General features: G+C 73.0%; 58 protein-coding genes and 1 pseudogene (2 of these 59 only partly in view). 32 read left to right on the forward strand and 27 right to left on the reverse strand.

Annotated features, from left to right (window positions below):
* The 3 genes in view from NLX85_RS05620 to NLX85_RS05630 are tightly spaced (at most 40 nt apart) and all read left to right on the forward strand, a layout consistent with a single transcriptional unit that may run on beyond the window.
* A protein-coding gene (locus tag NLX85_RS05620; RefSeq protein WP_254331935.1) for a nicotinate phosphoribosyltransferase crosses the window boundary here: on the forward strand, positions 1–188 show its final stretch. The gene continues 1,099 nt to the left of window position 1, outside the view; the window shows 188 of its 1,287 coding nt (coding positions 1,100–1,287); its start codon lies beyond the left edge, outside the window; it ends in the stop codon at positions 186–188.
* Positions 189–201: 13 nt separating this feature from the next.
* Positions 202–783, forward strand: coding sequence for an isochorismatase family protein (locus NLX85_RS05625; RefSeq protein ID WP_254331936.1), 582 nt, complete (start codon positions 202–204; stop codon positions 781–783).
* Positions 784–823: 40 nt separating this feature from the next.
* The gene (locus tag NLX85_RS05630; protein ID WP_254331937.1) at positions 824–2,059 is read left to right on the forward strand and encodes an MFS transporter; all 1,236 of its coding nucleotides are present in this window, start codon (positions 824–826) and stop codon (positions 2,057–2,059) included.
* 362 nt (positions 2,060–2,421) lie between these two features.
* Here the strand turns inward: NLX85_RS05630 and ctaD are convergent, their stop codons facing one another.
* Both ctaD and NLX85_RS05640 read right to left on the reverse strand, forming a co-directional pair.
* The gene (gene ctaD / locus NLX85_RS05635) at positions 2,422–4,179 is read right to left on the reverse strand and encodes a cytochrome c oxidase subunit I (RefSeq protein ID WP_254331938.1); all 1,758 of its coding nucleotides are present in this window, start codon (positions 4,177–4,179) and stop codon (positions 2,422–2,424) included.
* Between the two features lie 127 nt (positions 4,180–4,306).
* Positions 4,307–5,413 carry an FAD-dependent monooxygenase gene (locus NLX85_RS05640; RefSeq protein ID WP_254331939.1) on the reverse strand — a complete coding sequence of 369 codons (1,107 nt, stop codon included), beginning with the start codon at positions 5,411–5,413 and terminating at the stop codon, positions 4,307–4,309.
* A gap of 339 nt (positions 5,414–5,752) precedes the next feature.
* Between NLX85_RS05640 and NLX85_RS05645 the strand changes: the two genes are divergently transcribed.
* A complete protein-coding gene (locus NLX85_RS05645) occupies positions 5,753–6,880 on the forward strand; it encodes a cellulose binding domain-containing protein (RefSeq protein ID WP_254331940.1) in 1,128 nt (375 codons plus the stop codon).
* Positions 6,881–7,117: 237 nt separating this feature from the next.
* Here NLX85_RS05645 and NLX85_RS05650 read toward each other — a convergent pair whose 3' ends face one another.
* Positions 7,118–8,386: an NAD(P)/FAD-dependent oxidoreductase gene (locus NLX85_RS05650; RefSeq protein ID WP_254331941.1), complete on the reverse strand. Its 1,269-nt coding sequence runs from the start codon at positions 8,384–8,386 to the stop codon at positions 7,118–7,120.
* A gap of 87 nt (positions 8,387–8,473) precedes the next feature.
* On the opposite strand from NLX85_RS05650, the gene NLX85_RS05655 reads away from it, so the two are divergent.
* A complete protein-coding gene (locus NLX85_RS05655; protein ID WP_254331942.1) occupies positions 8,474–9,103 on the forward strand; it encodes a TetR/AcrR family transcriptional regulator in 630 nt (209 codons plus the stop codon).
* A gap of 226 nt (positions 9,104–9,329) precedes the next feature.
* On the opposite strand, the gene NLX85_RS05660 is transcribed toward NLX85_RS05655, so the two are convergent.
* On the reverse strand, positions 9,330–10,118 hold the full coding sequence (locus NLX85_RS05660) for an aldo/keto reductase (protein ID WP_254331943.1): 789 nt from the start codon (positions 10,116–10,118) through the stop codon (positions 9,330–9,332).
* Between the two features lie 178 nt (positions 10,119–10,296).
* On the opposite strand from NLX85_RS05660, the gene NLX85_RS05665 reads away from it, so the two are divergent.
* The 4 genes from NLX85_RS05665 to NLX85_RS05680 are packed head-to-tail and all read left to right on the forward strand — an operon-like array spanning position 10,297 to position 14,492.
* Positions 10,297–10,875 (forward strand): IS607 family transposase, encoded by a 579-nt coding sequence (locus NLX85_RS05665; RefSeq protein ID WP_254331944.1) that lies wholly within the window; start codon positions 10,297–10,299, stop codon positions 10,873–10,875.
* On the forward strand, positions 10,872–12,251 hold the full coding sequence (tnpB, locus tag NLX85_RS05670) for an IS607 family element RNA-guided endonuclease TnpB (protein ID WP_254331945.1): 1,380 nt from the start codon (positions 10,872–10,874) through the stop codon (positions 12,249–12,251). The genes NLX85_RS05665 and tnpB overlap by 4 nt, the downstream gene beginning before the upstream one ends.
* 10 nt (positions 12,252–12,261) lie before the next feature.
* Positions 12,262–13,296 carry a DNA polymerase ligase N-terminal domain-containing protein gene (locus NLX85_RS05675; RefSeq protein ID WP_254331946.1) on the forward strand — a complete coding sequence of 345 codons (1,035 nt, stop codon included), beginning with the start codon at positions 12,262–12,264 and terminating at the stop codon, positions 13,294–13,296.
* Between the two features lie 8 nt (positions 13,297–13,304).
* Positions 13,305–14,492 (forward strand): threonine synthase, encoded by a 1,188-nt coding sequence (locus NLX85_RS05680; protein WP_254331947.1) that lies wholly within the window; start codon positions 13,305–13,307, stop codon positions 14,490–14,492.
* 39 nt (positions 14,493–14,531) lie between these two features.
* Here the strand turns inward: NLX85_RS05680 and NLX85_RS05685 are convergent, their stop codons facing one another.
* The 3 genes from NLX85_RS05685 to NLX85_RS05695 all read right to left on the reverse strand — a co-directional run bounded on the left by NLX85_RS05685 (position 14,532) and on the right by NLX85_RS05695 (position 17,323).
* Positions 14,532–15,899: a pectate lyase gene (locus NLX85_RS05685; protein WP_254331948.1), complete on the reverse strand. Its 1,368-nt coding sequence runs from the start codon at positions 15,897–15,899 to the stop codon at positions 14,532–14,534.
* A gap of 275 nt (positions 15,900–16,174) precedes the next feature.
* Complete coding sequence (locus NLX85_RS05690; protein ID WP_091321935.1) at positions 16,175–16,567, reverse strand: cupin domain-containing protein; 393 nt, start codon at positions 16,565–16,567, stop codon at positions 16,175–16,177.
* A gap of 354 nt (positions 16,568–16,921) precedes the next feature.
* Positions 16,922–17,323 (reverse strand): hypothetical protein, encoded by a 402-nt coding sequence (locus tag NLX85_RS05695; protein WP_254331949.1) that lies wholly within the window; start codon positions 17,321–17,323, stop codon positions 16,922–16,924.
* A gap of 345 nt (positions 17,324–17,668) precedes the next feature.
* On the opposite strand from NLX85_RS05695, the gene NLX85_RS05700 reads away from it, so the two are divergent.
* The gene (locus NLX85_RS05700; protein WP_254331950.1) at positions 17,669–18,772 is read left to right on the forward strand and encodes a beta family protein; all 1,104 of its coding nucleotides are present in this window, start codon (positions 17,669–17,671) and stop codon (positions 18,770–18,772) included.
* A 1-nt stretch (position 18,773) separates the two neighbouring features.
* On the opposite strand, the gene NLX85_RS05705 is transcribed toward NLX85_RS05700, so the two are convergent.
* Positions 18,774–19,055, reverse strand: coding sequence for an iron-sulfur cluster biosynthesis family protein (locus tag NLX85_RS05705; RefSeq protein ID WP_254331951.1), 282 nt, complete (start codon positions 19,053–19,055; stop codon positions 18,774–18,776).
* 318 nt (positions 19,056–19,373) lie between these two features.
* On the opposite strand from NLX85_RS05705, the gene dacB reads away from it, so the two are divergent.
* Complete coding sequence (dacB, locus tag NLX85_RS05710) at positions 19,374–20,957, forward strand: D-alanyl-D-alanine carboxypeptidase/D-alanyl-D-alanine-endopeptidase (RefSeq protein ID WP_254331952.1); 1,584 nt, start codon at positions 19,374–19,376, stop codon at positions 20,955–20,957.
* A 24-nt stretch (positions 20,958–20,981) separates the two neighbouring features.
* Here the strand turns inward: dacB and NLX85_RS05715 are convergent, their stop codons facing one another.
* The 4 genes from NLX85_RS05715 to NLX85_RS05730 all read right to left on the reverse strand — a co-directional run bounded on the left by NLX85_RS05715 (position 20,982) and on the right by NLX85_RS05730 (position 23,539).
* Positions 20,982–21,293, reverse strand: a complete 312-nt coding sequence (locus NLX85_RS05715; protein ID WP_254331953.1) for a hypothetical protein — start codon at positions 21,291–21,293, stop codon at positions 20,982–20,984.
* Between the two features lie 101 nt (positions 21,294–21,394).
* The gene (locus NLX85_RS05720; RefSeq protein ID WP_254331954.1) at positions 21,395–22,273 is read right to left on the reverse strand and encodes a hypothetical protein; all 879 of its coding nucleotides are present in this window, start codon (positions 22,271–22,273) and stop codon (positions 21,395–21,397) included.
* 166 nt (positions 22,274–22,439) lie between these two features.
* Positions 22,440–22,892: a pyridoxamine 5'-phosphate oxidase family protein gene (locus tag NLX85_RS05725; RefSeq protein WP_189194101.1), complete on the reverse strand. Its 453-nt coding sequence runs from the start codon at positions 22,890–22,892 to the stop codon at positions 22,440–22,442.
* 53 nt (positions 22,893–22,945) lie between these two features.
* Complete coding sequence (locus NLX85_RS05730; protein ID WP_254331955.1) at positions 22,946–23,539, reverse strand: pentapeptide repeat-containing protein; 594 nt, start codon at positions 23,537–23,539, stop codon at positions 22,946–22,948.
* A 66-nt stretch (positions 23,540–23,605) separates the two neighbouring features.
* On the opposite strand from NLX85_RS05730, the gene NLX85_RS05735 reads away from it, so the two are divergent.
* Both NLX85_RS05735 and NLX85_RS05740 read left to right on the forward strand, forming a co-directional pair.
* Positions 23,606–24,838 (forward strand): serine hydrolase, encoded by a 1,233-nt coding sequence (locus NLX85_RS05735; protein WP_254331956.1) that lies wholly within the window; start codon positions 23,606–23,608, stop codon positions 24,836–24,838.
* Between the two features lie 61 nt (positions 24,839–24,899).
* Complete coding sequence (locus NLX85_RS05740) at positions 24,900–25,541, forward strand: NAD(P)-dependent oxidoreductase (protein WP_254331957.1); 642 nt, start codon at positions 24,900–24,902, stop codon at positions 25,539–25,541.
* Between the two features lie 2 nt (positions 25,542–25,543).
* Here the strand turns inward: NLX85_RS05740 and NLX85_RS05745 are convergent, their stop codons facing one another.
* The 4 genes and pseudogenes from NLX85_RS05745 to NLX85_RS05760 all read right to left on the reverse strand — a co-directional run.
* Positions 25,544–26,008 carry a PPOX class F420-dependent oxidoreductase gene (locus NLX85_RS05745; protein WP_254331958.1) on the reverse strand — a complete coding sequence of 155 codons (465 nt, stop codon included), beginning with the start codon at positions 26,006–26,008 and terminating at the stop codon, positions 25,544–25,546.
* A 32-nt stretch (positions 26,009–26,040) separates the two neighbouring features.
* Positions 26,041–26,682 (reverse strand): DUF6642 family protein, encoded by a 642-nt coding sequence (locus NLX85_RS05750; protein ID WP_254331959.1) that lies wholly within the window; start codon positions 26,680–26,682, stop codon positions 26,041–26,043.
* 14 nt (positions 26,683–26,696) lie between these two features.
* Positions 26,697–28,115 carry an RNA-guided endonuclease TnpB family protein gene (locus NLX85_RS05755; RefSeq protein ID WP_254331960.1) on the reverse strand — a complete coding sequence of 473 codons (1,419 nt, stop codon included), beginning with the start codon at positions 28,113–28,115 and terminating at the stop codon, positions 26,697–26,699.
* A pseudogene (locus NLX85_RS05760) lies at positions 28,112–28,312 on the reverse strand (IS607 family transposase); the annotation flags it as partial. The pseudogene NLX85_RS05760 and the gene NLX85_RS05755, both read right to left, overlap by 4 nt.
* Before the next feature lie 332 nt (positions 28,313–28,644).
* Between NLX85_RS05760 and NLX85_RS05765 the strand changes: the two are divergent.
* Positions 28,645–29,421, forward strand: coding sequence for a D-Ala-D-Ala carboxypeptidase family metallohydrolase (locus NLX85_RS05765; RefSeq protein WP_254331961.1), 777 nt, complete (start codon positions 28,645–28,647; stop codon positions 29,419–29,421).
* 131 nt (positions 29,422–29,552) lie between these two features.
* Here the strand turns inward: NLX85_RS05765 and NLX85_RS05770 are convergent, their stop codons facing one another.
* Entirely contained in the window at positions 29,553–30,005 is a 453-nt protein-coding gene (locus NLX85_RS05770; RefSeq protein ID WP_254331962.1) for a hypothetical protein, read from the reverse strand.
* Between the two features lie 200 nt (positions 30,006–30,205).
* On the opposite strand from NLX85_RS05770, the gene NLX85_RS05775 reads away from it, so the two are divergent.
* Together NLX85_RS05775 and NLX85_RS05780 are read left to right on the forward strand one after the other, a co-directional pair.
* The gene (locus NLX85_RS05775; protein WP_254331963.1) at positions 30,206–30,769 is read left to right on the forward strand and encodes a heme-binding protein; all 564 of its coding nucleotides are present in this window, start codon (positions 30,206–30,208) and stop codon (positions 30,767–30,769) included.
* A gap of 30 nt (positions 30,770–30,799) precedes the next feature.
* Positions 30,800–31,333, forward strand: a complete 534-nt coding sequence (locus tag NLX85_RS05780) for a hypothetical protein (RefSeq protein WP_254331964.1) — start codon at positions 30,800–30,802, stop codon at positions 31,331–31,333.
* 84 nt (positions 31,334–31,417) lie between these two features.
* Here the strand turns inward: NLX85_RS05780 and NLX85_RS05785 are convergent, their stop codons facing one another.
* Positions 31,418–33,541 carry a hypothetical protein gene (locus NLX85_RS05785; protein ID WP_374628066.1) on the reverse strand — a complete coding sequence of 708 codons (2,124 nt, stop codon included), beginning with the start codon at positions 33,539–33,541 and terminating at the stop codon, positions 31,418–31,420.
* 260 nt (positions 33,542–33,801) lie between these two features.
* Between NLX85_RS05785 and NLX85_RS05790 the strand changes: the two genes are divergently transcribed.
* Positions 33,802–34,341, forward strand: a complete 540-nt coding sequence (locus NLX85_RS05790; protein WP_254331966.1) for a DUF1697 domain-containing protein — start codon at positions 33,802–33,804, stop codon at positions 34,339–34,341.
* 44 nt (positions 34,342–34,385) lie between these two features.
* Here the strand turns inward: NLX85_RS05790 and NLX85_RS05795 are convergent, their stop codons facing one another.
* The gene (locus NLX85_RS05795) at positions 34,386–35,378 is read right to left on the reverse strand and encodes an MBL fold metallo-hydrolase (RefSeq protein ID WP_254331967.1); all 993 of its coding nucleotides are present in this window, start codon (positions 35,376–35,378) and stop codon (positions 34,386–34,388) included.
* A 152-nt stretch (positions 35,379–35,530) separates the two neighbouring features.
* Positions 35,531–36,412, reverse strand: coding sequence for a serine hydrolase (locus NLX85_RS05800; RefSeq protein WP_254331968.1), 882 nt, complete (start codon positions 36,410–36,412; stop codon positions 35,531–35,533).
* Between the two features lie 49 nt (positions 36,413–36,461).
* Between NLX85_RS05800 and NLX85_RS05805 the strand changes: the two genes are divergently transcribed.
* Positions 36,462–37,454 (forward strand): LysR family transcriptional regulator, encoded by a 993-nt coding sequence (locus tag NLX85_RS05805; RefSeq protein WP_254331969.1) that lies wholly within the window; start codon positions 36,462–36,464, stop codon positions 37,452–37,454.
* On the opposite strand, the gene NLX85_RS05810 is transcribed toward NLX85_RS05805, so the two are convergent.
* Complete coding sequence (locus NLX85_RS05810; protein WP_254331970.1) at positions 37,436–37,939, reverse strand: hypothetical protein; 504 nt, start codon at positions 37,937–37,939, stop codon at positions 37,436–37,438. The genes NLX85_RS05805 and NLX85_RS05810 overlap by 19 nt on opposite strands.
* Positions 37,940–38,255: 316 nt before the next feature.
* Between NLX85_RS05810 and NLX85_RS05815 the strand changes: the two genes are divergently transcribed.
* A complete protein-coding gene (locus NLX85_RS05815) occupies positions 38,256–39,437 on the forward strand; it encodes an endonuclease (protein ID WP_254331971.1) in 1,182 nt (393 codons plus the stop codon).
* 169 nt (positions 39,438–39,606) lie between these two features.
* The gene (locus NLX85_RS05820; protein WP_254333659.1) at positions 39,607–40,461 is read left to right on the forward strand and encodes an aldo/keto reductase; all 855 of its coding nucleotides are present in this window, start codon (positions 39,607–39,609) and stop codon (positions 40,459–40,461) included.
* Positions 40,462–40,508: 47 nt separating this feature from the next.
* Here NLX85_RS05820 and NLX85_RS05825 read toward each other — a convergent pair whose 3' ends face one another.
* Positions 40,509–41,345, reverse strand: coding sequence for a helix-turn-helix transcriptional regulator (locus tag NLX85_RS05825; RefSeq protein WP_254331972.1), 837 nt, complete (start codon positions 41,343–41,345; stop codon positions 40,509–40,511).
* Positions 41,346–41,448: 103 nt separating this feature from the next.
* Between NLX85_RS05825 and NLX85_RS05830 the strand changes: the two genes are divergently transcribed.
* From NLX85_RS05830 to NLX85_RS05845, 4 genes are all read left to right on the forward strand, one after another.
* Positions 41,449–42,198, forward strand: a complete 750-nt coding sequence (locus tag NLX85_RS05830; RefSeq protein ID WP_254331973.1) for an SDR family oxidoreductase — start codon at positions 41,449–41,451, stop codon at positions 42,196–42,198.
* 64 nt (positions 42,199–42,262) lie between these two features.
* Complete coding sequence (locus NLX85_RS05835; RefSeq protein WP_254331974.1) at positions 42,263–43,246, forward strand: aldo/keto reductase; 984 nt, start codon at positions 42,263–42,265, stop codon at positions 43,244–43,246.
* A gap of 243 nt (positions 43,247–43,489) precedes the next feature.
* The gene (locus NLX85_RS05840) at positions 43,490–44,566 is read left to right on the forward strand and encodes a glycosyltransferase family 2 protein (protein WP_254331975.1); all 1,077 of its coding nucleotides are present in this window, start codon (positions 43,490–43,492) and stop codon (positions 44,564–44,566) included.
* A gap of 17 nt (positions 44,567–44,583) precedes the next feature.
* The gene (locus tag NLX85_RS05845) at positions 44,584–44,754 is read left to right on the forward strand and encodes a hypothetical protein (protein WP_254331976.1); all 171 of its coding nucleotides are present in this window, start codon (positions 44,584–44,586) and stop codon (positions 44,752–44,754) included.
* A gap of 57 nt (positions 44,755–44,811) precedes the next feature.
* Here NLX85_RS05845 and NLX85_RS05850 read toward each other — a convergent pair whose 3' ends face one another.
* Entirely contained in the window at positions 44,812–45,312 is a 501-nt protein-coding gene (locus tag NLX85_RS05850) for a GNAT family N-acetyltransferase (RefSeq protein ID WP_254331977.1), read from the reverse strand.
* A 133-nt stretch (positions 45,313–45,445) separates the two neighbouring features.
* Between NLX85_RS05850 and NLX85_RS05855 the strand changes: the two genes are divergently transcribed.
* Genes NLX85_RS05855 through NLX85_RS05865 form a run of 3 tightly spaced genes read left to right on the forward strand, consistent with a single transcriptional unit; the run spans position 45,446 to position 47,892 of the window.
* Entirely contained in the window at positions 45,446–46,000 is a 555-nt protein-coding gene (locus NLX85_RS05855; protein ID WP_254331978.1) for an NADPH-dependent FMN reductase, read from the forward strand.
* Between the two features lie 27 nt (positions 46,001–46,027).
* Positions 46,028–47,041 carry an ATP-binding cassette domain-containing protein gene (locus NLX85_RS05860; RefSeq protein ID WP_254331979.1) on the forward strand — a complete coding sequence of 338 codons (1,014 nt, stop codon included), beginning with the start codon at positions 46,028–46,030 and terminating at the stop codon, positions 47,039–47,041.
* Positions 47,038–47,892, forward strand: coding sequence for an ABC transporter permease (locus tag NLX85_RS05865; RefSeq protein ID WP_254331980.1), 855 nt, complete (start codon positions 47,038–47,040; stop codon positions 47,890–47,892). The genes NLX85_RS05860 and NLX85_RS05865 overlap by 4 nt, the downstream gene beginning before the upstream one ends.
* 80 nt (positions 47,893–47,972) lie before the next feature.
* On the opposite strand, the gene NLX85_RS05870 is transcribed toward NLX85_RS05865, so the two are convergent.
* Positions 47,973–51,440: an AAA family ATPase gene (locus NLX85_RS05870; protein WP_254331981.1), complete on the reverse strand. Its 3,468-nt coding sequence runs from the start codon at positions 51,438–51,440 to the stop codon at positions 47,973–47,975.
* Between the two features lie 98 nt (positions 51,441–51,538).
* On the opposite strand from NLX85_RS05870, the gene NLX85_RS05875 reads away from it, so the two are divergent.
* The 5 genes from NLX85_RS05875 to NLX85_RS05895 are packed head-to-tail and all read left to right on the forward strand — an operon-like array spanning position 51,539 to position 53,500.
* The gene (locus tag NLX85_RS05875; RefSeq protein WP_254331982.1) at positions 51,539–51,874 is read left to right on the forward strand and encodes a helix-turn-helix transcriptional regulator; all 336 of its coding nucleotides are present in this window, start codon (positions 51,539–51,541) and stop codon (positions 51,872–51,874) included.
* A complete protein-coding gene (locus NLX85_RS05880; protein WP_254331983.1) occupies positions 51,871–52,326 on the forward strand; it encodes an SRPBCC domain-containing protein in 456 nt (151 codons plus the stop codon). Before NLX85_RS05875 ends, NLX85_RS05880 begins: the two co-directional genes overlap by 4 nt.
* A complete protein-coding gene (locus tag NLX85_RS05885; RefSeq protein WP_254331984.1) occupies positions 52,323–52,928 on the forward strand; it encodes a dihydrofolate reductase family protein in 606 nt (201 codons plus the stop codon). Before NLX85_RS05880 ends, NLX85_RS05885 begins: the two co-directional genes overlap by 4 nt.
* Positions 52,929–52,956: 28 nt before the next feature.
* The gene (locus tag NLX85_RS05890; protein WP_254331985.1) at positions 52,957–53,178 is read left to right on the forward strand and encodes a hypothetical protein; all 222 of its coding nucleotides are present in this window, start codon (positions 52,957–52,959) and stop codon (positions 53,176–53,178) included.
* A 1-nt stretch (position 53,179) separates the two neighbouring features.
* Positions 53,180–53,500, forward strand: coding sequence for a GYD domain-containing protein (locus NLX85_RS05895; RefSeq protein WP_254331986.1), 321 nt, complete (start codon positions 53,180–53,182; stop codon positions 53,498–53,500).
* A 3-nt stretch (positions 53,501–53,503) separates the two neighbouring features.
* Here NLX85_RS05895 and NLX85_RS05900 read toward each other — a convergent pair whose 3' ends face one another.
* The 3 genes in view from NLX85_RS05900 to NLX85_RS05910 are tightly spaced (at most 13 nt apart) and all read right to left on the reverse strand, a layout consistent with a single transcriptional unit that may run on beyond the window.
* Positions 53,504–53,908, reverse strand: coding sequence for a hypothetical protein (locus NLX85_RS05900; protein WP_254331987.1), 405 nt, complete (start codon positions 53,906–53,908; stop codon positions 53,504–53,506).
* Complete coding sequence (locus NLX85_RS05905) at positions 53,905–54,165, reverse strand: hypothetical protein (protein ID WP_254331988.1); 261 nt, start codon at positions 54,163–54,165, stop codon at positions 53,905–53,907. Before NLX85_RS05905 ends, NLX85_RS05900 begins: the two co-directional genes overlap by 4 nt.
* A 13-nt stretch (positions 54,166–54,178) precedes the next feature.
* Positions 54,179–54,723, reverse strand: partial view of a hypothetical protein gene (locus tag NLX85_RS05910; protein ID WP_254331989.1) — the 3' portion only. It continues 163 nt past the right edge of the window; the window shows 545 of its 708 coding nt (coding positions 164–708); the start codon falls outside the window, past its right edge; it ends in the stop codon at positions 54,179–54,181.

Raw genomic sequence — 54,723 nt, forward strand, 5'->3', positions numbered from 1 at the left:
CGGACCGGCAGCCCAACGACCGGCTGCTCCAGCGCTCGTTCGTCGTCGAGGGCGAGCCGGTGGCGCTGCCCACGCTCGACGAGTCCCGGGAGCACCTGCGGGAGTGCCTGATCTCCATCCCCTGGGAGGGGCTCAAGCTCTCCGGCGGCGACCCGGCCGTCCCGGTGACCGTCGTACCCGCGAGCTGAGAGGAGCGATCCGATGGCCAACGCCTTGATCATCGTCGACGTGCAGAACGACTTCTGCGAGGGCGGCTCCCTGGCGGTGACCGGCGGGGCGGGCGTCGCCGCCGGCATCTCCCGGCTGCTCGCCGCCGAGCCGCAGCGCTGGGACCACGTGGTCGCGACGAAGGACTACCACGTCGACCCGGGCGCGCACTTCGGTGACCCGCCGGACTACGTCGACTCCTGGCCCCGGCACTGCGTCGTGGGCACCGCCGGCTCGGAGTTCCACCCCGACCTGGAGACCGGCCCGGTGGAGGCGATCTTCCACAAGGGCGAACACGCGGCCGCGTACTCCGGTTTCGAGGGCCACGCGGACGACGGCGAGTGCCTGGCCGACTGGCTGCGCCGGCACGACGTCGACCGGGTCGACGTGGTCGGCATCGCGACCGACCACTGCGTCCGCGCCACGGCGCTGGACGCCGCCCGGGAGGGCTTCCGGACCACCGTCCTGCTGGACCTCACGGCCGCTGTCGCGCCCGACACCCTGGACGTGGCGCTGCGGTCGCTGGAGGGCGCCGGCGTCGCCATGGTCGGCGAGCCTGTGATCAGGGCCGCTTGAGCGGGTAATCGGTTGCGGGTGTCGTACCCCCGGCCCAGGATTGCGGCCGGAGGTACGGACCGTCGTGAACTTGAAGCCTTACCGGGAGGCACTCGCCCTGCCCGGTCTCCGGTCGTTGCTGCTGATCTCGGTGCTGGCGCGCATCCCGCTCACCGCGACAGGCGTGACGCTCACCTTCCACGTCGTGCTCGACCTCGGTCGCGGCTACGGCGCGGCCGGGCTGGTGGGCGCCGCGTCCACCGTCGGCGCCGCGCTCGGCTCCCCGCTGCTCGGCCGGCTGGTCGACCGGCGCGGGCTGCGCCCGGTGCTGCTGCTCACCACGGTCGCCGAGGGCGTCTTCTGGGCCTGCGCGCCGACCCTGTCGTACCCCGTTCTGCTGCCCACCGCGTTCCTGGCGGGCCTGCTCGCGCTGCCGGTCTTCTCGGTGGTCCGGCAGTCGGTCGCCGCGCTGGTGCCGGCCGAGCGGCGCCGCCCCGCGTACGCCCTCGACTCGATGTCGGTGGAGCTCTCGTTCATGGTCGGCCCCGCGCTGGCCGTGGCCATGGCCGCCGCCGTGTCGCCCCGGCTCACCATGTGGGCGGTCGGCGCCGGGATCGTCGCCTCCGGGATCTGCTTCTGGCTGCTCGACCCGCCCACCCGCGCCGCCGACGAGCCGGCCGGCCCGGCCCGCAAGGTGCCCCGACGGGAGTGGGTCACCCCCCGGCTGCTCGCCGTCCTGGCGGTCAGCCTGGCCGCCACCCTCGTGCTCGGCGGCACCGACGTCGCGGTGGTCGCCGTGCTGCGCGAGGGCGGCGAGGTCGGCTGGACCGGCGCCGTCCTGGCCATGTGGGCGATCGCCTCGCTGCTGGGCGGCTTCGCGTACGGGGCGGTGACCCGCTCGCTCTCGCCGCTGGTTCTCGTGGCGGCGCTGAGCCTGACCACCATCCCGGTGGGGCTGGGCGGGGCGCACTGGTGGCTGCTCAGCCTGGCGCTGTTCCCGGCCGGGGCGCTCTGCGCGCCGTCCATCGCCTCGACCTCGGACGCGGTGAGCCGGCTCGCCCCGGCCGGCGTACGCGGCGAGGCCATGGGCCTGCACGGCTCGGCCGTCACCGTCGGCATCGCGCTGGGGGCGCCGCTGGCCGGCGCGGTGATCGACGCCTCGGCGCCGGCCTGGGGGTTCGCGGTCACCGGCGCGATCGGCGTGCTGGTCGCCCTGGCCGTCCTCCCGCTCGAAATCCGCCACCGCCGCGACCAGGCCCTCACCCCCACCCCCGAACTGGCCCCCGCGACCCCCTGACCTTCTCCCCGCGGCCCGGGTACGGGCATCGATCAAGAGGTTTGCATCAGCACCCGCCCCATTCCCGACGCAAACTCCTTGATCAACGCCCCCGGGCCCCGCGGACGAGCACCAACTCGGCGAGGTGGGGGTGTCGGGCCGGCCTCCCCGCCCTCGCCCCCACCGTCAGCGCGTCGATCAAGAGGTTGGCGTCAGGATTCGGCTCGTTCCTGACGCAAACTTCTTGATCAACCGCGCCCGCGGTCCCCAAGAGGCGCGCGCGGTCGGTCGGGGTGGGGTGGCCGTGTGCGCCGGGGCGGGATGAAAGGCGACGGGCGCCGCACCCCGGTGGGGTGCGGCGCCCGTCGTTTGTTCTGGCGGGGTCAGCTCTTGTCGAGCCGGCCCTCGGTGTCCTCGCGGTAGCTGGCGCCACCGTCGGCCTCGCTGGTCAGCGGCTTGGCGCCGCCCTCCGGCGGGCCGGCCAGGCTGGTGCCGGCGGCCAGCTCGGGGAACTTGAGGTCGAACGCCGGCCGCTCGGAGCGGATCCGCGGCATCCGGTCGAAGTTCCGCAGCGGGGGCGGCGAGCTGGTGGCCCACTCGAGCGAGTTGCCGTGGCCCCACGGGTCGTCGACCTCCACCACCGGACCGGTCTTGTACGACTTCCAGCAGTTCCAGATGAACGGCAGGGTCGAGATACCGGTGATGAACGCGCCGATCGTGGACAGCGTGTTCAGGAAGGTGAAGCCGTCACCGGGCAGGTAGTCGACGTACCGGCGGGGCATGCCCTCGGCGCCGAGCCAGTGCTGCACCAGGAAGGTGGTGTGGAAGCCGATCATGGTCAGCCAGAAGTGGATCTTGCCGAGCCGCTCGTCGAGCATCCGGCCGAACATCTTCGGGAACCAGAAGTAGATGCCGCCGAAGACGGCGAACACGATGGTGCCGAAGAGCACGTAGTGGAAGTGCGCCACCACGAAGTACGAGTCGTGCAGGTGGAAGTCGAGCGGCGGGCTGGCCAGCAGCACACCGGTCAGGCCACCGAAGAGGAAGGTCACCAGGAAGCCGACCGCGAAGAGCATCGGCGTCTCGAAGGTGATCTGGCCCCGCCACATGGTGCCGATCCAGTTGAAGAACTTCATACCGGTCGGCACGGCGATCAGGTAGCTGAGGAAGCTGAAGAACGGCAGCAGCACCTGGCCGGTGGCGAACATGTGGTGCGCCCACACGCTCATCGACAGGGCGGCGATGGCGATGGTCGCGGCGACCAGGCCCTTGTAACCGAAGATCGGCTTCCGGGAGAAGACCGGGATGATCTCGGTGATGATGCCGAAGAACGGCAGCGCGATGATGTAGACCTCGGGGTGCCCGAAGAACCAGAACAGGTGCTGCCAGAGCATCGGGCCGCCGGTGGCGGGGTCGTACACGTGGGCGCCGATCAGGCGGTCCGCGGCCAGCGCGAAGAGCGCGGCGGCCAGCAGCGGGAAGACCAGGATCGCCAGCAGGCTCGTGACCAGCATGTTCCAGGTGAAGATCGGCATCCGGAACATGGTCATGCCGGGGGCGCGCAGGGTCAGGATCGTGGTGATCAGGTTGACCGCGCCGAGGATCGTGCCCAGACCGGAGATGGCCAGGCCGACCACCCACATGTTCGCGCCGACGCCCGGCGCGTGCTCGGCGGTGCTCAGCGGCGTGTACGCCGTCCAGCCGAAGTCGGCCGCACCGCCCGGGGTGATGAAGCCGGCCGTGGCCATGGTGCCGCCGAACAGGTACAGCCAGTAGGCGAACGCGTTCAGGCGGGGGAACGACACGTCGGGCGCGCCGATCTGCAGCGGCACCACGTAGTTCGCGAAGGCGAACACGATCGGCGTCGCGAAGAACAGCAGCATGATCGTGCCGTGCATGGTGAAGAGCTGGTTGTACTGCTCGGGCGACAGGAACTGCAGCCCCGGTCGCGCCAGCTCGGCGCGCATGATCAGGGCCATGAGGCCACCGATCATGAAGAACGCGAACGCGGTGACCATGTACATGATCCCGATCTGCTTCGCGTCCGTGGTGCGCAGCAGCCGCGCGAGGGCCGACCCCTTGACCGGCTCGCGGACCGGCCAGGGCCGGGTCACGACCGGCTTGGGTGCGACGGTGGTCACGAGTGGCCTCCGGTTCTGGGTTGTCCCGCTCGGCGCGCTGTTCATCTGCGCAGCCGTCATCCGCAAGGAGGATAGTCCCCGGTAGTGGGCCCCGCCGCGTGGGGTGGGCGGCTACGATCTTCGGCCCTCAGAGCGGGCCGGTGAGGAGCCGGTAGTGCTCCTGGAAGATCCGCCCGCCGCGTCCGCGCAGCAACGGGTCGCGCAGCGCCGGCGGCACGTCGCGGGTGCGGTTGCGGTCCCGGGTCCGGTCCCGCACCCAGCGGGTACGCGGGCGGCGGCGACTCTCGTACGCGAGGAGCGCGGCCTCGACGCTGCCGGCCGCCCGCAGCGACTCGGCGAGCACCACGGCGTCCTCCAGCGCCATGGCGGCGCCCTGGGAGAGCGTCGGCGCGGTGGCGTGAGCCGCGTCACCGACGAGCAGCACCCGGCCGTGGAACCAGCGCCCCAGCTCGACCTCGGTGGTGAGCTCGACGTCGACCGTCTCCAAGGCGGCGAGCACCTCGGGGACCGGGCCGCCGTAGTCGCCGAACAACTCGTGCAGCCGGGCGAGCGGGTCGGCCGGCAGGTCGGTGCCGGCCTCGTCGGCGTAGCAGTGCAGCCGGCCGGCGCCGAGCGGCACCACGAGGAAGCCGGCGCGCTGACCGAGCAGGGCGGTCCAGTCGGCCACCCGGGGGCCGCCGCGCACCACGCTGCGGTAGACCACCTGGCCGGCGGGGCGGGGCGGGCCGCCGAGCGCGGCCAGGGTACGCACCGCCGAGCGGGGTCCGTCCGCGCCGATGACCAGGTCGTACTCGCCGCTGGTGCCGTCGGTGAAGCCGACCGCGACGCCGCCGGGCAGCGGATCGACGGTGCTGACCTCGGCCCCGTGCCGGACGGCGCCGCCGGCCCCGGTGAGCAGCACCCGGTGCAGCTCGGCGCGGGGCAGCGCCCGGCACTCTCCCACCCCGGTCCAGAGCCCGTCGAGGTCGACCTCGCAGAGCGGCGCGCCGGTGGCGTCCAGGAAGCGCTGCCGGTGGATGACCTGGCCGAGGGGGCGTACCGGGCCGTCCAGGTCGAGCCGGCGCAGCGCCCGGGCCGCGTTGCCCGGGAGGTAGAGGCCGATGTCGGCGCGCTCGGTCGGCGGCAGCTTCTCGGTCACGTCGGGGCGGAACCCCGCGAGGCGCAGCGCCCGGGCCACGGCGAGACCGGCGATGCCCGCGCCGACGACAAGGATGCGCAGGGGGGAACCACCCATCGTGGGGTACGCCTCCGGAGGGGATCGGAACGCGTTGGAGGCAAGACATTACTCGCCGCAACCAACCGGCGGAAGTGCCCATCGGCCCTGGCGTCGCGGCCCGGTCAGCGACGACGAGCCCTCCCACCGGCGGGAATCCCGCCCCGACCGGGTGACCTGGCCGTCGACGGCCCGACGCGCCGCCATCGACCGTGCACGGACGGTTGTCGAATCGATTGCTTCGACCGGCACGGTTGCGCACCTGTTTCAGACATGTAAATGTGTTGCTTGAAGCTTGGGAGCGCTCCCGGGCATACCCCCGACACGAGTCGGCGCCCCCGCGCCGAGCCAAGGAGCATCATGAAGCGTCCACTGAGAGCCCTCGCGGCGGCCGGCCTGCTGGCCGCCGGCGCGATCGTCGCCGTCGCGCTCGGCGGCACCGCCTCGGCCGACACCCAGATCTGCGAGCAGTACGGGTCGACCACCATCGGCGGGAAGTACGTCGTGCAGAACAACCGCTGGGGCACCAGCGCGCAGCAGTGCATCAACGTGACCTCCACCGGCTTCTCGATCACCCGCCAGGACGGTGTCGGATCGACGAGCGGCGCGCCGGTGTCGTACCCGTCGATCTTCATGGGCTGCCACTACACGAACTGCTCACCGGGCACCAACCTCCCGGTGCAGGTGAAGAACATCAGCAGCGCTCCGGGCAGCATCAGCTACAACTACGTCAGCGGCGCCATCTACGACGCCGCGTACGACATCTGGCTCGACCCGTCCCCGAAGAAGGACGGCGTGAACCAGATGGAGATCATGATCTGGCTCAACCGGCAGGGCCCCATCCAGCCCATCGGCTCGCCGGTCGGCAACGCCAGCATCGCGGGCCGGACCTGGGAGGTCTGGCGGGGCAGCAACGGCTCGAACAACGTCATCTCGTACGTGGCCCCGTCGGCGATCCCCAGCATGAGCTTCGACGCCATGGCGTTCATCAACGACACGAAGAACCGCGGCGCGATCACCAGCGACTGGTACCTGACCAGCATCCAGGCCGGCTTCGAGCCGTGGCAGGGCGGCGTCGGCCTGGCGGTCAACTCCTTCTCGCAGAGCGTCAACACCGGCGGCACCACGCCGACCACGCCGCCGCCGACCACCACCCCGCCGCCGGGCAACGCGGCCTGCTCGGTGAAGTACACCACCAACGTCTGGAACAACGGCTTCACCGCCGACGTGACGGTCACCAACACCGGCTCCAGCACCGTCAACGGCTGGACCCTGAACTACAACCTGCCGTCCGGGCAGACGATCACCGGCTCGTGGAACGCCACCGTGACGCAGAGCGGGTCCGCGGTGACCGCGCGGAACCTGAGCTACAACGGCACGCTGGCGCCCGGAGCCTCGACCAGCTTCGGCTACCAGGCGACGCTGAACGGCGCGTTCGCCACGCCCACGAGCTTCACCCTCAACGGCGCCACCTGCACCAGGGCGTGACGCCCGCCTGATCCCGGGGCGCGGTCCGCACGGGCCGCGCCCCGGCTGCTCGACGCCGCCTCCGACGCACGGGGAGCGCGGCCTCCTGGCGACGCTGGTGTCGGGCTTCGGGCTGCTGGTCGCCAACCGGTGAGCCGGTGCCGCAGGCGAACCGGTGGGTGCTGTGCGGCGGTGCGACCCTCTACTTCCTGACCGTCAGCCTGCTCGGCGCCCGGGGCGGCGCCCCGGTCACCTGGGTCAGCGTCCGAGCTGCGCGGCCATCCGGCGACGTAGCGGCGGTACGGCGCCAACGGTGCGCAGGGTCGTGCGGGCGGCGGCGCGGCCGAGGCGGTTGCCCGACGCGGCCTGGCGGGCGTTGCGCAGTGACTGCTTCACGGCGGCGAAGCCGTAGTCGAGCATCTGGCGCTCGTAGTCGTGCAGCGCGGGCAGCAGGGTGCGTCTCCCTTCGGCGACCTCGGTGAGCCTCCGGCAGAGCAGTTCGGCGTCGCGCAAAGCGGTGTTGGCGCCGATGCCGGCCATGGGCGTCATGTTGTGGATGGCGTCGCCGAGCAGGGTCACGGGGCCGGTCCGCCACGGGTCGACCGGCGTGGCGCTGCGGAGCCGGATGGCGTTGACGGTGCCGGGGTCCGAGCCCGCGACGAGGTCCCGCAGGGCGGGCGCCCAGCCGGCGGTGCGGTCCAGCACCAGCCGGCGCAGCTCCGTTCCGGACAGTGTCTCCACGCCGCCGGGGAGGGCGGACGCCGCGTCGGCGTATCCCCACAGGACGAACGGGACGCTGTTGTCGAGCAGAAACTGCTCGGGCGCGTCCTCGGACCTGACGGCCCGCCGGTCGGGGTGCCAGACGGCGGTGAACAGGGATCCACGCCCCTTGGGGATCACGAGGTTCGCGTCGTGGGTGAGGACGCGGGGCAGGCCGGCCCCGTCGAGGCGATGCTTGCCGGCGATCGCGACGATGCCGGTGTCGATCCGCCGGGCCTGCGGCAGCAGTTGCCGGCGTACGCGGGAGTTGGCGCCGTCGGCGCCGACCAGCACGTCGGCGGTGGCGGTGCCGCCGTCGGCGAAGTGGGCGGTCACCCGACCGTCGGCCGTCGTCTCGTAGCGGGTGAACTCCCTGCCGAGGTGGACCGCGTCGTCCAGCCCGGTCAGCAGCACCTCACGGAGGCTGATCCGGCTGACGCCGTAGTGGCGCTCGTCCGACCGTCCGGTCGACGCGATCTCGTCGGCGGTGAGGCGCACGAGGTCTGTGAGCTGCTCCGTGGTGAACGCGAAGCCGCCGCCGTCGACCGACACCGTGTCGAGGAACGCCTGCCAGTTGGCGACCGGCAGGCAGGCACGCAGCGCGTGGGCGCCGTGGGGGTTGATGTGGATGCGGTAGCCCTGCAGCCAGTCGGTGCGCTCGCGGGTGCGCTCGTGGACGGTGACGGCGACACCCGCGCGGCGGAGGCCCTGAGCCAGGCACAGCCCGCCGATGCCCCCACCGATGATCATGACGCTGAGGTTCTCCATAACCCGATCCTCATTTGCACACCTGAGTTTGTCAACCATGTGATTGATTAAGTCATGCGGACACATGACTCTGCTAGGATCATGAGCATGTCCCGGCGGTCCCCGAGCGGTGATCAGCGCAGACGCGACGCGGAGCGCACCCGCGAGCGCATCCTCGATGCGGCGCTGGTCGAGTTCGGCGAGCACGGCTTCGCCGGCGCCCGCACCAGCGCGATCGCCGCTCGCGCGGGCGTCAACCAGCAGCTGATCTCCTACTACTTCGCCGGCAAGGAGGGGCTCTACCAGGCCCTGCAGGAGCGGTGGCGCACGACGAGCGGCGCGGCCCGGCCCGACGAGCCGATGGCCGACGTGGTCGCCGGCTTCCTCCGCCTCGGCGCGACGCAGCGGTCGTGGGCGCGGCTGCTCGCCTGGGAAGGGTTGGCCGACACCGGAGCCGCGGCCGACACCGCGGACGAGGCGCAGGCCCGCACGTACTTCACGGCGATGGTCGACGACGTACGCCGTCGGCAGCGCAGCGGTGAGCTGGCCGTCGACCTCGACCCCGCGTACGTGGTGCTGACGTTCTTCGCCGCGACCCTCGCCCCGACCGTGCTGCCGCAGGTCGTCCGCCGGCTGACCGGCCTGCCGGCCGACGCGCCCGAGTTCCTCGACGCGTACGCCGCGCAGTTGCGCCGGATGCTCGGCCACCTGTCAGGATCCGCCGCCCCGCCGGAGTGACCGCGCCGGTCAGCGGGCGGCGGAGCGCAGCCACCCAGGTACCGTCAGCACCCCAGCACGGGAGCCACCGATACGCCACGTCCCACGGCACCAGATCGTGAAGCACATGCCGCCGAGTGCATCAGTCAACGACGACTCGTACGCCGGTTTACAGACACAGCGACACAGACGTGATCTTCGCTGGCACAGTCAGAGAAAGATCACGTCGAGGTATCACAACACTCTCTCAGGCTGCGACGCCCAGGGCGTCGATGTCGCGCATCTCCTCGGCGGTGAGCGAGAAGCCGAACACGTCGGCGTTGGCCCGGATCCGGTCCGGCGTGACCGACTTCGGGATGACCACGATCTCGTGGTCGATGTGCCAGCGCAGCACCACCTGGGCCGGCGAGACGTCGTGCGCATGGGCGATCCGGACGAGCACCGGATCGGACAGGTCGCTGGTCTTGAACGGGCTGTAGCCCTCCAGCACCACGCCCCGGTCCCGGTGCGCGGCGTGCACCTGGCGGTCGTACAGGGACGGGCTCCAGCGGATCTGGTTGACCGCCGGGGTCTCCTCGGTGGCCTGGATCAGCTCGTCGATCTGGCTGACGCTGTAGTTGCTCACCCCGACGGCCCGGGTCAGGTTCTCGTCCCGGGCGGCGAGCATCTCGCGCCAGACCGGGATGCTGTCGCCGGGCGCGGACGGCGGCCAGTGGATCAGCCACAGGTCGACGTGGTCGGTGTCCAGCGCGGCCAGGCTCGCCTCGATGGTCTCCCGTTCCCGGCCCACCCGGTCCGGCGGCAGCTTCGTGGTGATGAAGAGGTCCTCGCGGCGCAGCCCGCTCTCCTGGACCGCCCGGCCGACCTCCTTCTCGTTGCCGTACATCGTGGCGGTGTCGATGTGCCGGTAACCGGCGTCGAGGGCGGCGAGCACGGCGTCGTACCCGGCCTCGCCGGTGGCCTGCCAGGTGCCGAAGCCGAGCAGCGGCATCCGGACGTCGCCGGTCAGGGGGACGGTGGGCTGGTCGTGGTCCATACCGACGCTTCTACCCGTGATCGCCGCCGCCATGCCGGCGACCCGCCGAGCGACGGCCGAACGGGACAGAAGCGGCGGGGAGCGGACGATCGGGCCGGACCTGCCGGAGAATGCGGGGGTGGCTAACAGCTAGCCCGCCGGGCGGCTTTAGTGGTCTTGACGCAATATGATTGTTGACTTGAGCCTCAATGAGTGGGCGGCGTCGCAGGGAATCGCGTACGTCATCGCGCGGCGGCAGTATGCGGCCGGGACACTTCCCGTTCCCGCGTACCGGCTCGGCCGGCTCATCATGGTCGGTGAGCCGATGGCCGCTGCGCGGCTCGACGCCAAGCAGGTCGTCGTGTACGCCTGCGTGTCGTCCGCCGACCAAGAGCCGGATCTGGACCGGCAGGTCGCCCGGGTGGTCACATGGGCTACAGGGCAGAGCCTCTCCGTTGGCCGGGTGGTGACCGAGGTGGGGTCCGCGCTCAGCGGGCACCGCAAGAAGTTCCTGGCGCTGCTGCGGGACCCGGCTGTTTTGACGATCGTGGTCGAGCGTCGGGACAGGTTCGCCCGCTTCGGTGCCGGGTACGTCGAGGCGGTGCTGGCCGCACAGGGCCGCCCGCTCCTTGTGGTTGATCCCGCCGAGGTGGACGACGACCTTGTGGGTGGGGTCACCGAGATCCTGACGTCGCTGTGTGCCCGGCTGTACGGCCGTCGCGCGGCGGCGAACCGTGTCCGCCGTGCTGTCGAGACAGTCACCGGGGCGACGTCGTGAAGGCGGTCCAGGCGTACCGGTTCGCCCTCGATCTGACCCCGTCGCAGGAACGCGCGGTGCTCGCGCACGCCGGGGCTGCCCGGGTCGCCCACAATTGGGCGCTGGCTCGGGTGAAGGCGGTGATGGGCCAACGGGCGGCAGAACGGACCTACGGGGTGCCAGAGGAGTTGCTGACCCCGGCGGTCAGCTGGTCGCTGCCTGCCATGCGGAAGGCGTGGAACGCCGCGAAGACCGATGTCGCTCCGTGGTGGCGGGAATGCTCGAAGGAAGCATTCAACACCGGCCTCGACGCGCTCGCCCGCGCGTTGAAGAACTGGTCGGACTCCCGCGGCGGCAAGCGGGCCGGCCGCCCGGTCGGTTTCCCGCGGTTCAAGTCGCGCCGCCGCACCACACCGAGCGTGCGGTTCACCACCGGCACGATCCGGGTCGAGCCGGACCGTAAGCATGTGGTGCTGCCCCGGCTGGGACGGTTGAAGCTGCACGAGTCCGCCCGGAAGCTGGCCCGGCGTATCGACAACGGCACGGCCCGGATCATGTCGGCCACCGTTCGGCGTTACGGCGGCCGGTGGCATGTGTCTTTCTGCGTCGAGGTTGAGCGGGTCGTCCGCGTACCGGCCCGTCCCGACTCGACGGTCGGTGTCGACGTCGGCGTCAAGCACCTCGCCGTGCTGTCCACCGGCGAACTGGTGCCGAACCCACGCCACCTGGGTGACGCCCAGCGCCGCCTTCGCAGACTCGGCAGGTCAATGGCGCGTAAGGCCGGCCCGGACCGGCGCACAGGCCAGCGCCCGTCGAACCGGTGGCAGCGCGCCAACGCGCGGCTCGGTCGGACCCACGCCCGGGTGGCGAACCTGCGCCGCGACCGCCTACACAAGCTCACCACCCGCCTCTGCCAAGAGCACGGTGCGATCGTGGTGGAAGACCTCAACGTCGCCGGCATGCTGCGTAACCGGCGCCTGGCCCGGCACATCGCCGACGCCAGCTTCGGCGAACTGCGCCGGCAACTCACCTACAAGACGCAGTGGAACGCCGGCCGGTTGATCGTCGCCGACCGCTGGTATCCATCGAGCAAGACGTGTTCGGGTTGCGGCGCGGTGAAAACCAAGCTGGCCCTTTCCGAGCGCACCTACACCTGCGCGACGTGCGGCCTGACCATAGATCGTGACCATAACGCCGCACGCAACCTGGCCGCTCTGACGGCCGAGTACGACACCGCCGGGAGTGGCCCGGTGGCAGCACGTGGAGCCGACCAGAAGACCCGCGTACGTGGGCAGGTGGCAGTGAAGCGTGAACCCGGCACCGCCACGGCGGGTCAGACCGGGACCGTCCCACCGCAAGGCGAGACTACCGATCGCATGCTCACTAGAGTGCACTGAGAGGTAACGGGTGGCTGACCGGCTGGAGGAGTACCGGCGGAAACGGGACGCGGCGCGTACCCCGGAGCCGGTGCCGGAACGGACCCCGGAGCGGAAGCGGGCCGCGCGGCGCAAGCCCCGGTTCGTGATCCAGCAGCACCACGCCCGGAGCCTGCACTGGGACCTGCGCCTGGAGCACGACGGCGTGCTGGCCTCGTGGGCGGTGCCGCGCGGCCTCCCCCGCGACCCCAGCCGCAACCACCTGGCCGTGCACACCGAGGACCATCCGATGGAGTACCTCACCTTCCACGGCGAGATCCCGGCCGGCGAGTACGGCGGCGGGCGGATGACCGTCCACGACACCGGCACCTACCGCGTCGAGAAGTGGCGCGACGACGAGGTCATCGTGGTCCTGGACGGCCGGCGGACGAAGGGGCGCTACGTCCTCTTCGCCACCGGCGGCCGGGGCCGGGACTGGATGGTCCGCCGCACCGACCCGGCCCCGGAGGGCTGGACGCCGATGCCGGAGCTGGTCCGGCCCATGCACACCACGCCCGGTAAGGGTTTGCCGAAGGACGAAACCGCCTGGGGGTACGAGCTGCGCTGGGACGGCGTGCGGGCGATGGCGTACGTCTCCGGCGGCCGGCTGCGGCTGCTCGACGAGTCGGACGAGGACGTCACCGGGGCGTACCCGTGGTTGCGGGCGATGGCCGAGGAGCTGGCCCCGGTCGAGGCGGTGCTGGACGGCGTGCTGGTCCGGATCGACCCGGGCGGGCGGGTCAAGCCGCCCAGCAAGCGGGACGGCCAGTTCCTCGCCGTCGACCTGCTCTGGCTGGAGGGCGTGACCAGCCTCGACGTGCCGTACGCGCAGCGCCGGGAGCTGCTCGACGGTATGGCGCTGACCGGTCCGCACTGGCAGACTCCGCCGTGGTTCCCGGGGGTCGGCGCGGACGCCCTGCGGACCGCCCGCGAGCAGGGGCTCCCGGGAGTGGTGGCCAAGCGGCTGGACTCCCCCTACGAGCCGGGTCGGCGCAGCCGGCACTGGCTGAGCCTCGACCCGAGCTGAGGAGCACCGTGCACCTGACGCACCTGGAGTGCCCGCGCTGCGACCAGCGGCATCCGGCCGACAAGTTGCAGAACCTGTGCGCGTGCGGCTCCCCGCTGCTGGCCCGCTACGACCTGGCCGCGGTGGCCGCCTCGGTCACCCCCGAGCAGTTCGGGCTGCGCCCGGCCGACCTGTGGCGCTACCGGGAGCTGCTGCCGGTGGCCGATCCCCGCTTCGTCACCACGTTGGGCGAGGGCTGGACGCCGCTGCTGCGCGCACCGGCGTACGGGCAGGAGATCGGCATCCCGGACCTGATCGTCAAGGACGAGGGGCTGACGCCGACCGGGTCGTTCAAGGCCCGGGGCGCTGCGGTGGGCGTGAGCCGGGCCCGGGAGCTGGGCGTCGAGCGGATCGCCATGCCGACGAACGGCAACGCGGGGGCGGCCTGGGCGACGTACGCGGCGCGGGCCGGGATGGGCGCGACCATCGCCATGCCGCTCGACGCGCCCACCATCTGCCGGCGGGAGTGCGTCGCCGCCGGGGCGGACCTGCGGCTGGTCGACGGCCTGATCAGCGACGCGGGCCGGTGGATTGCCGGGCTGGTCGCCGAGTCGGGCGGGCGGGTCTTCGACGCCGGCACGCTGCGCGAGCCGTACCGCCTGGAGGGCAAGAAGACCATGGGGTACGAGATCGTCGAGCAGCTCGGCTGGCAGGTGCCCGACGTGATCATCTATCCGACCGGCGGCGGGGTCGGGCTGATCGGCATCCACAAGGCGCTGCACGAGCTGCGCGAGCTGGGCTGGGTGGAGGACCGGCTGCCCCGTCTCGTCGCGGTCCAGTCCACCGGCTGTGCGCCGATCGTCCGGGCGTTCGCGGCCGGCGAACCCCGGGCCACGCCATGGGCGGACGCGCACACTCTGGCGTTCGGCATCACGGTGCCCGCTCCGCTCGGCGACGAGCTGATCCTGGCCGCGCTGCGGGAGAGCAGCGGCACCGCGGTCGCCGTGGACGACGCGGAGATCCTCGCCGACCTGCGCGACTTCGCCGCCCGGGAGGGCCTGCTGCTCTGCCCCGAGGGGGCGGCCTGCCTGACCGCCGCCCGACAGCTGCGGGCCGGCGGCTGGATCCGCCCGGGCGAGCGGGTGGTGGTGCTCAACACCGGCGCGGGCCTCAAGTATCCGGAGACGGTGGACGTCTCCGGCGTGCCGACGGTGTGACGCGGGCTCCCGCGACCGGGGAGCCCGCGTCGGCCCGTTCTAGCGGTAGGTGATGTCGGAGGCGGAGTAGAAGCAGTTCACCCCGTCGGCGCCCTCGCCGATCTCGGTGGGTTCGCTGCCCTTCGGGACGCCCTGGTACTTGACGCAGATCCGGGTGGACCGGTTCGGGTCGTTGAGGATCGTGATCCGGCTGAACCGGGCCGTGTCGCCCCAGTTGGTGTTGATGCCGGCCAGCACCTTGGTGCCGGTGGCGGTGACGTTGTCCATCACCACGTGCCGCTGGTAGGAGGTGGAGCAGTTGCCGCAGGCCCGGTAGAGCTTGCCGGCGCTCTCCACCCGGAAGTTGCGGATGTAGACGGTGCCGGGGCCGTTGTGCTGGAACACCTTGTCGCTGGCCGACCGGGCGCCCCCGCCGTCCACGGTGTAGGTGGTGCCGCCGCGGAAGGTGGCGGCGTCCTCGCCGACGTCCTCCCACCAGACGTTGACGAGCGTGCAGTTGCCCTCGCAGTGGACGCCGTCACCGGCCGGCGCGCCGATGATCACGTTCTTCAGCGTGGCGCCGGCGGCCAGCTCGAACATCGGGTCCTGGCTCTCGCTCTGCCCGCCGTCGCCGATGCCGTAGTAGCGCTTCATCCCGCCGTCGAAGGTGCCGGAGACCGGGACGGTGGCGTCCACCTTGACGCTGGCGGTGGGCGTCGGCCACGAGGCGGGCGGCGGCGGGGTGCCGGTGGGGGTCGGGGTGGGCGAGGCCGGCGGGGTGCTGGTCGGCGGCGTGGTCGGGGTGCTGACCGAGGAGTCCACGGCCACGTCGTCGAAGCTGCCGGCGGCGTACGCGGTGACCAGGCCGATCCGGCCGGCGCCCACGAGGCTGTTGCTGCCGCCGCCGACCTGGGTGCCGTTGACGTAGCCGCGGATGGTGCTGCCGCTGGCCTCGATCCGCAGGGTGTACCAGGTGCCCGTGGCCGCGCCGACCGACGCCGATCCGAGCGAGGTGATCTGGCTGCCGTTGACCGCCTGGAGTTCGGCCCGTCCGGAGCCGAGCAGTGCCAGCCGGTACATCTTCGTGCTGCTGCTGGCCCGGGCCGCGAGCCCGACCAGGGCGCTGGACGAGGCGAAGCCGGTGGGGCGTACCCGGGCCTGCACCTGGTAGTCGGTCCAGCCGCTCTGGCCGGCGAACTGGCGGGCCAGCTCGCTGGCGGTGCTGGACTGGGTGAAGGCGCCGTCGGCGACCGCCCAGGTCCCGCCGGACTTGGACCAGCCGGCGGCGTCGCCGTCGGAGAAGGTGTCGGAGAAGACGGTGGCGGCGAACGCCGACGTCCCCATCCCGGCGGCGAGTGCCGCCACGGTCGCTCCGGCGCCCAGCGCCAGCAGCAGCGGGCGGCGGAGTCTGGCACGTGAGGTCTGCACGGTTGTCCTCCTTGAGGCACGAGGTGGTGGACCGCCGCGGCGGAGGGTCGACGCCTGGCCACGGTCGCGACGGTCGGTGCGCCCCGGCCGGAGGCCCGGTCTCCGGATGCGGGGTGGCGAGGAAGCGGAGCCCAGGAAAGGGCTTTCCCGTACGAGCAGGCTAGGCCCGCGCAGATATCGACGTCAATGGCTGCGACGTGCAGGATTGTTGCAGCTCAAACGACTCGCGCTCCACCATCCGTTGATGGTGGAGCGCGGGAGCGGGTCGGGCGCGGTCAGGAGGTGGGCGGCTCGTCCTCGCCGGCGGCCTCGGCCGCGTCGGCCTCCTCCTTGGTCCGGTGCACCGCCCCGTCGGCGTGGTCCGGCGGGCCGTACACCGTGTACAGCACGAGCGGGTTGGGGCCGGTGTTGACGAAGTTGTGCTTCGTGCCGGCCGGTACGACCACGAGGTCGCCCGCCACGACCTCCTTCTTCTCCCCGGCCACCCGCGCCTCGCCGGTGCCGCTGACGAAGGTCAGGATCTGGTCGATGCCCTCGTGGACCTCCTCGCCGATCTCCCCGCCCGCCGGGATCGTCATGATCACCAACTGGGTGTGCTCCCCGGTCCAGAGCACTCGGCGGAAGTCGGGACTCTTCTCGGCGACGGTCGCGATCGTGAAATGCTCCATGGCCCGCACATACCCGGTCGCCGCGCCGCTCACGCCGGGACTCGCAAATGGTGGAATTCCCCACCCGCGCGGGGTTTGGATCCCCTCTGGACGGGCATCTGCTGCTCCGAGACCGGTGCACGCTGGCCGGTCGAGCCAGGTCCCTGCTGTCGTACCGCCGTACGGCTGCGACGGTGGGAGACGGCCAGAGCGCGGCGACGTTACGACCCAGGTCGGGCGGCGCCGTGCGCTCGTGTGCACACCCGTTCCGCCCACCGGCATCCGGCCAGCACCAACGCCGCCGCCAGGAAGCCCAGCAGGTCCTCACCCCCGGTCACCCGGAAGTGGTACTCCAGCGGCCCCTCCCCGCGCCGGTCAGGCGAGCACGGCCAGGTGGAAGGGGCGGTCGGTGTGGCCGCTCGCCGCGTACGTCTCGACGAAGACGGCGTTCGGGATGCCGGTTCGGGACGCCACCGTGATGGCCCCCTGCGGGGCGAGCCCGCCGGCGGCGGGACCCACGGTGCCGACGTAGGCGGCGCGCGCGACGTCCTGGTCGAAGGCGACCTGGTACATCCCGGCGGCCAGCCGGGTGGCCGAGGTGGCGCCGAGCCCGCGGACCAGGCTGCCGTTCGCGTCGACCACGGCGAACAGCACGCGGGCGCTGGCCGGCAACCCGGCCCCGGTGCACGAGTTGATCTCGGTGTCGGCGCGGGCGGCCTCCTCCGCGTCGGGGGCGGGCTGGCCGGCCGCTCCCCTCCTCGATCTGGAGTTGGACATGGCGATCCTCTCTGCGGCCGGTGCGGCGGCGGCGGCGAGGCGTACATGGCGGGCGGCGATCGGCGGCGATCACCCTCCGTGTTCCCGAAGCTATGCCGGCCCACCGCCCGCCAACCAGCCACAGCCCTGTCCGATCAAGGACAGTTGATGCCGCTGACCTGCTAAAACTCGGCCACAAGGGCTCCGGACCGGCTCGGTGCCACGGCCGAATTGTGACGATCGGGGCCGATACGAGGCACGGGCGTCCGGCTCCGAGCGCCGGGTGCCGGCCCCGGAGGCCGCATGGAGCGTCGACGATGCCCGGAAGGCCTGTGGCGGAACGCGATCGGGTCGCTACATTGAAGTATGGTGCCCGCCCACGGGGGTCGGGCGGCGGAACCGGTCTACCGCCCTGTGCTGGCCGGTCGCCGGGGTGAGCTGGACGCGCTGGCCCATCTCGACGACGCCATCGCTCCGCTGCTCGCTCCGGTCATCGACGTCCACGCGGTGGATCCGTGCACCGTGGACCTGCTCGGCCGGCTGCCGGCCGGGCTCCTTCCCGCCGTCGACGTGTCGGCGCTGCCCGACTCGCCGGAGAGCGAGCTGGTCCGTTGGGGCGTACCGCTGGTGCCGGTGATCGGGCTCGCGGAGGGCAACCGGCGGCTGGTGGCGCACGGCGCGGCTGCCCGGGCGTACGCGCGGCGGGCGGTGGTGCGGCTGCGGACCGGACAGGACCGCGCCGGGCCGGACGCCACCACGGCCGCGGTGGAGCGGGTGTGGCGGCTGACCCGGCTGGTGCCGGAGCAGTGCGACCTGCTCGTCGACGCGGGGGACGTGTGCTGCCCGGCCGACGTGCGCCTGGTCGAGCCCCGGGTCCGGCGGCTGGCGGAGTGGGCCCGGCGGCACGCCTGGCGCTCGGTGAGCGTGGCGGCCGGCGGGATGCCGCCGACGCTGGCCCGGCTCCCCACCGACGAGCCGGTACGCGTCGACCGCTTCGACTGGCAGCTCTGGCAGCGCCTGGCCGACCTCGGTCTCGGCTACGGCGACTACGGCGTGAGCTGCGCGGTGCCCGGGGCGGACGGGCCGGGCGACCGGCTGCCGACGCTGCGCTACACCACCACCGGGGCGTGGTGGGTCTACCGGTGGTCGCGCCGGGGCGGCCGGGGCGACGACCGTTTCGCCGACCTGTGCCGCACGCTCGTCGCGGCCCCGCACTGGCCGGCCGCGGGCGCGGGGTTCTCCTGGGGCGACCACGAGATCCTGCGCCGGGCACGGCGCGGCGCGGGCGCCGGCTCGCCGGTGAACTGGATCGCGTGGAGCACGTCGCACCACCTGGCGCACGTGCTGGCCACGCTGCTCCGCCCGGAGCGGGAACAGCGCGGCGGGCCGTGGCGGGCCGACCAGGACAGCCCCGAACGGGGGCGCGCCGGCCGGCCGCAGCGCGGCGGCGAGACCCGCCGCGCCGGGTGAGTCACTCCTTCTCGGTGAAGCCGAACTGGACGATGCCCTCGTCGTCGACCGTCGCGTCCACGGCGGTGTCGTTGAGCAGTTCGGCGGCGTCGGAGTCGAGGAAGATCCGGGCGCCCTGGTTGTCCACCACCTGGTCGCCCTGGATCGGCTGCTCGACCAGCTCGATGGAGAGCGAACCGGCGTCGGTGTCGGCGGCGATGCGCAGGCCACCGGCCTCGGCGACGTCCTGCTGGTTGGCCAGGTCGCGGATCACCAGGATGGCGTTTTCGGTCATGGTCAGCATGGCGGAACTCCTCGTTGGCTGGTTCGGGAATCGCGGGCGGTCGACGCGGCCCGTGCGGCCGGTCGGGACCCGGGGAAGGCGAATCAGGCTTCGCCGTGCAAACCAGGGCAGGTCGAACGGCCCCTCATGGCCTACGGTGCCCCCTGCCCGGGCATCCGTCAAATAGAGCCGGGTCAGTCGACACCGGACCGGTGATGCTGGGGCTACGAATGTTTTTCCCGCCGTATTCAGGGTATTGCGGCCGGTTCGACCCCCGTCCGGCAATAACTTTCGCGCGGGAGTCTTCTCTGGAGGAAAGCTCCGTGGCAGCATCGGCACATGCATCGTCGTCTCTTCCCCCGGGCGCTCGCGGTGCTGGCACTGGTCGCCACCGCGGCCACCGCCGGCGCGCCCACCGCCACGGCCGAAGCGCCCACCCCGGCGCAGACCCGGCTGCACGCGACCATCGACGCGATCCTCGCCGACTCCCGGCTGGCCGGGGCGCAGGCGGGCGTGGTCGTCGTCGACACCACCACCGGGCAGACCCTCTACGACCGCAACGGGGAACGGCGGCTCGTCCCCGCCTCGAACACGAAGCTGCTCACCTCGACGGCGGCCATGGAACTGCTCGGCCCGGGGCACCGCTTCACCACCGACGTGTCCGGCGACGGCGTACGGCATGCCGGGCTGCTCTCCGGCAACCTCTACCTGCGCGGCGGGGGCGACCCCACCATGCTGGCCGAGAACTACGACCGGCTGGCCGCCGAGGTGGCCGCCGCAGGCGTACGGGTGGTCACCGGCAACCTCGTCGCCGACGACACCCGCTACGACCGGACCCGGCTCGGCCCCGACTGGACCTGGGACGACGAGTCCTACTACTACGCGGCGCAGGTCTCCGCGCTGACCGTCGCGCCGGACACCGACTACGACGCCGGCACGGTGATCGTGCACGCCGCGCCGGCCGGGCAGGCCGGCACGCGACCGAAGATCACCATGACGCCGGCCAACGGCTGGCTGCGGATCGACAACCGGGCCGAGACGGTCGCCACGGGCGAGACGACGATCTCCTTCGAGCGCGAGCACGGCGGCAACACCATCGTGGTCACCGGCCAGATCGCGGTCGGCCAGACCGAGGAGAGCGACTGGATGACGGTCTGGGAGCCGACCGGCTACGCGGCCGACATCTTCCGGTCCGCGCTGCAACGGCACGGGGTGCGGGTCCTCGGCCGGACCGTGCTCGGCCAGGCCACCCCGGACGACGCCAAGCCGGTCGCCCGGCACGACTCGATGCCGCTGGCCGACCTCATGGTGCCGTTCCTCAAGCTCTCCAACAACGGTCACGCCGAGGTGCTCACCAAGGAACTGGGCCGGGTGCTCTCCGGCTCCGGCACCTGGGGCGCCGGACTGACCGCGATCAGCGAGTACGTCGGCGGCTCCGGAATGGACACCGGCACGCTGCGCCAGCGCGACGGCTCCGGGCTGTCCCGGCGCAACATGATCCCGCCCGCCCAGTTCGTCGCGCTGCTCTCGGCGGTCCGCGCCGAACCCTGGTTCGACACCTGGTACGCCGCCCTGCCGGTGGCCGGCAACTCGGAGCGGTTCGTCGGCGGCACGCTGCGCAGCCGGATGCGCGGCACCGCAGCGGCCGACAACGTGCACGCCAAGACCGGCAGCCTGACCGGCGCGTCCAGCCTCTCCGGCTACGCCACCGACGCCGACGGGCACGTGCTGGCCTTCTCGATCGTGCTCAACAACTACCTGACCTCGTCGGTCAAGGGGCTGGAGGACCAGATCGCGATCGCGCTGGCCTCGTACACCGAGAAGGGGACGACCACGGCGCGGCTGGCGGTGCCGACGGCGCCGGAGTCGCCGCGGGTGCCCGAGGGCCTGGAGTGTTCCTGGGTGAAGCCGGTCGTCTGCTGAGCCGCGCCGCCCCGGGCCGGCCGCTCAGGCGCCGGGCCGGGGCGGGCGCGGCTCGGCGGCGGGGTCGCCGCGCTCGATCAGCGCGTCGATCTCGGCCGGCGGCAGGCCGCGCAGCGTGAGCACGCGCCGTCCCCACCGGTGCAGCCGGCACGGGTGGGGGCTGGCGTCGTTGCGGCAGATCGTCCCGCCCGACCAGCGCCGTGGCGCGTGCACCACCACCGCCCGCACCGCGAACTGGGCGTCCTCCCCGGTCACGTACGGCGGCAGCGGGATCTCCCGCAGCACGTCGCCGTCGGACGGCGGAAGGGAACGGACGACGCGGGCCCTGCTGGTCATCGGTCGAGCCTCCACAGCGGATGGTCGGACGGGAACAGCGGAAACCTACGGCGTCCCGCGCCGGCCCCGACGGACAAACTGTCCCCGCGGGTGATCGGCGGTCAGCGCAGCGCGACCGCCTGGAGGCTGACGTTGCCGCAGTCCCCCAGGGACTCCTCCACCGTCCAGGACATCAGCAGCTTCGCGCCGGGCGGGGCCCGGAACCGGATGGCGAAGTCGGCGGTCCGCGCGGTGTGCGGGTCCTCCAGACGCAGCGTGCTGGCCGGCCCGCCACCGGAGATCCGCAGGTCGAGGCGGCCACGGGCCATCCACACCCCGGCGTAGAGATGCACGGTGCGCAGCTGCCCGTCGGCGGCCACGGCCAGGGTGAACCCGTTGCCCCGGTCGCAGGTGTACACGGCGGACATGGTGCCGTCGGCCGAACCGACCGGTGCGCCGTCGTGCCAGGCGTACGCCTCCGGGTTGTTGCTGTAGCTCTGCCGCTCGCCCCGGCCGCCCTCGTCGCGGATGTCGCCGGAGCCGTGCCGCTTGCGCACCGGCGTCCGTGCGCCGAGCAGCCCCCACTGGACCCAGTCGACCGGTCCCGCCGCGCTGAGGTCGACCCGCGCCGGCACCTCGGCCTGGCTCACGGTCAGCGTCGGCGGCACCGCGGGGGTGGACGGCGACGGGCTGGGCGAGGGTGGGCGCTGGCGGGGGCGCAGCCCCGGCGTGACGGCCCCGGCCTGCGCGCCGCCGGGGGGCGGCAGCACGGGTCGGCCGGTCGGCGGGGCGGGCAGCACGGCGCTCTCCTCCCGGGGCGTGTCGTGCTGCTCGCTGCCGAGATAGGCCACCAGCGCGGTCAGGCAGGCGAACGCGGCCAGCGCCTCCAGCAGCCAGCGCCGCCGTTGCCGGGCCCGCGCCAGCCGGCGGAGCGCCGACCGCGTCAGCCCGTGCGGGTACGACGTCCGGTCGCCGACCCGACCGTGGTCCTGCTGCCCCACCGAACCTCCGCTCACCGCCGCGCTCCGGCCGCCGGTTCACGTTTCCATCATGGGCGGCGGTGCGCCATATGTCGGCGGGGGGCAGTTTCCAGTTCGTTACCAATCGGTAGCGACGGCGGCTCAACGCACCGTGACGGACCCGGTCGTCACCGCCACGCGGGGACGGTCACCGCCGCTCGCGCCGCCGCAGGCCACGGCCGGGGTGCCAGCTCTCGATCACCAGGTGGTCCGGCGGGTCGCCCACCCGGGTCAGCACCACCTCGGTCAGCTCGACGCGGAACCGGTGCGAACCGTCCTCGCCCGCCGGCTCCTCGTGCGCCCGCCCGGCGATCTTCGCGTCCCCGCCCCAGGAGGCCGGGTCGTCCTCCGGGGTGTCCTCCGTCGGGCAGTGCAGCGCCACCCGCGGGTCGCGGCGCAGGTCGAGCGCCTTCAGCGCGCCCGCCATGCTGCCCAGCCGGAGCTGCCCGTCGTCGGCGAAGTCGAACTCCGTGCCGCTGATCCGGGGCGAGCCGTCCCGCCGCAGGGTCGCCATCGTGCCGTGCTTACGGACGGCGAAGCGGGCGCGCACCCGCGCCGCGAAGTCGGGTTCGGACGCCACCAGGTCGGACCACCATGTCATGCGGGCCAGCCTGGCAGGGAAACCTGACAGCCCGCGGCGCCTTTCCCGCGCGGTCAGCGGATCTCGAAGCCCAGCGCCTGCGCCAGCACGACGGCCTGCTCGGCGTCGACGACCGCGCCGGCCCGCTCCACCGCCGTGGGGTCGAGCGCGGTCAGGTCGCTGCCGCGCAGGTCGGCCCGGATCAGCTTGGCGGCGTGCAGCTGGGCGCCGGACAGGTCGACGCCGGTGAGCACCGCGCCGGTCAGGTCGGCGCCGGTCAGGTCGACCTCGCGCATGCGCACGTCGGTGATCCGCACCCCGCGCAGGTCGGCGCCGGGCAGGGCGACGAAGGACCAGTCGCCGCCGTCGACCCGCAGCGGCCGCAGGTCGCACTGCTCGAAGGTGCTGCCGACCAGCTTGCAGCCGGTGAACTCGGCCTCGAAGAGGTTGCACCGCTTGAAGGTGCAGCGGTGGAAGGCGGAGTCGGTGTGCCGGGAGGCGTTGAGGGCCACGTTGCCGAAGACGCACTCCGTGAAGGTGGCGCCCTGGCTGACCGCCTCGGTGAGGTCGACGTGGAAGAACTCGCACCGGACGAAGTGCCGGTCCACCAGTTCCTCGGCGTACCAGTCCTGGTGGCGGTAGGTGACGTCCTCGACGGCTTCCGGCATGGGGCCGAGACTAGTGTGCCCGGCCGACACTTCCCGCCCGGCGTACCGGCCGGTAGGTTCGGCGTCGTGAGCGTCGCAGTGAGCACCGACCCGGACCGCATCGGCTTCGACCCCGCCCGGCTGGCGCGGATCGACGCGCACTTCGGCAGGTACGTCGACGACGGCCGGCTCGCCGGCTGGCAGATCGTCGTCACCCGCCGGGGCGAGGTGGCCCACTCCTCGACGTACGGGCTGCGGGACCGGGAGGCCGGCGCGCCGGTCGAGCCGGACACCCTCTGGCGCATCTACTCGATGACCAAGCCGATCACCTCGGTCGCCGCCATGATGCTCTGGGAGGAGGGCCGGCTCGAGCTGAACGACCCGGTCAGCCGCTGGCTGCCGGAGTTCGCCGACGTCCGGGTCTACGACCGGGGCTCCGTGCTCAAGCCGTACACGGTGCCGGCGGTCGAGCCCGTCCGGGTGTGGCACCTGCTCACCCACACGGCCGGCCTGACGTACGGCTTCGCCCAGGTCAGCGTGGTCGACGGCCTCTACCGTGCGGCGGGCTTCGACCTGGGCGTGCCGGCCGGCGCGGACCTGGCCGAGGCGACCCGCGGGATGGCCCGGCTGCCGCTGCTCTTCCAGCCGGGCACCAGCTGGAACTACGGCGTCTCCACCGACGTGCTGGGCCGGCTGGTGGAGGTGGTCTCGGGCCAGTCGCTGGACGCGTTCTTCGCCGAGCGGATCTTCCGGCCGCTGGGCATGACCGACACCCGCTGGTGGGTCGACGAGCCGGACGCCAAGCGCCTCGCCGCGCTCTACACCCCCCATCCGGCCACCGGCCAGGCGGTCCGCGCCGACGCGATCGGCCGCTACGCGCTCAGCGCGCCGGACTGCCTCTCCGGCGGCGGCGGGCTGGTCTCCACGGCCGCCGACTACCACCGGTTCACCCAGTTCCTGCTGCGCGGCGGCGAGCTGGACGGCGTCCGCCTGCTCGGCCCCCGCACGGTGCGCTTCATGACCCGCAACCACCTGCCCGGCAACCGGGACCTGGCCTCGTTCTCCCCGGAGGGCTTCGCCGAGACGATCCTCGACGGGGTCGGCTTCGGGCTGGGCTTCGCCGTGGTGCTCGACCCGGTGCCGTCCCGGGTGCCGAGCAGCGTGGGCGAGTACTACTGGGGCGGCCTGGCCAGCACGGCCTTCTGGGTGGACCCGGTGGAGGAGGTCACCGCGCTGCTCTTCACCCAGCTCATGCCGTCGAGCACCTACCCGCTCCGCCCCCAGCTGCGCCAGCTCGTCTACTCGGCTCTGATCGACTGACGCCGGGCCGGTTCGTCGGAACGGCACCGGTCGGGGCGGCCCGCTCCCTAGCCTGGGGAGCATGAGCGACATCGTCGTGTTCGGCGCCGGCGGCACCGCGGGCTCGCGGATCGCCGCCGAGGCGGCCGAGCGGGGGCACCGGGTCACCGCGGCGGTGCGCCGCCCGGAGGCGACCAGCTACCTGCCGCCCGGGGTCCGCACGGTGACCGGTGACGCGACCTCGCCCCGGAGCGTCCGTGAGCTGGCCGGGGACGCCGACGTGTTCGTGGTGGCCATCGGCGGCGGCGAACGCGAGCTGTGGCGCGACGCCGCGCGGGCCCTGGTCGACACCCTGCGCGAACTGCCCGACCCGCCCCGGGTGATCCACGTGGGCGGCGGGGCGACGTTGCTGACCCCGAAGGGCACCCGCTACCTGGACGAGCCGGACTTCCCCGAGGAGTACCGGGACTCGGCCGAGGGCCAGGCCGACGCCCTGGAGTTCTACCGCTCCTCGGCCGACGGGGTGACCTGGACCTACGTCTCGCCGCCGCCGCTGGAGTTCCACCCGGGCGAGCGGACCGGCCACTACCGCACCGGCACCGACCACCCGGTCACCGACGCGGAGGGCCGCTCGGTGCTCACCTACGAGGACCTGGCGGTGGCGATCGTCGACGAGATCGAGAACCCGCGGTTCGGCAACGCCCGCTTCACCGCGGCGTACTGAGGTCAGTCGGCCAGCCGGGCGGGGAAGCCGCCGGTGGCGATCGGCCCCCAGCTGTCGACGGTCACCCGGATCAGCGACTTGCCCTGCTTGACCATGGCGGCGCGGTACTCGTCCCAGTCCGGGTGCTCGCCCGAGATGCTGCGGAAGTACTCGACCAGCGGTTCGAGCGCCTCGGGCAGGTCGAGCACCTCGGCGGTGCCGTCGACCTGCACCCACGGCCCGTTCCAGTCGTCGGAGAGCACGCACGCGGAGACCCGGGGGTCGCGGCGGATGTTGGCGACCTTGGCCCGCTCCGGGTAGGTGGAGATCACCAGCCGGCCCTCGGCGTCGACGCCGCAGGAGACCGGGGACGACTGCGGGCGGCCGTCGGCGCGGGTGGTCATGAGCACCACCCGGTGCCGGGGACGGAGGAACTCGATGAGGGCGTCCCGGTCGACCCGGGTGTTGCTCGCGATGCTGCGTGCCATGTCTCGGTTCTACCAGGCGGGCCGGGCGGGCCTCAGCGGGGACGGCCGGCGACCCGGCGCGGGGACGCCTGCTCGGGCACGCGCGGCCGCGCGCTCGGCCGCCAGGCGCGGCCGTTGGCGTAGATCACCCGGAAGCCGAGGTAGGAGGCGAGCGGCGCCCAGTGCGCCGAGCCCATCCGCAGCTCGGCGGCGTTGTGCCGCTGCCCGTTGGCCAGCACGTCGAGCAGCACGGTCTCGAAGGCGGCCGACTCCACCCAGTCCACCTCGCGGGTGAAGCCGCAGACCAGCGCGGCGCCGGTGACGTCGAGGAAGTCGCGCAGCGCGGCGTCGGAGGCGCGCAGCACCGAGCAGCTGCCGAAGTAGAGGCGGCGCCCCTCGCAGCGCCCCGCCATCCGCTCGGCGACGTCGGTCAGCTCGACGGAGTCCCAGTCGGTGAGGCAGAGCCGGCTCGGTTCGCCGTGCATGGCGAAGAAGCCGACCCGGTAGTCGGCGTACTGCTTGAGCAGCCAGCGGTCGAGGAAGTAGAAGAGCTCGTCGCGGGTGGCGGCGTCCTTGTGGATGAATCGGATCCGGCCCAGCCGTTCGAGCAGTTCGAGGGTGGGCAGCACGGAGCCGCGCTCGTTGAGGTCCCGGTGCCACTGCCCCTCGACGCAGAAGACGCCACCACGCGCCAACGCCCACCTGCTTCCTACTTGTTGCTCATGGTTGAGCGGTTCGGATGGTTCGCTCTCCGCCCGGCGGTGGCTGGGCTGGAGTCCTGGACCGGCAGTCTGGTCCCGTGGCGATCAGTCCGGTCCTGCAGGATCTGCTTCACCTTGTGGTGTGGGGTGTGCAGGGCGATGTCGGGGTCGCCGGCTCGGTGCAGGATGTTGATCGCGGCGTTCACGTCGGCCTGCCACACCACCCCGCACGAGGTGCAGTGAAATCGGTCCCCGCTGCGGCGGCCGAGCCGTCCGCAGCGGTGACAGGTTTGTGAGGTGTAGGCGGCGTTGACGTGGACGAGCGCAGAACCTCTGCGCTCCGACACGTTCTTGAGGGCCTCGGCGGTGACTCCTTTGGTCCAGGCGGCGAGACGCCGGTTGATGTTCTTGCCCAGCGGCTTGCGTCCGGTGAAGCGTTTGGTGAGGTCTTCGGCGATCACGGTGGCGGCCTTGTCCACGACCTCGTGCACGGCGGTGAAGATTTCCGTGCGCACCCGCGCTCGGTGCCGGTTGGCCTGCCGGTCTCGTTTCACGGTGCCGAGGTTGTTGGCCTTGATCCGGTGCGCTTTCGCGTAGTCGCCACGCAGGGCGGCGTTGTTGGCGATTGAGCGTAGCTGTGCCCGACGGCTGTTACGTTCCTTCAACCGGTCCGACTCGCGGGTGAGCAGGTCGCCGAGCTGTTCACCGTGGGGCTGGCCGTCGGAGTCGGTGAGGGCTTCGGTGTAGCCCTTGTCCACGCCGATCGTCGCTGCGCCGCACGGCCGCTGTGATGAGCGCATCTGCGACGCGTCGATCTGGTAGTGCACCTCGACTCGGCCGCCGCGCAGGATCAGGCGCAGCGTCCCGGTGGGGGCGACGGTCGTGGACAGCGGGATCTTGACCATCTTGCGGGGCTCGAGCCCGGGAATCGCCAGCCACAACCGCCCCCGCCCATCGACGGCGGTGTGGTACTTGTCGGCGCGCACCACGATCTGATCGTGCGTGCGGTTATGGCCACGCTTCCAGTGCTTGCGCATCTGCCGGGCCAGGAACGGATCGCCAGCCCACTGGTCATCCTTCAACGCCGTGAACATCCGCTTACGCTCAGTCGGATCGGTGGTGCGTCGGTTGATCGCCCGCCGGATGTCGATCTTGGCCGCCTCCAGGTTCGCGGCGATGTCGGCCATAGCGTCGCGGACGGTTTCCTTCCACGCATTGGCCAGCACACCAAACAACGCGTGTGTGCCGTCGGCCAGCCACCGGTCCCGCACCTGCCGGTCCCGCAGTCCGGCCCCGACACCGTTGATCGAGCCGTAGCGCTGCCACACCTCGCTGCGCACCCGGCCCAACCGTCGGGCCTGCTCCGCCAGGGCAGCGTACTTGCCCGGATTCAGTGCGGCCGAGTAGGCGATCCGGGTGACCTTCACCGGTCACCCTCCATAGCCAAGTCCGCCCTCTTCAACTCCATCTCGTAGCGGCGCAAACCGTCCAGCCGGCACGAGAAGGTGTGCACAACGCCCAGGAGATCCTCGACCAACTCCTGCTGCGGGGACAGGGACTCCTGGTTGGCCACGACGATCTCGCAGCCGCCGCGCGCCGCCAGATGCTCCAGCAAGTCGAACCCCCGGCCCGTGAAGGTCGCCCCGGAGGCCGCGCCCGGCCTCCGGGGGCAGACGTTACCGGGCCGGGGTGACAAGACGACATCACCCTCAGTGTGGCGAGTTACCGGATTCCGTCACGTTCGCGCGGTCCGGCCGTCGCCGGCACCGTCCAGGCAAGAATGGGTGTTTCACAATTCGCCGCAATTCACAGGGAACACCCAGCAAGGGCCTAACGCGAGAGCAATTCCGGTTATTCGCCACGAATCGGCAGGGCGGCTGTCACGGTGGAAGGGACGGGACGTCCCGGTCGATGTCCCGTTCCAACCCCACGACACTCTCAACCGGGAGGAACTCTGTGCGCGTCAACACGCTCAAGCGGGCGGCCGTCGCGTTCGCGCTGGCCCTGCCCGGGGCCGCCATCGCCACGGTCGTCGCCGCGCCACCGGCCCACGCCGACAGCTGCTACACCTGGACCCGGAACCTCTACCAGGGGCGGTCCGGCGAGGACGTGCGGCAACTCCAGATCCGGGTGGCCGGCTGGGCCGCGTACCGGGACATCGTCCGGGTCGACGGGATCTACGGCCCCGAGACGGCCGCCGCGGTGCGCCGCTTCCAGTCCGCGTACGGGCTGCGCGCCGACGGCGTCGCCGGCCCGCAGACGTTCGCCAAGATCTACGACCTCCAGGACGGCGACTGCACGCCGAAGCACTTCAGCTACACGGAACTCGACAACGGCTGCGGCAAGGGCGGGTGGAGCGGGGGCCCGCTCTCGCCGACCGCGACCCGGGAGAAGGCGCTGCGCACCATGTGGAAGCTGGAGGCGCTGCGCCGCAGCCTCGGCGACACGCCGCTCTACGTCAACAGCGGCTTCCGCAGCATCGCCTGCAACGAGCAGGTCGGCGGCGCGTCGGACAGCCAGCACCTCTACGGCACCGCGGCCGACGTGCTCTCCCGCAGCCGGTCGCTCTGCCAGGTGGCCCAGTCGGCCCGCGACCACGGCTTCAGCGGCCTCTTCGGCCCGGGCTACCCCGGCCACAGCGACCACGTCCACGTGGACTCACGCCGGGAGAACAACCAGGACCGGTCGTCGAACACCACCAGCTGGTCCGCCCCGAACTGCGGGGTGAGCTGACCCGACGTCGACAGCGGCCCGGCGCAGGGGTGGGGGCTCCCTGCGACCGGGCCGCCGTCTGTACCCCCGGGGGAGCCGGGCGACCTTTCCGGCTCGGCGTGTCTGCGCCACGCCGCGACCCGGGATGGTCGTCAGCTCGCCCGGGGCCAGCGCGGCCGGGTGGCGGGGGGCGCCACCGGCCGACCGGTACCGCCGGGCCGGAGAGCGGGCCGCACCGGAGGTGCGGCGACCCGGCCGGCCGGGCCGCGCGGGGACTGGGCGGGCGCCGGCCGTCCGGCCGACGGCCCGGACAGCACGAACGGGAAGGGCACGTGCACGAACGGGTTCCCGTGGCGTACCAGGGCGTCGATCTGGCGCTCGTTGAGGCCGTGGGCCTCCAGCACCCGCCGCCCCCACCGGTGCAGACGGCAGGGGTACGCGGCGCTGTCGTTGCGGCACTTCGGTCCGGCGGGCCACTCCTCGGCGGCGTGCACCACCACCGCCCGGACCGCGAGCCGGACATCCTCGGGGGTCAGCGATGCCGGCACCGGCACCTCGCCCAGGATCTGATCGATGGGATCCGTCGACTGCTCACCAACTCGCACGGCAGGCCTCCCGCAGCTCGGCAGCGGTGCGGCGGACCGGCCGCACCACATCCTCGACCACTGGTACGGCCCCGCGCCGGCAGCAGTTCAATCCCCTTGGCGGACGCGCTGTCGTGGGCGGCTGGTCCCCGGTCCGCCGGACCGGGACGGCGTCCGGCGGTAGCGTCGGCGGTGGGACCACCGAGGCCGGGGAGGGTGCGATGACCGAGCGGCAGCCGTACCGCGTGGTGGCCCGCCACCCGGGTTTCGAGCTGCGCCGTTACCCGGCCCACCTGGTCGCCGAGGTGCGCGTCGAAGGGTCGTTCGAGTCGGCCGGCAACGCGGCGTTCCGGCCGCTGGCCCGGTACATCTCCGGCGCGAACCGGTCGCGGCGGGCGGTCCCGGTGGTCACGGCGGTGGCACCCGGGTCGGCCGGCGCGGAGCGGATCGCCATGACGGCTCCCGTGCTCCAGGAGGAGGGCGAGCGGCCGGGAAGCTGGCTGGTGGGGTTCGTGATGCCGGCGGGCTTTACCCCGGCCACGCTGCCCGAGCCGGCGGACCCGCTGGTCCGCACCCGGGAGGTCCCCGCGCAGCTCGCCGCGGCGATGCGCTTCTCCGGGCGGTGGACCGCGCGGGCGTTCGAGCGGCGGGCCACCGCGCTGGGCCGCGCGGTCACCGCCGCCGGCCTGCGCCCGACCGGCGCGGTCCGGTACGCCCGCTTCGACCCGCCGTGGAAGCCCTGGTTCCTGCGCCGTAACGAGGTCGTGCTTCCGGTCGCCGAATAGTGGGCGGCCGGAGCGGCCGCCGGATCACCCGTGGACCCGGTGGTCCCGCCCGCCCGATGGGAGACCCCGTTGCGTCGCTGGCCCGCCGCCCTGGCCCTGGTGTTGCTGCTCGCCGGCTGCGGCGGCGGCACCGAGACGACCGTCCCGCCGGCCTGGGAGAACCCCTCGCCGAGCGCGCCGGCCCCGCTGACCGTGAAGGAGGCGAAGGGCCGCTACCTGGCCATCGTGGCGCCGTACAACACGGCGCTGGAGGAGCTGGAGGAGGCGCTGAAGGCGGGCCGGCCGTGGCGGACGGTGCGGGGCCTGGCCCGGACGGTCGCCACCACCAACGCCGCACACGCCGAGCAGCTCCGCGCCACCCCCTGGCCGGCGGTGGCGCAGGCCCCGGTCGCCGCGCTGCTCGAGGAGAACCAGGTGGCGCTGCGGCACTGGCAGCTCGCGGCCGAGGCCGGCAGCGCCGCGGCGCTGATGCGGGAGATCCGCGCCGCCGCCGCGCACGACGGCGGGAAGCAGGCCGACAAGGTACGCACCAGCCTCGGCCTGCCGCTCTACCGCGACTCCTGACCGCGGGCCCGCTCGGAAGCCGGACCCCGGACGGCGTCGAGCCCGCGCCCAAGGTGCGGCGCGGGCCCGACGGGGATGGGCGAGCTACTTCTTGTTGCCCGTGTTGGTCACCCGGAAGGTGTAGTCCGCGTCCAGGTAGGTGAGGTCACCGGTCGGCAGGTTGGAGATCAGGACGGCGAAGTCGTCCTGGTTGCCGTTGGCGCACTTCGTCCGCAGGCCGCTGGCGGTGAACTGGTCGCCGGTGTACCGGTAGACCCAGTTGCCGGCGCCGTCGGTGGTCTCCCCCGCGGAGGTGACGCCCGGCGTGAGGTCGCAGTGGCTGACGATCTGCACCGTCCAGTTGTTGTCCTGCACGCCGGTGGTGGTCACCCAGTTGCCCGCCGCCGAGGTCAGGGTCGCGGCGGCGCCGTTGACCCGGACGTCGTCGACGAACCAGCCGGTGTCCAGGTACGCGGCGTCGGTCGAGTAGCGGAACCGCACGTCCGTGGCGCCGGCCGGCAGGTCGGCGGTGAGGTGCACGTAGACCGGGTCGTCCACGAAGTACTCGCCACCGGAGGTGCCGGTGATCCCGTTGCCCTCCTCGTTGTTGCCGTGCGGGTCGTCGTCGGTGGTGACGACCTGGCCGGCGTCGTTGTGCACCGGCACCGTCACCCAGTTGCCGCCGACGAGCGCCTCGACGAAGCCGTAGTCCCAGCCCTCCTCGATGAAGTACCAGCTCCAGAAGTCCAGCGAGGTGACCGCGCCGGAGGTGGTGACGTCGAGGATGTTGTCGTCCTGGCTCTCGTACCCGGCGTACCAGTGGGTGGTGCCGGTGTGCGGCGCGATCACCGTCTCGTCGTCGCCGTCGAACGCCAGCGACACCGTCGGGCCGGGGTTGCGGAACCGTTCGACCGACATGCCGAACGGCACGGCGGTGGTGTCGGGGCGGTTCTTCAGCCGCGCCCACTTGGCCTCCGGGGTGGCGCCGTTGTAGCTGCCCCGGCCCGCCCAGAAGACGTCGTCGGCGATGTCGATCGTCCACGAGGTGTCGGCGGGGTCGCCGAAGTTGAACGCCTTGATGTCGTAGATCGGCGAGTCCTCGTCGTCCAGGTAGACCGCCACCGACCAGTCGCGGAACAGGTCGGCCGCGCTGCGCAGGTGCGCGCCGGTCGCCGCGTTGAAGTCGTCGATGGCGTTCTGCACGCCGGTCATGCCGTCGGCCTGCTCCTCGAAGATCGTCTTGATGAGCAGGTCACCGGCCTTGCCGTCGTACTGCTTGTCCGGGGTGTAGGTGCCGTCGCCGTTGCCGCCCGCCTGCTCCCAGAGGTACTGGAAGTAGGTGAACGCCGCCCCGTAGTTCGCGAGGCTGCCGCCCCACCGGGTCAGCGAGGTCTCCTCGTACAGGACCTGGTGGTTGGTCAGGTGCGAGCCGCCGGCGTCCAGGCCGTTGAGGAAGATGGCGAAGTCGGCCAGGCCCTCGTCGACCCAGGACAGCTCACCGGGGTCGCTGTAGTTGTGCAGCAGGTGCTCCAGTTCGTGCGCGACGGTGCCCTCGTACAGCTCCGGCCGGTCGTTGGCCGGGTTGGCGTCCCGCCACGGCGAGTCGTTCGGGCCGACCCGGTTGGCCCAGTCGAGACCGTCGACCGAGATGACGTTCATGCCGACGCTGTCGATGAAGTCCGGCGCGAAGTAGCCGGCGGTGTACGAGGTGACCGCGCAGTCGTAGTACGCGTCGTCCTGGATGTTGTAGACCAGCATGACCAGCGAGTCGCTGGCCGGCTCGTCCGGGTCCGCCGCGTCCATCGGGCCGTAGTGTTCCTCGTCCACGGCGACGATCTGGTCGGCGAGCTTGTCGCCCACGTAGTTGATCTGCGCCTGGGTGAGGGTGAACTGCGCGGCCGTCGCGGTGGCGCAGGGAACGAACGCGTCGCCCGGGTTGTGGTCGAACTGCGGGTCGAGGCTGGCCACGCCGGCCGGCGCGGTGCCGTCCAGCGGGGTGCCCTTCGGGACGTAGATGTAGACCGGGGTGCCGTCGGGGGTGGTGTTGGCGTAGACCCGGGTGAAGTCCTGGTTGTAGGTGCCGCCCGCCGCGCTGTCGTTGATCGGCACCGTGATGGTCGGCTCGCCGGGAAGGTTCTCGTGGTCGTTGGCCTCGGCCGGGGCCGAGACCGTGAAGGCGAGCGCCGTCACGCCCGCCACCGTGGCCGCGATCCGGCTCGGTCGTCTCATTCGCACGCGGATGCCTCCTGCTGTGAGGCGGTGATCAGCTCCGGCCACCGCCGTCGGGTGAGCAGTTGCCCGGTCGGTGCCGCCCGAGGCAGCAGCTGACCAGGGGAATGTTGTCTTCAGGCAACCACTTGCGACGGTGCGGCGGGAGGGAGCTTCGGGTAACGAATGTGTCACGAACGCGAGTCACTTGTTCGCGCGCGGATAGCGGGCGGCGGCGGTTCTAGGCTGGGGTCCACGTGACGCCGAGGCGAGGAGGCCCCATGACCCGCTATGCCGCCCTGTTGCGGGGCGTCAACGTCGGCAGCACCCGGCTCGCCATGGCCTATTTGCGCCGCCTCGTCACCGACCTCGGGCACGAGGACGTCAAGACCTACCTGCAGAGCGGCAACGTGGTCTTCAGCAGCCCGCCGACGAAGGACGACATCCTGGCCGAGGGCATCGCCCGCAAGCTCGCCGACGAGCTGGGCCTGCGCGTGCCGGTGCTGGTTCGCAGCGGCGACGAACTGGCCTCGGTCGTGGCGGCCAGCCCGTACGCCGGGAAGCAGGACGACCCGACCCGGGTGCTGGTGGCCTTCCTCGCGGCCGCGCCGAGCCGGGCCAAGGTCAAGGACCTCGCCGTGCCGGACGGGGAGAACCTGGAGTTCGCGATCGACGGCCGCGAGATCCACCTGCACTTCCCCGACGGCGGTTACGGGCGGACCAAATTCACCAACGCCCACCTGGAAAAGAAGCTGGGCGTCGTGGCGACCACCCGGAACTGGAAGTCGGTGCTGGCGCTGCGCGACCTGACCGCGAGCTGAACGGAGGGGCCGGCCCCCGTGACCCGGCCCCTCCGCCACGGGTCCTAGAAGTGGTACGCCGTGTGGTACTCCGGCACCAGCACGCGGCTGCGCGGCGACGCCTTCCGCACGGCGGCGATCAGGTCGTCGAGGCGCTTGCGGTCGTTCGGCGCCACCGTCGGCGGGTTGGTCAGCGGGGTCTCGAAGTTGTCCCAGTGCACCGGCACCACGACCTTCGGATGATCGAGCGCGGCCATCAGCCGGGGCACGTAGTCGGCGGTGGAGGTGCTCGCGGCGGAGGCCACCATCGCCACGTCGGGGGCCAGCCCGACCAGGTTGCGCTCGGCGAAGTCGCTTGCTCCCATGAAGAACACCGACGGGCCGCCGGCGACCCGGATCTGGTACGCCAGCGTGTCCCCCTCGGGCAGGTCGGAGATCTTCTCCGGCTTCGGCGGCCGGCTGACCCGTACGCCGGGGAAGGCCATCGACCAGGCGCCGTTGCGGCTGTGCAGGGAGCTGACCACCTCGACCGTGTAGGCGCCGAAGTCGAGCACCTCGCCGCCCTTGACCGGGGCGAGCCGCCCGGTGGGCAGCCCGTAGGCAAGCCCGAGGTGGTAGGCGGTCAGGGTGCCGACGACCCGGCCGCCGGTCCGCTCGGCGATGTAGGGCACGTCGTTGAAGTGGTCCCAGTGGGTGTGCGTGACCAGGATGTTCTCGGCCCGGTCGACCAGCGGGTCGATGACCGTGGGCCGCACGGTCAGCGGGGTGTCCTCGTTGAACGCGCCCTTGAACAGGCCGGTGTCGTAGCGGCTCAGGTACGGGTCGACCAGCACCGTCCGGTCACCGATGTCGATCCGCCAGCCGGACGTACCCCACCAGCGGAAGCTGACCGCGCCGGAGCGCGCGGCCCCGGCGGTGGTGGTGGTGGCGGCGGCGGGGGCGGTGGTGGCGGCCCGGGCCGGCGCGCCGGCGGCGAGGCCGGCGGTCGACACGGCGGCGGCGCCGGCCGCGGCGTCGCGCAGGAAACGGCGGCGGTCGTACGACCGTTCGTCGAACATGGAAGGTCCTCCCCGTGGAGCAGGTTGTCCGGTGGCCCCACCCCACCACCGGCCACCCGCCCACGTCCAAGATCGTCCGCCGGCACGGTCGATACGCGTCCGGATATCACCGCAGGTCACAGCCATGGGCTTGGCCGGTCGCGGCCGGGAAATCAGCTAACGCGCAGCGCCTCGACGGCGGCCCGGGCGGCGTCGCCCATGGCCAGGTCCACGTCGATCCGGCGGGTGCTGAGCCGCTCGGTGCGGGCGAAGACCGCGACCGCGTACCGGCCGCCGTCGGGATACTCGACGACCCCGGCCTCCAGGTGCACGCCGGGCAGGGTGCCGGTCTTCCCGGCGACCCGGACGCCGGGCGGGAAGCCGGCGGCGAGCCGGGTCCAGAAGAGCTGCCGGGCCATCAGGTCGCGGACCATCGCGCAGGCGGCCGGCGGCCCGGCCTCGTCCCGCCAGATCAGGCCGAGCAGCCGGGTCATCTCCCGGGCCGTGCTGGAGGTGGTGTGGGCCGGGTCGAAGACCCGCATGGCCCGGACCCGCTCCGGCGGCAGGGTGGGGAAGATCCGGGCGAAGTCGGCCTCGGTGCGGGCGCCCACGTCGGCGAGCATCGTCTCCACCAGCTGCCGGGGGCCGCCGACGATCCGGGTACGCGGCAGGTCCAGCTCGGCGGCGAGCATCGGCAGCACGTCCGGGCCGACCCGTTGCAGCAGCAGGTCGGCGGCCGTGTTGTCACTGACCGACATGGCGAAGTAGGCCAGGTCGCGCAGGGACACCTCGACGTCGTCGGCGCAGCCGGCGACGCCCCAGCCGCCCAGCCGGTCGGCCGCGCCGACCAGCACCCGCTCGACCGGGTCGAGCTGCCCGGCGACGGCCTGCCGGGCGAACTCCAGCACCAGCAGGATCTTGAACACCGAGGCGATCACCACCTGCTCGTCGGCGCGCAGCGCCACCTCCCGCCCCGGCGCGTCGACGTCCACGACGTGCAGGCAGCCGCTGATCCCGGCCCGCTGGAAGATCTCGTTGATCCGCTCGGCGCTCACCCCGACACGCTAGCCACCGCTCGTCGGGGCGGGCGTAGGGTGGCCCGTCGTGGACCTGCTGCGACACCTGCGGCACTTCGTGGTGGTGGCCCGGGAGCTGCACTTCGGCCGGGCGGCCGAGGTGCTCGGCATGGCGCAGCCGCCGCTGAGCCAGTCGATCCAGCGGCTGGAACGCGAGCTGGGCGCCACCCTCTTCGACCGGTCACAGCGCCGGGTCCGGCTCACCACGGCCGGCCAGCTCCTGCTCGGCGAGGCCGACGACCTGCTCGCCGGGGAGCGCCGGCTGCGCAACCTCGTCGACCAGGTACGCCGCGGCGCGCTCGGCGTGCTGCGCGCCGGCGTACCCCCGGAGACCCCGGCCGTGACGCTGCGCGCGCTGCTCGACGGGCTGGCCGCCTGGGCGCCCGGGCTCGACCTGGACCTGCACGAGCTGACCAGCGCCGAGCAGCGGCGGATGCTGGCCGAGGGGCGCCTCGACGTCGGCCTGCTGCACCACCCGGTCGAGGAGGCCGGGCTGCGCTTCGGCCCGGCCGTGGACGCGCCGGTCGGGGTGCTGCTGCCCCGGGCCGCCCCGGCGGCCCGGGCCCGGGAGGTGGAACTGGCCGACCTGGCCGGCCTGGACCTGATCACCGCGCCGCCGGCCACCGCGCCCGGCTGGCACGGGCACCTGCTGGCGGTCTGCCGGCGGCACGGCTTCGTGCCCGCCCGGGTCCGGCCCGCCCGCAACCCGGAGTTCCTGTTCGGACTGCTGCTGGCCGGCGGCGCGGTCGCCTTGGAGCCGGAGCCGGTGGCCCGCCGCGAGCCGCGGGTCGCCTGGCGGCCGCTGGTCGGCGCGCCGCTGGTGAAGCGCACCTCGGCCGCCTGGCCGGCCCGGGCGGGGCACCCCGCCGCCCCGATGTTCGGGCAGCTCGCGGCCGAGGTGCTGGCCGCCGCGGAGCCGCCACCGGCGACGGCGGCGCTCGCGTCGGCCGCCCGGCCCTGGCCGGTGCTCTTCGAGGCCGGCCAGGGCGGGCGGAGCGCCGGTCAGCAGCCGCAGGTGTAGTAGAGGATGTCCCAGTGGTTGCCTTCCTTGGTGTAGAGGTTGCCGGACGCGGCGCGGTACTGGTAGCCGAACCCGGAGATGTAGCCCACGTAGGCGTAGTGCGAGGTGATGTAGTTCTCGATGCAGGTGCTCAGGGCGATGTCCACCTTGTAGCCGTTCCAGTGGCTGTAGGTGCCGCTCGCGTGACCGACCTCGGTGCCGGCCGTGATGGTGATGGCGCAGCCGCTGGCCCGCTTGAACGTGATGATCCCGTCGATGGTGGCTTGGCGGATGCCCTCGAACGAGGTGCAGGTGGAGACGTAGCGGTCGCTGCAGTTGCCGCTGGAGGTCCAGGAGATCCCGGCGGCGCGGAGTTGTGAGGTGGCGCTGGAGTGGCTGATCGCCCAGGCCGGAGCGGCCAGGCCGAGCGCGGCGCCGACGGTGACGGCGGTGGCGGTGAGCAGGGTGAGCAGGCGACGACGCAGACCGGTTCGGATGGACGACATGACGCTCCCGTTCCCGTGGCGATGGAGTCCTGCAAGACGGTGAAACGACTTGCAGGATTCCTACCAAGCATCGATGTGGGCCAATATATGTCCCGCACACACAGGAGTAGTCCGGGCCGATGTGCGCCGCCGACCTTGCCCGCGCTGCCGGCGGCATGCTGCAGAGATCACCCGGTGGCGGCCGCGACGAGCCGGGCCGAGCGGGTAGAGAACCCTGGCGGCAGTCCCTGGCCGGTGCTCTTCGAGGCCGGCCAGGACGCAGAGTTGCCCTCCTGATCTCCCCGAGTTCACCCCCGGCCCGCTAGCATCGCCGTTCATGGATATGAGGAGCGTCACCCGCTCGCGACCCGGGCGGCTGATCGCGGCCATCGTGCTGGCCGTCACCGTGGTGACCCCGGTGGTGGTGACCGGCACGGCGTCCGCGGCGACCACCCTGACCGTGGCGCAGGCGCTGGCCGCCCAGGACGGCCGCAGCGCCACCGTGACCGGCTACGTGATCGGCCAGCCGACCGCCACCACCACCGTGATCACCGCCAACTACACCGCGGACACCGCGATCGCCATCGCCGACACGGCCACCGAGACCAGCACCGGCCGGATGCTCTACGTGCAGGTCACCGCCGAGTGGCGGAGCAGCTTCGGCCTGCTCACCAACCCGTCGCTGCGCGGCCGACAGATCACCGCGACCGGCACGCTCACCGCCTACTTCAGCCACGGCGGGCTGAAGAACCCGACCGCCATGAGCCTCGGCGGCGGCACCACCCCGTCGCCGACCGCCTCTCCCAGCCCCACCGGCATCGGCGGCCCGTACGACTCGACCTACTACGCCGCCGCCGTCGGCAGGACCGGGACGGCGCTGCGCGGCTCGCTGCACGCCATCATCAAGGTGCAGACCACCCTCTCGTACGACCAGGTGTGGGAGGCGCTCAAGGACACCGACCAGGATCCGGCCAACTCCGCCAACGTGATTCTGCTCTACAGCGGACGCTCGCAGAGCAAGAGCAGCAACGGGGGCGGGGTGGACGACTGGAACCGGGAGCACGTCTGGGCCAAGTCGCACGGCGACTTCGGAACGGCCAACGGCCCGGGCACCGACGTGCACCACCTGCGCCCGGAGGACGTGTCGGTCAACTCGCTGCGCGGCAACAAGGACTTCGACTCGGGCGGCAGCACGGTCGCCGAGGCGCCGGGCTGCTACACCGACGCCGACTCCTTCGAGCCGCGCAACGCGGTCAAGGGCGACGTGGCCCGCATGATTCTCTACATGGCGATCCGGTACGAGGGTGACGACGGCTGGCCGAACCTGGAGCCGAACGACTCGGTGAGCAACGGCAGCGCCCCCTACCTGGGGCGGATCTCCAAGCTGCTCGCCTGGAACGACCTCGACCCGCCGGACGCCTTCGAGCGGCGGCGCAACCAGCGGATCTACGAACGCTGGCAGGGCAACCGGAACCCGTTCGTCGACCACCCGGAGTGGGCGCGGGCGATCTGGGGCTGACCGGCGCCGTCGGCGCGGGCCCGACCCGCGCCGGCGGCCGGTTGGCGCAGATCACCCGGCCACGGCCGTGACGATCCGGACCGAGCGGGTAGAGAACGCTGGTGGCAGGCCCGGCACCCACGCGTGGAAGCGTTCCCGGGCACCCGGACGATCGGAGATGAGGCTTCCAATGGCCCCGAACAGCGTTCCCGACATCTCGCTCAACGACGGCAACACCATCCCGCAGCTCGGCTTCGGGGTCTTCCAGATCGACCCGAAGGACACCGTGCAGGCCGTCGGCACGGCGCTGGAGGTCGGCTACCGGCACATCGACACCGCCGAGATGTACGGCAACGAGGCCGAGGTCGGGCAGGCCGTCCGCACCTCCGGGCTGGACCGGAGCGAGGTCTTCGTCACCAGCAAGCTGAACAACGGCTTCCACCGCCCGGACGACGCCCGCAAGGCGTTCGAGTCGACCCTCCAGGCGCTGAAGTTCGACTACGTCGACCTGTTCCTGATCCACTGGCCGCTGCCGACCCTCTACGACGGCGACTTCGTGTCCACGTGGCGGGTGCTGGAGGAGTTCCAGCGCGACGGCCGGGCCAGGTCGATCGGCGTCTCCAACTTCCAGGTGGCCCACCTGGAGCGGCTGGCCGCCGAGGCGGAGATCGTGCCGGCGGTGAACCAGATCGAGGCGCACCCGTACTTCGGCAACGAGGAGGTGCGCGCGTACGGCAGCGCGCACAACATCCTCACCGAGGCGTGGTCCCCGATCGCCCAGGGCAAGGTGCTCGACGACCCGACCGTCGTTGACATCGCCGAGGAGGTCGGCCGGACGCCGGCGCAGGTGGTGCTGCGCTGGCACGTGCAGCGCGGCGACATCGTCTTCCCGAAGTCGACCACGCCGAGCCGGATCGAGGAGAACTTCCGGATCTTCGACTTCGAGCTGGACGACGCGTCGATGGAACGGCTCAACGGCCTCGACAAGGGCGAGCCGGGCCGGCAGGGGCCGAACCCGGACACCTTCGACTACGTCCCCCGATAGAGCCGTCACCGCGACCGGGGCCCGGCCACCGGGCCCCGGTCGCGGCTTCAGGAGTCGACCCGCTCGGCGACCCGGCGGAACGCGGCCTGGGTCGGCGACCCCGGCGCGGGAACGTAGACGATCAGCCGCTGGTCGGTCTCCGGCACGTGCAGCACCCGGCACTCGAACTCCAGCGGGCCCAGCTCCGGGTGGGCGACCCGCTTGACGGTCGGGCGCCGCTCCCCCACCTCGTGCTCGGCCCAGAGCGCGGCGAACCGCGGGGAGAGCCCGAGCAGCTCGGTGACCAGCGCGGCCAGCGCCGGGTCGGCCGGGTAGCGGCCGTACGCGGCCCGCAGGTCGGCCACGGTGGTCCGGGCGAAGCGCAGCACCTCCGGGTCGGCCCAGTGCGACTCGGGCACCGTCCGGCCGAACATCCAGCGGACCATGCTCCGCTCGCCGGCCGGCACCGCCGACAGGTCGCCGACGAACCAGGCGGCCAGCCGGTTCCAGGCCAGCACCTCGTACGCGGCGTCGACCAGGTAGGCGGGCGTCTCCGTCATCGCGTCGAGCAGGTGCCGCATGCCCGGCGGCACCTCCCGGCTGGGCCCGGTCGGCTCCGGCGGGGTCTCCCCGGCCAGCCGGAACAGGTACGCCCGCTCGTCCCGGGTGAGCAGCAGGGCCCGGGCCAGCGCGGCGAGCACCTGCCGGGAGGGATGCGGCCCGCGCCCCTGCTCCAGCCGGATGTAGTAGTCGATGGACATGCCGGCGAGCTGGGCGACCTCCTGGCGGCGCAGGCCCGGCGTGCGGCGGCGTACCCCCTCGGGGAGGCCGACCTCGGCGGGGCGCAACCGGTCGCGGCGGGTGCGCAGGAAGTCCGCCAGTTCGTCGCGGCGCAGCGTGCTCATGGCCCCCAGCCTGCCGCATCGCCGGCCGCCGGAGGTGGTACCGCCGGTACCAGCCTCGGCGGGCCTCTCCCGCCGGTCCGCGACCGGCGGCAGCCTCGACCCCATGACGACGACGATCGCCCTGATCACCGGGGCCAACAAGGGAATCGGCCTGGCCACCGCCCGGCAGCTCGGCGCGCGCGGGATGACCGTGCTGGTCGGGGCGCGCGACGCCGCGCGCGGCCGGGAGGCGGCGGACAAGCTGCGCGCCGAGGGGGTGGACGCCCGCTTCGTGCCGCTGGAGGTCACCGAGGCGGCGTCGGTCGCCGCCGCGGCCGAGCTGGTCGAGCTGGAGTACGGTCACCTGGACGTGCTGGTCAACAACGCCGGGATCATCCGCGCCGACGGCGCCGGGCTGCCCAGCGAGACCATCCTGGACACGCTGCGCGAGGTGTACGAGACGAACGTGTTCGGCGTGGTCGCGGTGACCAACGCGCTGCTGCCGCTGCTGCGCCGGGCGCCGGCCGCCCGGATCGTGAACGTCTCCAGCGAGGTCGGCTCGATCGCCGTGATGACCGACCCGAAGGGCGCCCTGTTCGCGCTGACCTCGATCCCCTACCCGTCCTCGAAGACGGCGCTGAACATGGTCACCGCCATGTACGCCAAGGAGCTGCGGGACACCCCGATCAAGGTGAACGCTGCCAACCCCGGCTACTGCGCCACCGACCTCAACCACCACAGCGGGTTCCGCACCGCCGAGGAGGGCGCGGAGGTGAGCGTGCACCTGGCGACCCTGCCGGCGGACGCGCCGAGCGGCCTGCTCTGGGGCTACCAGATGGACGCCGGCGGCGGCTACGGGGTGCTCCCCTGGTGAGCGGTTGACTTCGCGCGCACTCGAAGGTGGAGGGTGGTGGCACCGTTCTGACGGGGAGGAATCCATGCGATACCGCACCATCGGCACCGATCCCGCCACCCGCCGCGAGGTCAGCGTGCTCAGCCTCGGCGCGATGCTCTTCGGCACCGCCACCGACGAGGCCACCTCGTACGCCATCCTCGACCGGTACGTCGAGGCCGGCGGCACCTTCATCGACACCTCGGACAACTACGCGTTCTGGCAGAACGGGGGCCAGGGCGGGGAGAGCGAGGAGCTGCTGGGCCGCTGGCGGCGCAGCCGTGGCGTCGGCGGCGAGGTGGTCATCGCCACCAAGCTCGGCGCCCGTCCCCTCGCCCCGGGCACCAGCTACGTGGACAACGCCGAGGGCCTGTCGGCCAAGGTGATCCGCGAGTCGGCCGAGCGCAGCCGGGAACGGCTCGGCGTGGACCGGCTCGACCTGCTCTACGCGCACATCGAGGACCGGACCGTGCCACTGGAGGAGACGGTCCAGGGCTTCGCGGAGCTGGTCGCCGAGGGCACCGTCGGGCTGCTGGGCGCGAGCAACCACCGCGCCTGGCGGGTCGAGCGGGCCCGGGCCCTCGCCGCCGCGGCCGGCCTGCCCGGGTACGAGGTGCTCCAGTACCACCGCAGCTACCTGGCCCGGCGACCGGACGTGCCGAGCGAGCTGGACCCGGACGGCGACGTCGGCTGGGTCGGCCCGGACCTGGCCAGCTACCTGCGGGCCGAGCCGCGGCTCACCCTGGTGGCGTACTCGCCGCTGCTCAAGGGCGCGTACGCGAAGCCGGAACGCCTCGGCGAGGAGTACGCCCTGCCCAGCACCCCGGCCCGGCTGGCGGCGCTGCGCGCGGTGGCCGACGAGACCGGGGCGACGGTCAACCAGGTGGTGCTCGCCTGGCTGCTGGGCGGCGACGTGCCGACCATCCCGCTGGTCGGCTTCTCCTCGGTGGCGCAACTGGAGGAGAGCCTCGCGGCGGTCGACCTGGAACTGACCGGCGAGCAGCGGGCCCGGCTGGACACGGCGCGGTAGGCGCGGGCCGCCGGCCGGCCGGTGCAGCGAAACTCCACCGTTCGGCGCGTTCCTGTCGGCCGTCCGCCTGCCCGATGCGACCACAATTGAGAATGACTCCCGACATTGTCTCTCGTTAGGTGGATGTAGCGGGGTTGCTCCCGGCACGCTCTGCGGCCGGACCGGAAGCAACCGACGTGACAGTCCAGCGACGGGAAACGGGGCCCACGCACAGATGTGGACGATTTCAGGGGCGGCTGCCCCATGAGCACCTATCGCCACAAGCGGGTCTTCGTGGTGGTGCCCGCCTACAACGAGGCGGGCACCATCGCCGCAACTATCCACGCCCTCCAGGCACAGACCCGGCCCGTGGACCGGCTGGTCGTGGTGCCGAACAACTGCTCAGACGACACGGCCGCGGTCGCGCGGGCGGCCGGGGCCGAGGTGTGGGAGATGCCCGGCCCGAACCCGCACAAGAAGGCGGGCGCCCTCAACTGGGCCGTCAACCTGCTGCTGCCGCAACTCCACGACCAGGACATGCTGCTGGTCACGGACGCGGACAGCATCCTCGCGCCCGGTGCGGTCGCCGCCGCCATCCGCGGACTGGAGCGCCGGGGCGTCGGCGCGGTCTGCGCCGACTACCGGCTGGACCGCCAGCCCCGGCTGCTGGACATCCTTCAGGGCAACGAATACGCCCGCTTCTCCCGCTGGGTCTGGCGCAAGGGCGGCCACGCCGTCGTCCTGTCCGGGGTGGCCACCCTGTTCCCCGTCCCGGTGGTCCGGCGGATCCTGGCCGCCCGCGCCGCCGGTGACCTGCCCGGCTATCGGGGCGAGTTGTACCACCGCGACCCGGCCACCGAGGACATCGAGATGACATTCGCGGTCCGGTCGCTGGGCTACCGCCCCCGGGTCGCCCCCGGATTCGAGGCCACCACCGATTCCATGCCGACCGTCCAGGCCCTCATCGCCCAGCGGGTCCGCTGGCAGCGCGGCATGCTCGACTCGCTGCGCCTGTACGGCGTGCACTGGTGGAACGCCGGCAACTGGCTGCGGCAGCTCGGCATCTACACCACTTCGCTCCTCGTCCCGCTCTACCTGGCCAGCCTGGTCGCGGGGTGGTTCCTGATCGGTTTCGTCCCGTGGGACCCCCGTTGGCTCGCGCTCACCGCCGTGTTCGTGCTCGAGCGCGCGCTGACCGTCCGCCGGCAGGGCCGGTGGGCACTGCTCACCGCCGCCGCGCTGCTTCCCGAGTGGTGCTACGAGCAGGTCAGGTCGTTCGCCTACTGGCGAGCACTGGCCGAGACCGTGCGCGGAACCGACCGCGTGTGGATCAATTCCTGAGAAGAAAGGCACTCATCATGTACCAGCGTGGATGCGCCGCTGCCGCCGCCGGCTGCTCGGCCTCCCTGCCCGTCACCGGCGTCAGCATCACGTGGTCGCTGGTGGCCGGCGCGACGCTCCTGATCGCCGGCACGGCCCTGCTCCGCCTCGCCCCGAGCATCCGGAGCCGTAAGGCCCGCGCCAGCTGATCTGTCCCTGCCGCGGCGCGGTGGCCCTCGGCGGCCGCGCCGCGGCCCCTGATCACCTCAACCGGTCAGGTCGACGCGCCAGTCGTTGGACCGCATCAGGTGCCCCGGCGGGTATTCGAACTCCGTCTCGCCCAGCAGCGTGAACCCGGCCTTGCGGCACACCGCGTTCGACGCCGGATGGTCCACCGACGGGTAGGCGTGCGCGAAGCGCCGGTCGCCGTGCGCCGCGGCCTCCGCGATCAGCGCCCGCACCGCCGCGCTCGCCAGCCCCCGCCCCTGGTACGCCGGCAGCACCGCCCAGCCCATCTCGTAGACCGGCTCGCCACGCCACTCCCGCGGCCAGTAGCCGACGCTGCCGACCTTCGTCCCGTCGGGCAGCCCGACGGTGAACATGTGCCCGCTGCGCGGGCCGGGGCCGCGCAGGTAGCGCTCGTGCCGGGCGAGGACCTGCTCGTCGGTCTCCGGGCCGCCGGTGTGCGCCCGCACCTCCGGCGCGTTGAGCTGCCGCAGCAGCGCCAGGTCGTCGGCGCTCCACCGCGTGAGGCGTACCTCGGTCATGCCGTCCCCCCTTCGTCCCCGCGCCGATTGAAGCAGCCGCCCCCGACACGCGTCCGCCAGATCCGATCTGGCGGCCTGTCGGCCGGCGTCTGGCGCCTGCGGGGTGAGGCCCGACACCAGCGGGGAGGGGAGCATGACGCCGTTGCGGCTCGCCGTGATCATCGGCAGCACCCGGGAGGGGCGGATCGGCGACCGGATCGGTCGCTGGTTCGTCGCGCAGGCACGCCGGCGCGACGGCCTGGCCGTGACCGTGCTCGACCTGGCCGGATACGACTTCCCGGCCAGCCTGCCGACCGAGCCCACGGAAGCGATGCGGTCGTTCGCCCAGGAGGTGAACCGCGCGGAGGCGTTCGTGGTGGTCACCCCCGAGTACAACCACAGCTTCCCGGCCTCGTTGAAACAGGCGATCGACTACGCCTACGACGAGTGGCAGGCCAAGCCGGTCGGCTTCGTGTCGTACGGCTGCCGGTCGGTCGGCCTGCACGCGGTCGACCAGCTGCGGACCGTGTTCACCGCCCTGCACGCGATGACCGTGCGGGACACCGTCGGCGTCGACCTGCTCGACGGCGAGCCGACGGGGCGGGCCGAGGAGCAGCTCCGGCAGGACGTCCGGGTGCTCCTCGACGAGCTCTGCTGGTGGGGCCTGGCGCTGCGCGAGGGCCGCGCGGCGCGCCCGTACGTCTCCTGAGAACACCGACGAAGAGAGGTAGTGATCATGGGTAACCGGAACACCGGCCCGGCCGTCGAGGCCGACGGCCTGGTCCGGTCGTTCGGCTCGACCCGCGCGCTCGACGGCCTGGACCTCCAGGTCCCCGCGGGCACCGTCTACGGGCTGCTCGGGCCGAACGGCGCCGGCAAGACCACCGCGGTACGGGTGCTGGCCACGCTGCTGCGCCCGGACGGCGGGCGGGCCCGCGTCTTCGGCCACGACGTGGTCGCGGAGGCGGACGCGGTCCGCGCCCGGGTCAGCCTGACCGGCCAGTACGCCTCGCTCGACGAGGACCTCACCGGGGCGGAGAACCTGGTCCTGCTGGGCCGGCTGCTCGGCCTGGGCCGGCCGGCGGCCCGGCAGCGGGCCGACCGCCTGCTCGCCGCGTTCGGGCTTACCGAGGCGGCCGGGCGGCAGGTGAAGAAGTACTCGGGCGGGATGCGGCGCCGGATCGACATCGCGGCCAGCATCCTCAACACCCCGGACCTGCTCTTCCTGGACGAGCCGACGACCGGGCTGGACCCGCGCAGCCGCAACCAGGTGTGGGAGATCATCCGGGCCGTGGTGGCGCACGGCACCACCGTGCTGCTGACCACCCAGTACCTGGACGAGGCCGACCAGCTCGCCGGGCGGATCGCGGTGGTCGACCACGGCCGGGTGATCGCGGAGGGCACCCCGGGCGAGCTGAAGTCGTCGGTCGGCTCCGGCACCGTCCACGTACGACTGCGCGACGCCGGCGAGCGGCCCCGGGCCGAGCAGGTGCTGCGGACGACGCTGGGCGTACCGGTGCAGTTGGAGGCGGACCCGGTGGTGCTCACCTGCCGGGTCGGCGAGGACGGCACCGACCTGGAGGCCGGCGAGCAGGCCGCGCGGGCCCTCGGCGAGCTGGCCCGGGCCGGCATCGTGGTGGACGACTTCTCCCTCGGCCAGCCGAGTCTGGACGAGGTGTTCCTGGCCCTGACCGACCACCGCGCCGTGACGACGGACGAGCGGGACGACGAACTGGAGGCAGCCCGATGAGCGAGACCGCGACCACGACCGGGCGGCCGCCGTCCGTCTACGTGCCGTCCGCCGAGGCGCTGGCGACGGTCCTCGCCCCGGGCGAGCGGCCGCCGAGGCCGGGCGCGCTGTCCGCGTCGCTGACCTTCGGCTGGCGGGCGATGCTGAAGATCAAGCACGTGCCGGAGCAGCTCTTCGACGTGACCGCGTTCCCGATCATCATGGTGCTGATGTTCACCTACCTGTTCGGCGGCGCGCTCGCCGACAGCCCGCGGGACTACCTGCAGTTCTTCCTGCCCGGCATCATGGTGACAAGCGTCGTGATGATCACCATGTACACCGGCGTCGGGCTGAACAACGACATCGAGAAGGGCGTCTTCGACCGGATCCGCACCCTGCCGGTCTGGCGGCCCGCCGCGCTGGTCGGCATGATCTTCGGCGACGTGCTGCGCTACGTGCTCGCCGCGCTGGTCATCCTCGGTGTGGGGCTGGCGCTCGGGTTCCGGCCCGGCGGCGGGCCGGTCGGCGTACTCGCGGGCATCGGCCTGCTGGTGGTCTTCTCGTTCGCGTTCTCCTGGGTGTGGACGTTCTTCGGCCTGGTGCTGCGCAGCGAGAAGTCGGTGATGGGGGTCAGCATGATGGTGCTGTTCCCGCTGACCTTCCTGAGCAACGTCTTCGTCGACCCGGCCACCATGCCGGGCTGGCTCCAGGCGTTCGTCAAGGCCAACCCGGTCACCCACCTGGTCGCGGCCGTACGCGCCGCGATGGGCGGGTCGACGGACGCCACGAACACCCTGTGGCTGCTGTTGTGGAGCGCCGGGTTCGTGGTCGTCTTCGGCACCCTGACCATGTACCGCTACAACCGCCGCTGACCCCGGGCCGGGGGTGCCGTCGCACGGCACCCCCGACCCCGGCTTCGGTCACCGGCTCCGCCCTCCGACCTGGGCGGCGGTCAGAGCCGCCAGGGCACCGGCTCGGGCGGCAGGTAGCGGCAGGCGCTGCCGGTGGCGACGGACTCGCGCAGGTGCGCCCCGAGTACCGGGTGGCGCTCGTCGATCCGGCGCAGGGTGTCCCGGATCCGGGCGGTCACCGCCTTGCGGGCCCGCTCCGCCTGGTCGCCGAGGCGACGGCTGCGGCCGGCCAGCCCGGCGGCGGCGCGCAACTGGTCGAGCAGCGCGGCGCGCTCGGCGTCGAGGGCGGCCAGCCTCGCTGCGTCATCGCGTACGGCGGCCCGGTCGATCTCGTCGTCCAGCCGCCGCAGGTGCTGCCGGTAGCGGGCCTTCGCCTCGTCGTCCAGCACGGGATCGCCGCCGAGCCGGCGGGCGGCGACGAGTTCCGGGCCGGCGGCGGGGTCGAGCAGCTCGACCGCGGGCACGTCGACGCCGGGCCGGCCCAGCAGCAGCCGCAGGTCGTGCAGGCCCTTGGCGTCGGGCAGGTGCACCACCGTGCCGCCGTAGGCGAGCCGCCACACGGCCCCGTCCCGCCGGAACTCGGGCACGACGGCAGCCCTCGCCGCACCGGCCGGGTCACCGCCGCCAATGCCGGGACCCGCGAGGCCCGCCCTCGCCTCGCCGGCCGACTCACCGCCCACAATGCCGGAACCCGCGAGGCCCGCCCCCGCCTCACCGGCCAGCTCACCGCCCACAATGCCGGAACCCGGGAGTCCCGGCCCCGCCTCGCCGGCCCGGCCAGCGCCGCCGGGACCGGCTGAGCCGCCGCTGCCCGGACCTGCTGGGCCGCCGGCCGGGGGACCCGCTCCGGCCGCGGCAAGCACCGCGACTGCCGGGCCGGCATCCGGTCGTCCTGGCCCGGGTGCGGCGGCGACGGGCATCTCACCCAGCCGGTGCAGGACCTGGGTCATGCCGAGCGCCCGCGCCTCGGCCGCCGTGTCGGCGCGCAGCCGGGCGGCCGTGGCCGCGTCGCCGGGCCGCCCCCGTGCGGTCAGGGCGGCCACCAGCCCGGCCCGGCTGAGCAGCGACCAGGGCCGGGCGCCCATCCGGTCGGCGGCGTCGCGGGCCGCCGCGTAGCCGGCGACCGCGTCGTCCCAGCGCCGCTCGGCGGCGTCGACGGCGGCCAGCCAGAGGTCGACGGGGCCGCTGATGTCGCAGCCGAAGAGCGCGGCCAGCCACCGGCCCCGGTGCGGCTCCAGCGCCGCCCGCGCCTCGGCGCAGCGGCGCGGGTCGCCGCCCGCTGCCGCCGCCTGCGCCCGCAGCCGCACCCACAACGGCGACACCGGACGGGGGTACGTGGTGCCGGCCGCCTCGATCCCGGTGGTGAGCCGCAGCACGGTCTCCGTGTCGCCCCGCTCGGCGGCCGTGATGGCCCGGAGCAGCTCCAGTTGCGGGTGGGAGGCCGCCTCCGGCCCGTCGAGCAGCGCCCCGGCCTCGGCGAGGCGGCCCCGGAGCAGCAGCAGGCACCAGCGCAGGTGCTGGCCCATGTAGGCGTGGTCGGAGTGCTCCCACTCCCCGTACCCGTCCATCTCGGCGAAGTGGGTGTCGGCGGCGGCGAAGTCGCCGCGGAAGCCGGCGATGATGCCGCTGTCGATGGCCGCCGCCATCCGCTGGCGGGCGACCTCGCCCTGCCGGCAGCCGGTGACGAAGGCGGTGAGTTCGTCCTGGTAGCGCGGGTCGCCCAGTTCCAGCAGCGCGACCCAGCGCAGCGAGGTCGCCCACAGCTCGGTCTCCCGGTCGCCGGTGCGGCGGGCCACCTCCCGGATCTCGGCGGTGACCACGGCCCGGTCCTCGGCGGTGCCGAGCCCCCAGGTGGTGTCGTGCCGGGCCCACAGGCTGAAGGTGAGCGCCTCGTCGTCGCGGCCGTGCCGGGCGAGCGTCTCGGTGGCGGTGATCAGGTCGGTGACCAGGGCCCTCGTCCCGCGCCCCGGCTCGGGCTCGCCGATCAACCGCCGGTACGCCTCGCCGACCAGCGCGTCGGCGTCGACGCGGCGGCGGGCGGCCGTCTCCTGGCGGTGGGCGGTGAGCGCGACGCGGGCCAGCAGCGCCGGCTCGTCGAGCGGGCGGGCCAGCTCCGCGGCGTCGAGGAGCAGCCGCTCGGCCTCCTCCTGGGTGCCCACGTGGTGCAGCAGTTGGGCCAGCTCCAGCAGCACCTTGACCCGGCGGGCCGGCTCGTCGGCGACCTCCAGCGCGCGGCGGAAGTGCTGCGCCGACTCCTCCACGGCCAGCCGGCCGCCGGCGTCCCGGGCGGCGGCGACCAGCAGCTCCACGGCGCGCGCCGGGTCGAGGTCGGCGCCGGCGAGCCAGGCGTGGCGGGCCAGGTCGGCCGGGATGAGCCGCTCGGCGAGCGCCGCCGACCGGTCGACGGCGCGGACGACGGCGGCGTGCCGGGCATGCCGCTCGGCGTCGGTCAACCCGTCGTAGAGGGTCTCCCGGACCAGGTCGTGGGCGAAGGCGAACCGGCCGTCGCCCCGGGGCAGCACGAGCCGGGCGGTGGCGGCGCGGTCGAGCAGCCGGTCCACCTGTGCGGCCGGGCCGGGTAGGCAGGCCGCGAGGACCTGGCGGTGGAAGTCGCGGCCGAGCACGGCGGCCACGGTGAGCGCCTCGACCACCGGGGCGGGCAACTGGTCGAGCCGGCGACGCACCGCCTCCCGTACGCCGGGTGCGATGGTGGTGGCCAGCCCGTCGGTGTGCCACAGCCGGGCGGTCTGCTCGACGAAGAACGGGTTGCCGCCGGTGCGCCGGTGCACCTCGTCGACGAGGTCGGCGCCGGGTTCACGCCCGGCGGTGCGGCGGATCAGCGCGGCCACCTCGTCGCGGGCCAGCCCGGTGAGGGTGATGGTGGTGGCCTTCGCGGTCAACGGCAGCAGCAGCGGCCGGAGCCGGTGGTCGCCGGACTCGACCTCGGCGTCGCGGTAGGTGCCGACCAGCAGGAGCCGTTCGAACCAGGTGTGCTGGGTGGCGAACTGAAGCAGCCGCATCGAGGCCGGGTCGGCCCAGTGCAGGTCGTCGAGGACGACCACGACGGGCCGGTGCTGGGCGACGGCCACCAGCGCGGTGGTCACTGCGTCGTGCAGGGCGAACTCCGCCTGGCCGCCGTCGTCGGAGGGCCCGTCCCCGGCCGAGTCGGCGCCGGCGCCCTCACCGAGCAGCGCCGCGAGCCCGGGCCCGGCGGCCTCCTGCGCGCGGGCCCAGTCGTCCGGCCGGCGGCCCAGGCGGCGCAGCACCTGCACCCAGGGCCAGTAGCCGGGGGCGCTGTCGGAGTCCCAGCAGGCGGCGCCGAGCACCAGCGCCCCGCGCCGCCGGGCCTCGTCGGCGGCGGCACTGACCAGCGTGGTCTTCCCGATGCCCGGCTCGCCGGTGACCAGGACCAGGCCGCCGTGGCTGGCGGTCACCCGGTCCACTTCGGCGCGCAGCAGGGCTGCGGGGTGCTCCCGCCCGATGATCGCCTCGCCGAACCGCGGCTCCATGACCTCCCGACGGTAGTCGACCGGTCCGACATCGCGGGACACGAGGAAGCTCAACCATGTGGTTGAACATTCGGGACGCAGCCGCTATGTTCAACCACATGGTTGAGGATCCGGTGGGGATGGACGCGGTGTTCCACGCCCTCGCGCACGAGGCGCGGCGCACCATGCTGCGCCGGCTCGCCGAGCGGGAGCTGACCGTCGGCGAGCTGGCCGCGCCGCTGGAGATGTCGCTGGCCGCGGCCTCCAAGCACGTGCAGGTGCTGGAGCGCGCCGGCCTGGTCACGCGGACCGTCACCGGCCGACGGCACGTCTGCCGGCTGGAGGCCGCCCCGCTCGCCACCGCCTCGGCCTGGCTGAACTTCTACCAGCGCCACTGGGCCGACCGGCTGGACGCCCTCGAAGCGCTGTTGACCGAGGAAGGGACCACCTCATGAGCACCGTGGTACGGCTGCACCGCGACCTCCCCGCCCCACCCGACAAGGTCTACCGGGCCTGGCTCGACCCCGACCTGCTGCGCCGCTGGATGGCGCCCGGCGGCCTGGCCGTGACCCGGGCCGAGGTGGAGCCCCGGGTCGGCGGGCGCTACCGGATCTGGCACGACGACGCGGGCACCGACGTCGGCGGGTTCGACTGCGAGATCGTCGAGCTGGAGCAGGACCGGCGCATCGTCTGGCGCTGGGGCTTCGTCGGCCCGCGGCGCGAGACGGAACCGCGCTTCGACTCGCTGCTCACCGTCACCCTGGCTGGCAACCCGGCCGGCGGGACCGCGCTCACCCTCGTACACGAAAGGCTCGACGACCTGGCCGCGGCGCTGCCGCAGGTGGCCGGCGGCGTCGGCGCCGGGTGGGCGTCGGCGCTCGACAAGCTCGCGGAGGTGGCGGCGTGAGGCTCGTGGTGGTCGAGTGGATGAGCCTGGACGGGGTGGTGCAGGCGCCCGGCGCGCCCGACGAGGACCCCAGCGGCGGCTTCGCGCACGGCGGCTGGCACCTGCGCTGGTTCGACGACAGCTCCCGGCAGTGGGTGGTCGACCAGCTCACCACCGCCTCGGCGTTCCTCTTCGGACGGCGCACCTACGACCGGTTCGCCGCGCACTGGCCGCACGTCACCGGGCCCGAGCGGGTGGTCGCCGACCCGTTGAACAACAAGCCCAAGTATGTGGTTTCGTCGAGCCTCACCGACCCCGGCTGGGCGGACTCGTCGGTGCTGCCGGACGTGCCGGCGGTGGCCGGGCTGCTCAAGGGGGGCGAGGGTGAGCTGCACGTGATCGGCAGCGCCGACCTGGCGGCCACCCTGCTCGCCCACGATCTGGTGGACGAGCTGCGGCTGATGGTCGATCCGGTCCGCCTCGGCGGTGGCAAGCGGATCTGGCCGGAGGACGGCACCCTGGCCGCGTTCCGGCTGACCCGCTGCGAACCGACCGGCACCGGGGCGCTGCTGCTGCACTACGCCCGTGACACGGACCGGGATCACGCCCAGGGCCATGACTAGCGGTGGAGGCAGCGGGTAACCGCGGCCCATGGGTAGCCACAAGCAGAACAAGCACGATCCGGGCGGCGAGTCGGCGCGGGCGGGGCGGAACCCGGGCAGCGGCGCCCCGGGCCGCCAGGGCTCGGGGATGGAACGCACGGGGAAGCGGCACCAGCTGCACACCGCCACCGGCGCCGGGGGCAGCGAGCGGGATCAGGGCCGGGCCAAGGTCGAGGGCGCGCAGCGCGTGCAGCGGCAAGGCAACAGTTGAGATGCCCGCGTTCCTGCTGCGGTCCGTCTACACCCGGGAGGGGATCGACGGGCTGACGCGCGACGGCGGCACCAAGCGTGCCGAGGTGGTCCGGAAGCTGGTCGAGGACGCCGGCGGGCAGTTGCTGTCGATGCACTTCGCCTTCGCCGACGACGACACCTACGTGCTGTGCGAGCTGCCGGACCACCGCACCGCCGCCGCGCTGGCCATGCACATCGGCGCGGCCCGCGGGCTGCGGACCCGGGTCACCCCGCTGCTGACCCCGGCCGAGGTCGACGAGGCGACCCGGACGCGGACCGACTACACGCCGCCGGGCGACTGAGCGTCAGCGCGCGTCGGTGACCACGTGCGAGCACGCCGGGCAGGCCGCCGGCCCCTGCTCGGCGAACCACCGGCAGGTACGCCGGATCGCGCACTTCGGCAGCTGCTCCGCACCCGGCTCGGCCGTCTCCGCGTAGGAGGCAGCCATCCGGGCGCCCAGGCCGCAGTGCTCGCCGGTCCAGAAGCCGCAGGACGAGGTGACGCACGGGCCGGCCAGCCGGAAGCGGGACTCGACCGGGGCGTCGGAGCCGCCGGCCGCGGCGAGCGCCACCTCGGCCGGCACCGCCGGCGTGACGTACGCGACCCGCCCCGCCGGAGTGATCATGCCGAGGAACACGGTGGCGTTCGCCGCCGGCGTGCTCGGACACATCCGCTCCGGCGGGTCGGTCCGTCCGACGACGTCGGTCACCGCTGCATCCAGAAGCCGATGTCGTTGATCTTCTGGCCGAGGTCCTCAGCGAACGGGCCGTCGAGCACCCAGAGGCCGTACCACTCGGGACGCAGCTTGAGGTTGCCGTGGCCGAGGGTGAGCGGGCTGCTCAGCTTGGCGTTGGCGGTGCCCAGGGCGGCCAGGCCGGCCTTCTGGATCTCGCCGGCGATGAGGGTCTGCTGCTCGGGGGTCAGGTCGACGCCGTCGACCACGAACCGGAACTCGTTGCGGGACATGTGTTTCCTCCGGTCACTCGTACGATTCGGTGCCCAGCCCGCGGCGCAGGCTGATCCGGGTGAAGGCCGCCCAGCCGGCGTGCGAGGCGGCGTCGGCCGGCTGCCCGGCCCGGGCGAGCGCCCGGCCGGCGTGCTCCGCCCAGCGGGCGGCGGTGGCGTCGCCGTCGCCCCACAGCTCCCGGCAGGCGGCGACCGCGAAGGCGACCTGCCCGGGCGCGCCGGTGAACCCGGCGGGCCCGTCGCCGACCCGGACCGTCCCGTCCGGCAGGACGCGCACGCTCGGGAAGTGGTGGTGCAGGCTGGCCAGGGTCGCCGTGTGGCTGGCGTCCCGCCGCCCCGCCGCGAAGCCGGCGCGCAGTTCGTCGTCGCGCCGGTAGCGGATCGCGTGCAGGGTGAGGGCGTCGCCGGCCGGCGCGACCCGGCCGACCACCTGGACGGGGGTGCTCCAGGCGCGGGGTGAGTTCGCCGACCAGAAGGCCAGCCAGGTGGCCAGCCGGGCGTGGAAGTCGGCCTGGAAGGGGACCGCCGCCGCGGTGCCGTCGGGAGCACGCAGCGCCG

The organism is Micromonospora sp. A3M-1-15 (assembly GCF_024213425.1).
In the GTDB taxonomy this organism is placed as follows: Bacteria; Actinomycetota; Actinomycetes; order Mycobacteriales; family Micromonosporaceae; genus Micromonospora; species Micromonospora chersina.

Coding starts and splice junctions, on each gene's coding strand:
- NLX85_RS05625 (WP_254331936.1), top strand. CDS start 202: ATGGCCAACGCCTTGATCATCGTCGACGTGCAGAACGACTTCTGCGAG.
- NLX85_RS05640 (WP_254331939.1), bottom strand. CDS start 5,413: ATGGGTGGTTCCCCCCTGCGCATCCTTGTCGTCGGCGCGGGCATCGCC.
- NLX85_RS05645 (WP_254331940.1), top strand. CDS start 5,753: ATGAAGCGTCCACTGAGAGCCCTCGCGGCGGCCGGCCTGCTGGCCGCC.
- NLX85_RS05650 (WP_254331941.1), bottom strand. CDS start 8,386: ATGGAGAACCTCAGCGTCATGATCATCGGTGGGGGCATCGGCGGGCTG.
- NLX85_RS05655 (WP_254331942.1), top strand. CDS start 8,474: ATGTCCCGGCGGTCCCCGAGCGGTGATCAGCGCAGACGCGACGCGGAG.
- NLX85_RS05660 (WP_254331943.1), bottom strand. CDS start 10,118: ATGGACCACGACCAGCCCACCGTCCCCCTGACCGGCGACGTCCGGATG.
- NLX85_RS05690 (WP_091321935.1), bottom strand. CDS start 16,567: ATGGAGCATTTCACGATCGCGACCGTCGCCGAGAAGAGTCCCGACTTC.
- NLX85_RS05695 (WP_254331949.1), bottom strand. CDS start 17,323: ATGTCCAACTCCAGATCGAGGAGGGGAGCGGCCGGCCAGCCCGCCCCC.
- NLX85_RS05700 (WP_254331950.1), top strand. CDS start 17,669: ATGGTGCCCGCCCACGGGGGTCGGGCGGCGGAACCGGTCTACCGCCCT.
- NLX85_RS05705 (WP_254331951.1), bottom strand. CDS start 19,055: ATGCTGACCATGACCGAAAACGCCATCCTGGTGATCCGCGACCTGGCC.
- dacB (WP_254331952.1), top strand. CDS start 19,374: ATGCATCGTCGTCTCTTCCCCCGGGCGCTCGCGGTGCTGGCACTGGTC.
- NLX85_RS05715 (WP_254331953.1), bottom strand. CDS start 21,293: ATGACCAGCAGGGCCCGCGTCGTCCGTTCCCTTCCGCCGTCCGACGGC.
- NLX85_RS05725 (WP_189194101.1), bottom strand. CDS start 22,892: ATGACATGGTGGTCCGACCTGGTGGCGTCCGAACCCGACTTCGCGGCG.
- NLX85_RS05730 (WP_254331955.1), bottom strand. CDS start 23,539: ATGCCGGAAGCCGTCGAGGACGTCACCTACCGCCACCAGGACTGGTAC.
- NLX85_RS05740 (WP_254331957.1), top strand. CDS start 24,900: ATGAGCGACATCGTCGTGTTCGGCGCCGGCGGCACCGCGGGCTCGCGG.
- NLX85_RS05745 (WP_254331958.1), bottom strand. CDS start 26,008: ATGGCACGCAGCATCGCGAGCAACACCCGGGTCGACCGGGACGCCCTC.
- NLX85_RS05775 (WP_254331963.1), top strand. CDS start 30,206: ATGACCGAGCGGCAGCCGTACCGCGTGGTGGCCCGCCACCCGGGTTTC.
- NLX85_RS05785 (WP_374628066.1), bottom strand. CDS start 33,541: ATGAGACGACCGAGCCGGATCGCGGCCACGGTGGCGGGCGTGACGGCG.
- NLX85_RS05790 (WP_254331966.1), top strand. CDS start 33,802: ATGACCCGCTATGCCGCCCTGTTGCGGGGCGTCAACGTCGGCAGCACC.
- NLX85_RS05795 (WP_254331967.1), bottom strand. CDS start 35,378: ATGTTCGACGAACGGTCGTACGACCGCCGCCGTTTCCTGCGCGACGCC.
- NLX85_RS05810 (WP_254331970.1), bottom strand. CDS start 37,939: ATGTCGTCCATCCGAACCGGTCTGCGTCGTCGCCTGCTCACCCTGCTC.
- NLX85_RS05815 (WP_254331971.1), top strand. CDS start 38,256: ATGGATATGAGGAGCGTCACCCGCTCGCGACCCGGGCGGCTGATCGCG.
- NLX85_RS05820 (WP_254333659.1), top strand. CDS start 39,607: ATGGCCCCGAACAGCGTTCCCGACATCTCGCTCAACGACGGCAACACC.
- NLX85_RS05825 (WP_254331972.1), bottom strand. CDS start 41,345: ATGAGCACGCTGCGCCGCGACGAACTGGCGGACTTCCTGCGCACCCGC.
- NLX85_RS05830 (WP_254331973.1), top strand. CDS start 41,449: ATGACGACGACGATCGCCCTGATCACCGGGGCCAACAAGGGAATCGGC.
- NLX85_RS05835 (WP_254331974.1), top strand. CDS start 42,263: ATGCGATACCGCACCATCGGCACCGATCCCGCCACCCGCCGCGAGGTC.
- NLX85_RS05840 (WP_254331975.1), top strand. CDS start 43,490: ATGAGCACCTATCGCCACAAGCGGGTCTTCGTGGTGGTGCCCGCCTAC.
- NLX85_RS05845 (WP_254331976.1), top strand. CDS start 44,584: ATGTACCAGCGTGGATGCGCCGCTGCCGCCGCCGGCTGCTCGGCCTCC.
- NLX85_RS05850 (WP_254331977.1), bottom strand. CDS start 45,312: ATGACCGAGGTACGCCTCACGCGGTGGAGCGCCGACGACCTGGCGCTG.
- NLX85_RS05855 (WP_254331978.1), top strand. CDS start 45,446: ATGACGCCGTTGCGGCTCGCCGTGATCATCGGCAGCACCCGGGAGGGG.
- NLX85_RS05860 (WP_254331979.1), top strand. CDS start 46,028: ATGGGTAACCGGAACACCGGCCCGGCCGTCGAGGCCGACGGCCTGGTC.
- NLX85_RS05865 (WP_254331980.1), top strand. CDS start 47,038: ATGAGCGAGACCGCGACCACGACCGGGCGGCCGCCGTCCGTCTACGTG.
- NLX85_RS05870 (WP_254331981.1), bottom strand. CDS start 51,440: ATGGAGCCGCGGTTCGGCGAGGCGATCATCGGGCGGGAGCACCCCGCA.
- NLX85_RS05875 (WP_254331982.1), top strand. CDS start 51,539: ATGGTTGAGGATCCGGTGGGGATGGACGCGGTGTTCCACGCCCTCGCG.
- NLX85_RS05880 (WP_254331983.1), top strand. CDS start 51,871: ATGAGCACCGTGGTACGGCTGCACCGCGACCTCCCCGCCCCACCCGAC.
- NLX85_RS05890 (WP_254331985.1), top strand. CDS start 52,957: ATGGGTAGCCACAAGCAGAACAAGCACGATCCGGGCGGCGAGTCGGCG.
- NLX85_RS05895 (WP_254331986.1), top strand. CDS start 53,180: ATGCCCGCGTTCCTGCTGCGGTCCGTCTACACCCGGGAGGGGATCGAC.
- NLX85_RS05905 (WP_254331988.1), bottom strand. CDS start 54,165: ATGTCCCGCAACGAGTTCCGGTTCGTGGTCGACGGCGTCGACCTGACC.